This is a genomic window from Kineosporia babensis (assembly GCF_021129305.1).
Taxonomy (GTDB): Bacteria; Actinomycetota; Actinomycetes; order Actinomycetales; family Kineosporiaceae; genus Kineosporia; species Kineosporia babensis.
In genome coordinates this window covers 1-56770 of record NZ_JAJOMB010000023.1, presented here as the reverse complement: position 1 = coordinate 56770, position 56770 = coordinate 1, and the positions used below count along the sequence as shown (strand labels likewise).

The following is a 56770-nucleotide window of genomic DNA, read 5'->3' as shown; positions in this document are numbered from 1 at the left end:
CCAAGTGGATCTACACCGATCCCGACGTGCTGATCCTCGACGAGCCGACGCGCGGTATCGACGTCGGCGCCAAGTACGAGATCTACCAGATCATCAACCAGCTCGCGGCCGAGGGGAAGGCGATCCTGGTGATCTCCTCCGAACTGCCCGAGCTGCTGGGCATCTGCGACCGGATCTACGCCCTGTCGGCCGGGCGGATCACCGGCGAGGTGCCTCGTGAAGAAGCCACCCAGGAGCTGCTCATGCAGTACATGACCAGAGGGCAGGAGTGAGACCCATGGCTACGACCGATTCCTCCTCGACCCCGACCGAGACCGGCGAGTCCAAGGACGCCACGCCGGCCACCGAAGCCACCGAGACCACCGATGCGGTGACTCCGGAGACCGCTTCGGCCAACGGTACGAGCGAGACCAAGCCCGCCGAGACCGAGACCGAGTCCGCCGAGACCGAGGTCAAGGAGCCGGAGACCAAGGACGCCGAGGTCACGGATCCCGAGACCAAGGACGCTGTGGTCACGGAGTCCGAGACCAAGGACGCCGTGGTTGCCGAGCCCGAGACCAAGGACGTTGTGGTTGCGGACTCCGAGACCAAGGACTCCGCGGTCAAGGACTCTGAGACCAAGGACTCTGAGACCAAGGACTCTGAGACCAAGGACGCGGCGCCGGCCACCACCGACGTGACCAGCACCGAGTCGGCCACCACGGTCGCGGCGGCCGCCACGGCCACGGCGACCAAGGAAGCGGCGCCGAGCATCAAGCCGGCCGCCGTCGACCTGAAGGCCAAGCCGGGCGCGGCCGCGGTCGCCGTCGGCGGCAGCGGCGGCGGACGGTTCAAGTTCAACGTCAACAGCCTGCGCGAGAACGGCATCTACATCGCCTTCGCGCTGATCGTGCTGCTCTTCACCGTGCTGACCGGAGGGGACCTGCTGCAGCCGCAGAACCTCTCCAACATCATCGTCCAGAAGAGCTACATCCTGATCCTGGCGATCGGCATGGTGCTGATCATCATCGCCGGGCACATCGACCTGTCGGTGGGCTCGGTTCTCGCCGCGACCGGTGCGTTCTCCGCGGTACTGATGGTCAACAACGACATCCACTGGGCCATCGCGATCCCGCTCACCCTGCTGATGGGTGGTCTGATCGGGGCCTGGCAGGGCTACTGGGTGGCCTATTTCGGCATTCCGGCCTTCATCGTCACCCTGGCCGGCATGCTCGTGTTCCGCGCCGTCACCCTGGTGATCCTCGGTAACCAGGGCATCGGCCCGTTCCCCGACACGGTCCGCACCATGGCCAACGGGTTCACCCCGGGCTGGCTCGGCAACGTCGCGCTCGGCCCGCTGGGCGGTGCCGACCTGGTCACCCTGCTGGTCGGCGTGGCCCTGGTGGCCGCGATCGTCTGGACCCAGTGGAAGGCCCGGGCCGCCCGGGTCGGCTACGGACAGTCGGTCGAGCCGATGGGGCTGTTCCTGGCCAAGGTGATCGCCCCGTCCATCGTTCTGATGTTCGTGATCGTCCAGCTGGCCCGGTTCCGCAACCTGCCCTGGGTGCTGGTCCTGCTCGGCGCCCTGATCGTGATCTACACGCTGATCACCAGCCGCGCCGTGTTCGGCCGGCACATTTACGCCATCGGTGGCAACCTGCACGCCGCAACGCTTTCCGGCATCAAGGTCAAGCAGGTCACCTTCTGGCTGTTCGTCAACATGGGGGTGCTGGCCGCGGTCGCGGGCATCATCTTCTCCGGCCGGCTGAACCTGGCCGGCCCGACCGCGGGTAACAGCTTCGAGCTGGACGCCATCGCGGCCGCGTTCATCGGTGGCGCCGCCGTGCAGGGTGGTGTGGGTCGCGTGATCGGGGCCATCACCGGTGGTCTGATCATGGCCGTGATCGACAACGGCATGTCCCTGCTCGGCGCCGGCAGCGAAGAGGTCATGCTGGTCAAGGGTCTGGTGCTGCTGGCCGCGGTGGCCTTCGACGTCTGGACCAAGCGTCGCGCGGGTGCCAGTTCCAGATAGACATACCGGCGGTTTTGCTCATCGATCGGTCGATAGCCGGGGTGAAACCCCTGGTGCAGGAGTCGCTTCCGGCGCCTGCACCAGGGCTCGCCCCGGGCCGGTGATTCCCGCGACGTTAGGATCAGATCCATGACACCTCCGTCCCGGGCGGCGGCCCAGGCCGGCGGCGATCCAGGGAATCCCAGCAGTCCGGGCGGCGCCCACGCGCGCAAACGCCCAGGGATGCATGACGTCGCACGGCTCGCAGGGGTGTCGCACCAAACGGTTTCCCGCGTACTCAACGGTAGTGACGGCGTGAGTTCCCGGACTCGCGCCGTGGTTCTGGCGGCGATCGACGAGCTGGGCTATCGGCCCAACTCGGCGGCCCGCACACTGGTCACCGGCCGGTCCAAGGTGCTCGGCCTGGTCACCATAGGGGGCGCTCTCTACGGCCCGATGTCGATGCTGTACGGCGTCGAAGCGGCCGCCCGCGAGGAAGGTTACATCCTCACCGTCGCGAATGTCGGCGGGGGAGAGGGTGGTTCGGTTGAACGTGCGGTGACCAGGCTGGAACGTCAGGGCGTCGAGGGCATCGTCGTCGTGGCGCCGCTCACCTCGGTGGGCGAGAGCCTGTCCACCATGGCCCGGCACCTGCCCCTGGTGGCGATCGAGAGCTCGGTCAACCCGGCGCTGCCGGTGATCGCGGTGGACCAGATCGCCGGGGCCCGGGCCGCCACCGAGCACTTGCTGGCTCTCGGGCACCGCACGGTCTGGCACGTCGCTGGTCCTGGCCACTTCTACGAGGCCCAGGAACGGGTCAGCGGCTGGACGGCGGCCCTGGAGGACGCCGGTGCCGAGGTGCCCCCGCTGCTGTACGGCGACTGGGGTGCGCCCACGGGCTACGACGCGGGACAGATCCTCGCGCGGATGCCCGATGTCACGGCGGTGTTCGTCGCCAACGACTCGATGGCGGTCGGCGTGCTGCGGGCGCTGCGCGAGAACGGTCGCGCGCTGCCCGGCGACATCAGCGTGGTGGGGTTCGACGACATTCCCGAGGCCGGCTACTTCAGCCCACCGTTGACCACGGTGCGCCAGCCGTTCGAGGAGGTCGGGCGCCGCAGCCTGAAGGCGCTGCTGGCCCAGATCGAGACCGGCGAGAGCGTGCCCGAACGGCACGTGATCGAACCGGAACTGGTGATCCGGGAAAGCACCGCACCACCGCCCCCGGCCCAGTGAAGGGCGCGGTCCCTGTCCCCCGTCGGCCAGGGACCGCGCACCTGTCATCTGCTGCGCCGCCGCCCGAGCGGCGCCTTGCCCCACCCGCAGGGCGTCCGGCATCCGCCCGGTGCCGGGGACGAGTGGTACTCATCCAGTAAGCGACATCGCCCGCTTCGCGACAATCGGGAAGAAGCGGACAGTTGGACTGTCCTTGACCCGGATTTCACTCACGCTGCTCTAGAGCCTGGCCTCGGCGCGCGTCACTGCGTCCGGAATCGGTCCAGCTGACGACGCTCGCGCTTGGTCGGCCGCCCGGCTCCCCGATCGCGCACCGCGACGTGCACGATCTCCTCCTTGGGCGGCGGCGCCGGGGTCAGATCCTCGAAGCAGGTCACCGCCACCGCCGCGCCCACCCGCTTCTGGATCAGCTTGCGGACCACGGCGATCCGTTCACCGCCCGGAGTGATCGCCTCGATCTTGTCGCCCACCCGCACCATGGTCGAGGGCTTGGACTTGTTGCCGTTCACCGCGACGTGCCCGCCGCGGCAGGCGCTCGAGGCGGCCGAGCGGGTCTTGAACAGGCGCACCGAGGAGACCCAGACGTCCAGGCGCACTTCAGCCGGATCCATCCCTCCACCCTAAGCCTCGGTCGCCCTTTGGCGGTGCTTGCCCGCGCGCTGAAAAGGCGGTTCGCCAATCCGCGAAGTGGTCCCCGGCTCGAACGCTATTCCGCTATTCGGGACGAAAAATCTGGGGCAGAAGTTCACGAAAATCAAGACGGAGCGTCCTGTGGTGCGGTAGGGCAGTTGTGCTAGGTTTTTCGCCCATTAGTCCGATACGGCCGTAAAAGGACTTGTCATGGAATTCATGCAGGTCGGGCTGTTCGTGCTTGCGAAGTGACCGTCTTGCTACGCGAAGGGTGTCCATTGACCAGCTCAGCGCGGCCTCCCCGGCGTTCCCCGTCTCCGTGGCTGGTCGGCGCACTGGTCGCCGGCGCCGCGGCCTGGGCCCGGCACCGCGGAACGCTGCCCTGGCCGGAGACGGCCCCGGTGCAGCCCTCGCTGCGGCCGCAGCCGGTCGCCCCCCAGCTCCCCGCCCAGCAGCCGAGCCAGGCCGAGCCGGTGATCACCCCGGGCGACCTCGACCTGGCGGTGGCCAAGGAGCGCCAGCGTCTGGTGCAGCTGCAGCAGGAGTTGCAGCACCTGGTCAAGATCCGGCTGCCCGCCGCGCTGGCCGGCACCGAGGTGCCCCCGGCCGAGCAGCCGCAGGAACTCTCACCCGAGACGGTCTCGCTCCTGGACGAGATGCTGGGCCAGGTCAGCGGCACGGTGCAGGACCGCGACGAGTCGCGCCGCCTGGCCCTGGTCGAGCTGGCCAGCCGGGTGCAGACCTCGGCGCACCGGATCCAGCAGGCGATGAGTGGCCTGGCCGAGCAGCACCCGGGTGACCCGGACCTGCTCGAGACCACGATGCGGGTGGACCACGCGGCCACCCAGCAGGCCCGGCACGCGCAGAGCGTGAAGGTGCTGTGCGACGAGTGGCCCGGTCAGCAGTGGCCCGCCCCGCTGGCCCTGGTCGACGTGGTCCGGGCCGCCTCGGGCCGGATCGTGGCGTTCAGCCGGGTGCAGGTCACCGGTGACCAGACCGTGGCCGGGATGCCCGGGGTGGTCGAGCCGCTGATCCACCTGATCGCCGAACTGCTGGCCAACGCCACCGAGTACTCGGCCCCCACCACCCCGGTCAGCGTCGCGGTGCGCGGGGTGCAGCGCGGCGCCGTGATCGAGATCGACGACAGCGGTTTCGGCCTGGACGACTACCGCCTGGCCGAGGCCCGCGAGATCGTCTCCGGCCGGCGCCTGCTCGGAGTCAGCGACGTCGGGGAGATCCCGCAGACCGGTTTCGCCGTGGTCGGGCGCTTCGCCCGCCGTCACGGACTCACTGTCGACCTGGGGATCTCCCCGTACGGCGGAGTGCGGGCCGTGGTGCTGGTACCGACCCATCTGGTCGTGACGGTGGCCCTGCCCGCCCCGGCCGCGATCGAGCGTCCGGACCCGGAAAGTACCCCTCCCGCAGGCATTCGCCTGCCCGACGTGGTGGACACCCGGATCGCCCCGACGAGCGATCCCACCCCCGTCGTCGAATCGGCTCCCATGCCGAAGCGGAGCCCGATGCGCGAGGGGAAGGCGGCCAGCCGCTGCCCCGGCCAGGCGGACGACTCCGAAACCAAGCTTCCGCAGCGCCGTTCCGCGCGCAAGCAGGACCAGATCACCCCCTTCCGGAGCGACCTGGACGGCCGACCCCGTCCTGCGGTCACCCCCACCGCTCCCACCACCGCCCCCGATGACGCCGGCGACTGGATGGAACGGTTCTTCGAAGGGTCGCAGCCCATCCCGGTGAACCCGGTCGCCGAACCCTCGACGGACACCCCGTCGACGGGTGCGGCGCTGAGCTCAGAGCACGCGAATGACACCGACCTCGAAGGCCGCCCAAGCCTTTCGACCGAGCGGAAGGACGCCGCCGAGGGATGAGCAAGGAGCAGATTTCCGGTCAGCACGACCGAGACTGGATGATCGCCGAAGTCAGCGTCGTCCCTGGAGTACGTGACGTGGTCGTCTTCAGTGTGGACGGCCTGCTGCTGGCCGGTTCGGCCGGACTCGGCCGCGACCGCGCCGAGCGGCTGGCCGCCACCTGTTCCGGACTGCAGTCCCTGGGGCGCGCCCTGGGGCAGGAGTTCGGCACCGGTGACGGCCTGGTCCGGCACCAGATGATCGAGTTCGACGGTGGTTTCCTGTTCCTGCGCAGTGCCGACGGCGCCCACCTCGCGGTGGTCGCCGACCCGGTGGTCGACCCGCGCCAGGTGGCCCGGGCGATGCAGGCCCAGGTGCTGAAGATCGGCGCCGCCAACCTCAGCAGCCCGGCCCGCCAGGAAACTCCCCAATGACCGGGTCTGGGGAACCAGACCACTCAACCCCGGCGTTCCCGGCCCGGGCCCTGCGTCCTTACGTGATCACCAGGGGCCGGGCCCGGGCCAGCCGGAACACGGTCGGCGTGGAAACCCTGCTGATCGCGCCCGATCCCGACCGGGAACTGCCGGTCACCGCCTCCCGCGAGGAGCGGTCCCTGGTCCGGATGTGCTCGCGGCTGCTCTCGCTGGCCGAGGCCGCCGTACATCTGGACCTGCCGGTCAGCCTGGTCAGCGTGCTGGCCTCGGACCTGATCGACGCCGGTTACCTCTCGGCGCGCTCGGGCGTCTCCCGCCCGGCCGCCCCCGACTCCGCTCTGCTGCTGGAGGTGCTGAATGGACTCCGCGGGATCCGCTGACCGGTATCTCCCCGACACGATCCAGCGCTCGGCCAAGATTCTCGTGGTCGGCGCGTTCGGCGTCGGCAAGACCACGCTCGTCGGCTCGGTCAGCGAGATCACCCCGCTGCGCACCGAGGAGGTGATGACCGAGGCCTCGGTCGGCGTCGACGAGCTGCACGGCGGCAGCCGCAAGCGCACCACCACGGTGGCGATGGACTTCGGCCGGATCACGATCAACCCCGAGCTGGTCCTCTACCTGTTCGGGGCGCCCGGTCAGCGCCGGTTCTGGGACCTGTGGACGGATCTGGCGGTCGGCGCGATCGGCGTCCTGGTGCTGGTCGACGTGCGCACCCTGGAAGAAAGCTTCGACGTCCTCGAGCAGCTCGAGGAACGAGAACTGCCCTTTGCCGTTGCGGTGAACCGTTTTCCGGACAGCCCCGACGTGGACCTGGACCAGGTCAGCGCGGCCCTCGACCTGCTGCCGGAGACGCCGGTGGTGGAGTGCGACGCCCGCGACCGGCATTCCTGCGCCCAGGCCCTGCTGGCGTTGTGCGAGTACGTCGTCACCCACGATCCGCGTTCCCGGGAGTTCGCCCAGTGACTCAGTCCCCTCCGCCCGGCTGCCCCGCCCACTCCGGTACGGCCGGCCTCCCCCCGCTGATCAGCGCCACCGGAGCCCCCGACCACCGGGTGGTCTTCCGCCGGCTGCGCGATGAGCAAGGCCCGGTGGTCAAGGTCGAGCTGGAGCCGGGCGTGGCCGCCTGGCTGGTGATGGGCTACCGGGAACTGCTCACGGTGACCCGGGACGAGCGGCTCTTCGGGCACGACGCGCGCAACTGGCGGGACCTGAACGACGGCCTGGTCTCGCCGGACTCGGGTCTGCTGCCGATGATGGGCTGGCGGCCCAACCTGTTCCAGGCCGACGGCGAGGAGCACCGCCGGCTGCGCCGCCCGGTCGACGAGGGCATCGCCACCATCGACCAGCGGGCGATCCGCCGCGAGGTGGAGGCCCTGTGCGCCGACCTGATCGGTGACTTCGCCGAGCGCGGCTCGGCCGACCTGATCAGCGAGTACGCGGCGATCATCCCGACCCTGGCGCTGGCCTCGCTGTTCGGCCTGGACCGGGAGGGCGGGCAGGAGCTGCGCCGGGCCCTGGCCGCGCTGTTCGGCAGCCAGTCCGACTCCCAGGCCGGTGACCGCCGGTTCGACGAGATCCTGATCGACCTGGTGCTGAGCCGGGCCGGCGGGCCGAAGGTGAACGACGTCACCGGTGTGATCGTGGCGCACCCGGAGCTGCACAGCCTGGAAGAGCGCGTGCAGTCGCTGGTCCCGCTGATCGGCGCCGGCAACGAGACGATGACCTCGTGGATCGCGCACACGTTGCGGCTGCTGCTGACCGACCCGCGGTTCTCGGCCCAGCTGCGCGGCGGCAGCCTCGGGGTGGACGACGCACTCGACGAGGCGCTGTGGCGCGAGCCCCCGATGAACGTGATGCCGGCCCGGTACGCGCTGCAGGACACCGAACTCGGCGGCCAGCAGATCCGCAAGGGTGACGCGATGGTGCTCGGCCTGGGCGCGGTGGTCGACGACCCGATGATGCGGACCGGGAACGACCCGGTCGCCGAGCCGGGCAACCAGGCCCACCTGGCCTTCGCCGCGGGCCCGCACTCCTGCCCGGCCCGGGTGCCGGCCCGGGTGATCGTGCGGACCGCGGTGGGTACCGTGCTGAACCTGCTTCCGGACCTGCACCTCAGTGTCCCGGCCGAAGAACTCACCTGGCTGCCCTCACCGTGGACCCGGGTGCCGACCGCTCTGCCGGTCGAGTTCTCCACCGTGGCCAGACCGCTGACCACCTCCGGCGTCTGACCGGAGGAGACCGGTCTCAGGGAAGAGCCGGTCGCAAGAACGCAACCTTGCCAGGAGGCACCCAGTGTCCGAAACCGCGCCCCTCACCGTGGATCCGAACAGCGTTCCTCTCGTCGAGCTGGACCCTTCCGGCCGTGACCACCAGGGCGAGGCGGCCCGGTTGCGGGCGCTCGGCCCGGTGGTCCGGGTCAAGCTGCCGGGCGACGTGATCGCCTGGAGCATCACCGATCACGCGCTGCTCAGTGACCTGGTCAACGACTCCCGCTTCAGCAAGAACTGGCAGAACTGGAACGACATCAAGTCCGGCCACGTCGGCGACGACTGGCCGCTGATCGGCATGGTCAAGGTGACCAACATGCTCACCGCCGACGGTTCCGAGCACCGCCGGCTGCGCAAGCTGGTCACCGGCACGCTGACGCCGCGCCGGGTCGAGGCGCTGCGCCCCCGGGTCGAGGAGATCGTGAACGGCCTGCTCGACGAGCTGCCCACGCACGCCGACGAGGACGGGGTGGTCGACTTCCGCAAGTACTACTCCGACGTGGTCCCGGTGCTGGTGATCTCCGAGCTGCTCGGCATCCCGGAGGAGAAGCGGGACGCGCTGAAGTCCGAGATGGACAACGTCTTCCGGTCCGACCTGAGCCCGGAAGAGGTGGTCGCCAGCCAGATGCGGCTGTACGGGCTGCTGGCCGAGCAGGTCGTCTACCGCCGGGAGAACCCGGGCTCCGACCTGACCAGCGCGCTGATCGCGGAGAACGAGAACGACCCGGAGGCGCTGAACGAGCAGGAGCTGATCGGCACCCTGCTGATCATGCTCGGGGCCGGTCAGGAGACCACGGTCGCGCTGATCACCAACGCCGTCCGGGCTCTGTGCACCCACCCCGACCAGCGCGAGATCGCCACCACGGGCACCCCCCGGGAGTGGGCCGGTGTGGTCGAGGAGACGCTGCGCTGGGACGCCCCGATCGGTAACTTCCCGTTCCGGTACCCGCTGGAAGACGTGGAGATCGCCGGGGTGGTCATCCCCAAGGGCGAGGCGATCATGGCGCCGTACAGCGCCGTGGGCCGGGACGAGAAGCAGCACGGGGACGATGCGGGCCGGTTCGACATCAACCGCACCCAGCGCAAGAACCTGGCTTTCGGGGCCGGACCGCACATCTGCGTGGGGGCGGCCCTGGCCCGGCTGGAGGGAAACATCGCGATCCCGGCCGTTTTCGACCGCTACCCGAAGATCGACCTGGCCGTGGACGAGGGCGACCTGATCCCGCTGCCCTCGTTGTTCTCGAACAGCTCCTCGACCCTGCCGGTCAAACTCGGCTAACGCACGCAGCGCACCACACCCGTCTTCAGGTTGCGGTAGTTCGTGTACCCGTCGTCGTAGTTCAGCGCCCAGCGCGAGTTCTGCTCTGCAGCAGCCCGGTTCGCGGCCCAGTACCAGCCGCGGGCCGGGGTGCTGGGGAACGCCTCACGGTTGATCGCCGGGCCGACGAGTGATTCGTCCACCAGCGTGGCCAGTTCCTGAACCCCGGGCAACCGCCACTTACCCCCGTCGAGACCGGCGCAGTACGCCTCTGCCTCGGACGACGGCATCTCCTCGGAAGTTCCCCGCTGCCAGGTCAGTCCGGTCATCGGATCCTTCACCTGCTGGCCGGAAACCTCGTACTGCACCGTGCCGGAGCCCTTCGGCGACTGCACGCAGCGCACCGCGAATTCGCCGCTCTGGTCGGCCGCGTTGCTGGCCAGGCCTTCGTAGAAGTTCACGATCCAGGCGTAGGCCGGGTCGTGCGGGGTGGCCCACGGCGAGGACGTCCAGAAGAACGACACTGGTGTGTCGGGGAAGGCCTTGGGATTGATGGCAGGGCCTGAGCGCGTGGTGTCAACAATGGACGTCAGCTGCACTCGGGTGGGCAGCGTCCAGTTGGCATCAGCGAGAGTGAGTTTCGAGCAGTACTTCTGGGCTGCGGCAAAGGTGTATCGCTGAGAAGGGGTTTCGCGCTGCCAGGTCAGGCAGGTGATCTCGTCGAGCACCGTTCCGTTGTCGCGAACGGTGTAACGCTGTTGATCCGGCAGGTTCTCACCGGAGTTCGGCATGGTCCAGGCCGGCCACGTGCGGTCCGGGATGTCTTCTCGCGCGCATCCGTCGGTTCTGGCCTTCGACGGTGCAGTGCTCTTGGAAGTGGCAGTGCTCTTGGAAGTGGCAGCAGCGTTGGACCGAGCGGCGGCCGGGACTGCCGAGGGCGAGGTCGCAGGGGAGGGGGTAGGAGATGCCAAAGAGGCGCTGAGGGCGGCAGTCCCGACCGGCTTCTCGGCCCGGATCGTTGGCGGCTGGCTGACGTCGTACAAGAAACCGCTGACGAAAAGCAGCACCGCCGCAGCTCCGGCCACGGTGGCCACCCGCCCGGCCCACTTCACCGTGGCCCAGGCACCCACTTCCGGCTCGTCCGGAAGAAGCGCCGCCGCCGCGATCGGCTCGGCCTCCGGCGCCAGCACGCCCTTACGCACCAGAGCCGCGACCAGCGCAGCGGGCAGCGGCAAGACCTGCAGCCCGGCGATCAACCGGGCGATCGGCAACTGCTCCTCGGCCTCGCGCAGGCACACCACACACGTACGCACATGTTTGGTGATCCGCTTGCGCCACAACGGATTCGTCTCACCCCGCCAGCCCTCGACCACCGCCGAAAGACCGCTGCACAGGGGTTCTCGCTCCAGCGCAGCCACCGCCACCCGGCACTGCTCGAGCTGTTCCCGCATCCGCTGCAGCCGCACCGCGGTGTGCGCCTCACCGACTTCCAGCGCCGCCGCGATCTCGGCCCGGGTGATCCGCCCGGCCGACTCCTCCCACCACAGCGCCAGCAACGCCCGGTGCTCCTGGTCGAGCCACTGCCCGGCCCGCACCAGATGCCGTTCCTGACCCTGCAGATCCAGCCGGAGCACCGCCAGATCCTCGAAGCTCTGGAAAGGCTCGGAAGGTGCGGCGGTGAGCAGCGGTTCGGTGGCCTGCCGGCGGAAGTGATCGTCGATGTGCTGCGTGGTCACGGCGACCAGCCAGGACCGGAAGCCGGCCGGATGCTCCAGCCCGGGCAGACCGCTCACCAGCGCGAGCAGGACTTCCTGGGTCACGTCGTCCACATCGGCCGGGCGGCTCACCGCCCGGCCGACGAGGCCGTACACCAGAGGTACGTACCGGGCCATCAGCTCCTGCAGGGCAGCCCGATCACCCGCCTGTGCGGCGCGGACCAGACCCGGTTCGTCCTCCGGCATGGTTCTTCCTTACTTCTGCAGCGCGTAACTGGGGTGCGGCGGCTGGTTGTAGGCGGTGTTCTGCCAGGCGATGGCCACCCGGTACTGCGAGTCGTGCATCAGCGTGGTGAAGCGGCTGGTGGTCTCGTGTGGCGTGCTGTAGATCCGCAGCGCCTTGTCGTCCGCCTCCGGCCAGATCACTTCCTCCCGCCAGTCACCCAGGATGTCGCCGGACAGGGCCGGCGTGGCCTTGGTGCTGTTGTTGGAGTGCACCCCGTCGGCGGTCAGCAGGCGGGTCTCGCCGGTCGGCGTCCATTTGCTGATCTTGTTGCTGTCCAGCAGCTCTCGTGAGGTGTCGCCGTCCCACCAGAGGAGGAAGTTGGTGGAGCTGGGCTTGCTGCCGATCTTCTTGCCGGTGCTGTCCCGGGTGCCGTCCACGCTGGAGGACCACTGCTCGGCGCCCGGGCTGCCGGCCCAGATGTCGCCCGCCACACCCCGGCCGGTGTCGCAGCCGCAGCTGGCCGACTTGGTGATGATCTTGCCGGTGGCCGCGTCCGCGATGTAGTCGGCCGGCCCGCTGCCCTTGCTCTCGTTGACCTTGTACACCTCGAGCCCGGCCCGCGCGGGGATCAGGTCGCCCACGTGCAGGGTGTCGCCGTGGCCGAGCTTGGTCGTCCACAGGCCCTTGCCGTTGTCGTCCAGAGCCATCGCCCCGTAGACGATCTCGTCCTTGCCGTCGCCGTCCACGTCGGCCACGGACAGCTGGTGGTTGCCCTGCCCGGCCCAGTCGGCGGGCTTGCTCTGCTTGCTGGAGTCGAACTGCCAGCGCTGGGTCAGCTTGCCGCCCTTGAAGTCCCAGGCGGTGACCACCGAGCGGGTGTAGTAGCCGCGGGCCTCGATCAGGCTGGGCGTGCTGCCGCTCAGGTAGGCGGTGCCGGCCAGGAACCGGTCCACCCGGTTGCCGTAGTTGTCGCCCCAGCTGGAGACCGTGCCCCGGGCCGGGGTGTAGTTCACCGTGGACGTGGCCGCCCCGGTCTGGCCGTTGAACATGGTCAGGTACTCGGGCCCGGCCAGGACGTAGCCGCTGGAGTTGCGGTGGTCGGCGCCGGAGGTGCCGATGAACGTCCCCTTGCCGTCCTTGGTGCCGTCGGCCGTCTTCATCGCGACCTCGGCCTTGCCGTCACCGTCGTAGTCGTAGGCCTGGAACTGGGTGTAGTGCGCCCCGGCCCGGATGTTGCGGCCCAGGTCGATCCGCCACATCCGGGTGCCGTCGAGCTTGTAGGCGTCCACGTAGACGTTGCCGGTGTAGCCCGACTGCGAGTTGTCCTTGGCGTTGGTCGGATCCCACTTCAGGATCACCTCGTACTCGCCGTCGCCGTCCAGGTCGGCCACCGAGGCGTCGTTGGCGGTGTAGGTGTACGCCACACCGTCTTTCGTGGTCCCGCCGGAGGGCTTGCCGATCGGCACCCGCAGGTAGCCGCTGGAGAGGTTGCGCACGGCAGCGGTCTCGGAGCCGGTCCGCACCGTGTAGACGGCGTTCGCCGCGGCGTTCTTGTCCAGGTAGTTGGTGGAGCCGGTGATCCCGGACTTCACCAGCTTGCCGTCGCGGTACACGTCGAAGGCGGCGGTCTTGGCGTCGGTGGCCAGCAGCCGCCAGCTGATCAGGTTGTTGCTGCCCGAACGCACGCTGACCGCACCCCGGCCCAGTTGCTCCAGCTGATGGCCGGCCACGGTGACCTTGGCGGCGGCCGCAGCGGCCACGGTGCTGCTGCCGGTACCGCTCCCGACGGCCACGGCGGCCCCCGCGGCCACCAGGCTTCCGGTCAGGGCGATACCCGCGGCGACCGCGACGGTGCGGCGCCGGCTGGAATGACGACGTTGACTCACGGATTCCTCTTTTCACCGGCCTCGGCCGCGCCGCGTTCTCCACCGGGAGCGGGCGCGTGGAATCAGCTCACGCAATCCCTTTGCGCAAGCGGGCATTTCGATTCCGTGGTGGGCATCGTGAATCCTGGTCAGCTTGATTCGGGCTGTCAAACATCGAAAAGGTTGCCCGGGAAAGGGTCATGAACAGGTGCGGGGAACCTCAAGGTTGTGCTCACGTAACCGGTGCAGGGACGGGATAACGTAAATCCCCGAGAAATGTCACCGAGCCGGGCAACCTTTTCGCCGCCGATCCGATATGTGACGTGTTGCAGTCAATGCGTCACGAAATGTTACGGCCAGTACGTCAGGGTCAGGCGTCGGTCAAGACCCGGATAAATGGCTGCAACCAGCTTGTGAACCGGTCCTCACCAGCAGAAACATGGACGCCGTCCGGCCCGACCCGCCGGGCACTCCATCCCTGACAGGAGTGCTTTTCCATGTTCAAGAAGGTCGCCCTTCCGCTGGCGACGCTGGGCACGCTGTTCGCCGGGGTGGCGCTGGCCGCGCCGGCCGGTGCCCATGGCTACGTCTCCTCCCCGCCCAGTCGCCAGGCACTGTGCGCCAGCGGCGCGGTCTCCGGCTGCGGCCAGATCCAGTACGAGCCGCAGAGTGTGGAGGCCGCCAAGGGCTCGACCAAGTGCAGCGGCGGGAACGAGGCGTTCCGCGAGCTGGACGACGAGTCCCGGGACTGGCCGCACACCGCGGTCGGCACCAGCGAGACCTTCAACTGGACCCTGACCGCGCGGCACCGGACCAGCACCTGGCAGTACTACATCGGCGGCACCCTGATCGAGGAGTTCGACGACAAGAACGCGGTGCCCAACGCCACCGTCTCGCACCAGGTCGACCTGAGCGGCTACACCGGTGAGCAGACGTTGCTGGCGGTCTGGAACATCGGTGACACCCCGATGGCCTTCTACAACTGCATCGACCTGGACATCGGCGGCAGCGGTAGCGGTAACGGCAGTGGGAACGGCAACTCCGGCAACCCGCAGCAGCCGACCGTCGAGCCCACCGACGGCACCGACCAGCCGGACGAGACCACAGCGCCGCAGTACCCGGACGACGAACCCACCACCACCGTCCCCACTACCGGCGCGCCCGGCGCCGGCGAGCCGACCGAGACGCCTCAGGAGCCCGAAGCCGAGGGCGACTGGCAGGACTGGACCTGGTACAACCGCGGCGACAAGGTCACCTACGACGGCGTGACCTATGAATGCCGTCAGTCGCACACCACTCTGCCCGGCTGGGAACCGCCGGTAGTGCTCGCCCTCTGGCTGCCGGAGTGAGCCGGTTGCGGGCCGTTGCGGTCACCGGGGTCGTCCTGGCCGGTGGTGCGGTGCTGTTCCTGGCCGGTTGCGGAGCCCTCGACGGGGTGACGATCAGCACCGGTGGCGGGCAGCAGGCCACCACCCAACTGGCCACCACACACGGCTCGCACGCCGAGCCCAGCGCCACCGAGAGCGCGCAGACCGCCGAGGCCGGAGCCGGTTACAACGATGCCGACGTGATGTTCCTGCAGATGATGGTGGCCCGGCAGATCGAGACGGCCAAGCTCACCGCCCGGGCCGGTGACGGTGAGCTGTCCAAGCAGGCCGGCGCCCTGGTCGACGCGATCGCGGTGACCGAGGACGACGAGCGGGCCGAGATGAGCGGCTGGCTCAAGGCCTGGGGTGAGGACGAGCAGCCGGCCGACGACGCCGATCTGCACGCCGAGCACGGTGGGGTGAGCACGCTGACCGCGGCCGATCTGGAGGGCCTGGCCTCGGCGCCGGAGACGCAGTTCCAGACCCAGTACCTGAACCTGCTGATCGCCCAGCAGAGCAACGCGGTCGAAATCGCCGAGTACGTGGCCGAGAAGGGCCGGAACAAGGGTGTTCTCGAGCTGGCCGAGCGGATCGACACCTCACGCTCGGCCCAGGTCCAGCAGATGCTCAAGCTGATCGCGGAGAATCCCGCCGGATAGCGAAAGGGGGCGGATCGCCAGGCGATCCGTCCCCTTCACGTTCCCCGTAATTGCTCAGCAGGTGCCGTTGAGCGACCACTCGGTCGCGTTCGGCCCCGGCACCTGGGTGGTGCCGGCCCGCTCGGCCTTCCAGATCTGGTCGGTGAAGCTGACCTCGTCGCCGGTCGTGTACTTGCCGCCCGCGGAGTACGGTTCCGGGCAGGAGTCCCGGTTCTGCATCCAGACGAATGCCCCGACCCCGATCAGGGTCACGGCGACCAGAGACGCGATGATTCCTCGCGTGGCGGTCATGGGACGCACTTGTCCTTTCGGTCAGGGAGGGCACGAAAGATCCACCGAATTAATGATTCAGTGGCTAAGTGCGACGAAAACTACCACGCGGGCATCGGGCGACTTGTTACAGTTCAAAGGCGCGGCCGGATAATTGCTTTTCATGTCCGACCGGATTATTCGGCAGTTGTCGATTTGCCGGGACGCAGCGTGATCGCACCGGGATTCCGGCCGGGCTCAGGAGTGCTGGTCCGGCGCCTGCGCAGGGCGATCGAGCGACTTCCGATGGTGACGCCAAGTAATGCAAGGGTGTGACATGCCCTCCTTGCAAACCGGCTAAAGGTCAGACCTTTTCCCGGGTCGCGAAGCGCCCTCCAGCCGCTTCAGGGTCCGTCGTCCGAGTTGGCTCATCGTCGGGTTGCTCTCCCGGTAGTACCAGACCAGACCCATGGCCTGCGCGAATGCCCAGGCCTGGCCGCGCTCCCAGGTCAGGTCGTCCTCCTCCAGCCCGTGGCGCAGTCGCTCCCGGGTGGAGCCGCCGAGCAGGTGCCAGGCCGCCACCAGTTCGAGCGCCGGATCGGCCGGACCCAGACCACCGACGTCCAGCACTCCGCTCAGCCGCACCGCCGGCGCCGCCGAAACCAGTACGTTGCCCGGAATCAGATCGCCATGAGTGGTCAGGTCCGGAGCCACTCGCGGCAATTCTCGCCATTGAGCCCACCGGCTCCGCCAATAAGGCACATCCAGCAGTCCGGCGCTTTCCACGAAACATTTCTCCAGCCAGGCGTCCTGCGAAGTGAGTTCCCCGCCCCGGCCCTTTCCGGAAAAGGTCTGCCCCTCGGTGTCGATCGCCCGGATGTCGAGAATGAGTTCGGCCAGATCATCGGCGAAGCCGGGGGAGCGGCTGGGATCCACCTCGGTGGCAGTGACACCGCTCAACCAGGTCTGCACCGCCCAGGGCATCGGATACCCCTCGCCCGGCGCACCCAGGGCCACCTGCTCAGGAACCGGAAATCGGCTGGCAGCAAGAAGCTTCCGCGCGGCCGCCGCCTCGCCGACGAACTCGGCCCGGGCCTGGGCCGGCTCGGCCGGGCGCAGCGGGAATCGCGCGGCCAGCTCCTCGCCGATCCGGAAGACGGCATTCACCGTGCCCTCGGCCTGCACCCGGCGCACCGGCAGTCCGGCCCAGGCCGGAAACTGCCCGGCGATCAAGGCCGACACCACGGCCCCGGAAATCGGAAGCTGATCTGCGTGCACCGTTCCGTCCTCTCCTGCTGCTCCGGCTCCCGCGCCGGACCCGACCTTTAACCGGATGAACGTCGGCTGAACGTCGTCCCGAAACCGTCGTTTCACCCGATGTTCAATCTTTGACCCGGAAGGGATTCTCCACTAGTCAAGTTAGGATTCTTGTGGAAAGCTCCCGGGCTCGTGGAAGACTTCCAGCTGGACCTGCAGGGCACCGGGCACGACATTCAGATCGCCCCCTCGGCTTCGATCACCGGCAAGATCAAGGCCCGTAACAACGCCGGGCCGTGCTCCGTGCACATCGGTGAGGGCGTCAAGGGCAAGTGGAACATCAACGTCTCCGGTGGCGCCAGGGTCGTCATCGGGGCGGACACCACCTGTGAGACCGCGCAGGTCATCGCCACCGGCAGCGACATCATCATCGGCGAGGACTGCATGTTCTCGTTCGCGGTGGAGATCCGCACCAGTGACACCCACGCCATCTACGACATCGACAGTGGCGACCGGGTCAACCTGGACCAGCCGATCGACATCGGCGACCACGTCTGGCTGGGCAAGCAGGTGATCGTGCTGAAGGGCGCCTCGATCGGCTCGGGCAGCGTGGTCGGCGCCCGGGCGGTGGTCTCCGGCGAGATCCCGCCGCTGTCGGTGGGCGTGGGTGTTCCGGCCCGCGTGGTGCGCAGCAACGCGATCTGGACCCGGCGGATCGGCCAGGGCCGGCTCGATCTGGACCCGAAGGCGATGGACGTGGTGGAGGCGGTCCGCAACTCCGCATAGATGAGTTCGGCTGCCCAGGTCGGTCAGGAATCGAGAAGCGAGTCGCCCGGGTGCCGGGCGCCCGCGTGACACGATGCCAAGGACGTCTGTCCGCCTGACCGATGGAGAACCGATGAGCAAGGCCACTGCGCAGCAGCCGCACGTCGCCGACACCCACGAGATCATCCGCGTGCACGGGGCCCGGGAGAACAACCTCAAGGACGTCAGCGTGGAGCTGCCCAAGCGGCGGCTCACGGTGTTCACCGGGGTCTCCGGGTCGGGCAAGAGTTCACTGGTGTTCGGCACCATCGCGGCCGAGTCGCAGCGCCTGATCAACGAGACGTACTCGAGCTTCGTGCAGGGCTTCATGCCCTCGCTGGCCCGGCCCGACGTGGACGTGCTGGAGGGGCTGACCACCGCGATCATCGTGGACCAGCAGCGGATGGGCGCCGACCCGCGTTCCACCGTGGGCACCGCCACGGATGCCCACGCGATGCTGCGGATCCTGTTCAGCCGGCTGGGCAAGCCCTACATCGGCGGCCCGGGAGCGTTCTCGTTCAACGTCGCCTCGGTCTCCGGCAGCGGCGCGGTCACGGTGGAACGCGGGGCCGCGACCCGGGCGGTGAAGGCGGAATACACCCGGGTCGGCGGGATGTGCCCGCGCTGCGAAGGCCGCGGCTCGGTCAACGACATCGACCTGACCCAGCTCTTCGACGCGGAGAAGTCGCTCAACGACAATCCGTTCACCATTCCGGGTTACAGCATGGAGGGCTGGTACGGCCGGATCTTCATCGGCAGCGGCTACTTCGACCCGGACAAGCCGATCAGGAAGTACAACAAGCGCGAGCTGCACGACCTGCTCTACAAGGAGCCGACCAAGATCAAGGTCGACGGGATCAACATCACCTACGAGGGTCTGGTCCCGAAGATCCAGAAGTCGATGCTCTCGAAGGACGTGGAGTCGCTCCAGCCGCACGTGCGGGCCTTCGTGGAGCGCGCGGTCACCTTCACCACCTGCCCCGAGTGCGAGGGCACCCGGCTGGCCGAGGGGGCCCGCTCGGTCAAGATCAAGGGCATCAGCATTGCGGACGCGGCGCAGATGCAGATCAGCGACCTGGCGGTCTGGGTGTCCGGGCTCAAGGAGCCGAGCGTGGCACCGCTGCTGGAGAAGCTGCGGCACACCCTGAACTCGTTCGTCGAGATCGGCCTGGGCTACCTCAGCCTGGACCGCCCGGCGGGCACGCTCTCCGGTGGGGAGTCGCAGCGCACCAAGATGATCCGGCACCTGGGCTCGGCCCTGACCGACGTCACCTACGTGTTCGACGAGCCCACCATCGGCCTGCACCCGCACGACATCGCCCGGATGAACAACCTGCTGATCGAGCTGCGCGACAAGGGCAACACCGTGCTCGTGGTGGAGCACAAGCCCGAGGCCATCGCGATCGCCGACCACGTGGTCGACCTGGGCCCGCGGGCCGGTACCGCCGGCGGTGAGGTGGTCTACCAGGGGTCGCTCGAAGGGCTGCGTTCCAGCGACACCCTCACCGGCCGGCATCTGGACGACCGGTCGGTGCTGAAGGAGCAGGTGCGCGAGGCCGAAGAGGTGCTGCAGATCCGCGGGGCGGTGGCGAACAACCTGAAAAAGGTGGACGTCGACATTCCCCTGGGTGTGCTGGTGGTGGTCACCGGGGTGGCCGGGTCGGGCAAGAGCTCGCTGATCCACGGCTCGGTGGCGCCGCTGGACGATGTGGTGGCGATCGACCAGGCCCCGATCAAGGGATCGCGCCGATCCAACCCGGCCACCTACACCGGCCTGCTGGAGCCCATCCGCAAGGCCTTCGCCAAGGCCAACGGCGTGAAACCAGCTCTTTTCAGCGCCAACTCGGAGGGGGCTTGCCCGACCTGCAACGGTGCCGGGGTGATCTACACCGACCTGGCGATGATGGCCGGGGTGGCCACGCCGTGCGAGGACTGCGAGGGCAAGCGGTTCCAGGCCGCGGTGCTCGAATACACGCTGGGCGGCAAGAACATCAGCGAAGTGCTGTCGATGCCGGTGTCCGAGGCCGAGAAGTTCTTCGAGGACGGCGAGGCGAAAATCCCCGCCGCGTACAAGATCCTGGACCGGATGGAAGATGTCGGCCTGGGCTACCTGACCCTCGGCCAGCCGCTGACCACCCTCTCCGGCGGTGAGCGCCAGCGGCTGAAACTGGCCACCCACATGGGCGAGAAGGGCGGCGTCTACATCCTCGACGAGCCCACCACCGGCCTGCATCTGGCCGACGTGGAACAGCTGCTCGGCCTGCTCGACCGGCTGGTCGACTCGGGCAAGTCGGTGATCGTGATCGAGCACCACCAGGCCGTGATGGCGCACGCCGACTGGATCATCGACCTCGGCCCGGGGGCCGGTCACGACGGTGGGAACATCGTTTTCGAGGGCACCCCGGCCGATCTGGTGGCCGATCGTTCCACTCTGACCGGGCAGCATCTCGCCGAGTACATCGGAGCCTGAAATTGCGGACGGTGCCTGGGCTTGCACAGCCCAGGCACCGTTTCGGTGTGGTTCAGTTCCGGCGCAGACCTTGGGCCGTGATCACCGAGGCCAGGGCGGCCATCGCCACCGGTACCAGAAGGGCGGTGGACAGCTCGTCCCCGGCGGTATAGGCAGCGGCCGCCGCGGACAGGCCGAAGGCGGCGCCGAACTGGAATGAGGTGTTCAGCAGGCCTCCGGCCAGGCCTTGCTCCCCGGCGTCCACGCTGTCGGTGGCGGCGATCGTGAGCGGACCGTACGCCAGAGCGAACGCCAGTCCCAGCACGACGAACGAGGGCAGCATGGCGGAGTAGGCCCAGTCCGGGCCGACCGGTAGGAAGAGCAGGTAGGCCGCGGTGGCCAGGACGGTTCCGCCCAGGATCACCGGCGCGGTGCCGAACCGGTTCACCAGCCAGGGGGTCAGGGTCGGGGCCAGGACGGCGTCGATGCCGATCAGCAGCATCGCCAGACCGGTCTCCAAGGTGGACCAACCGCGCAGTTCCTGGAGATAGAGCACAACCAGGAACTGGAAACCGAAGAACGCCCCGGCGAACAGCGCCGCACCCAGGTTGGCCCGGCGCAGGGCCGCCGACTTCAGGATGCCGAGCCGGACCAGGGGAGCGGTGGCTCGGCGCTGGATTCGGACGAAGGCGGCCAGGAGGGCGCTGCCGGTGACGAACGAGGCCAAGGTCCAGCCCCAGCCTTCGCCCGGGTGTTCCAGCCGGACCAGGGTGAGTACCAGAAGCATCATGGCAGCAGTGATGGCGGCCGCCCCGGTGGCATCGAGATGCTGCTCAGGCGCTCGGGTTTCGGTGCCAGCCGGGATCAGCCGGAGTGCGGCCAGCAGGATGACCAGCGAGAGCAGTACCGGAGCGAAGAACACCCACCGCCAGTGGATCGCGGTCAGCAGACCGCCCGCGACCAGGCCCAGCGAGAAGCCTGCCGCCGCGGTGCCGGAGTAGAACAGCAGAGCCCGGTGGCGTTGCGGGCCTTCGGCGAAGCTGGTGGTGATGATCGAGAGCCCGGCCGGGGTCATGAAGGCCGCGGCCACGCCGGTGACGAACCTGGCGGTCAGTAGCATCCAGCTCTCGGTGGCCAGCCCGCCCAGCCCGGAGAACACCAGGAAGACACCCAGCCAGGCCAGGAACATCCGGCGCCGGCCGAACAGGTCAGCGGCCCGCCCGCCGAGCAGCATGAACCCGCCGTAGCCGACCACGTAGGCACTCATCACCACGCTCAGCGTCCCGGTGGACAGGCCCAGGTCAGCCCGGATGGCGGGCAGCGCCACGTTGAGCATCGCGACGTCGATGCCCTCCAGGAAGATGGCGCCGCAGAGCACGGCCAGCAGTCCGCCGCTCATCCGCGTAGTGGTGGTTGAAGTCGTCACGTGCAGATCCCCCTGACCATGGTTACCGAACCGCCGGTCGGTTCCTTCTTGTAACCGCTTCGAGCCTGAGGCAGCATCGATGGACATGGAAGAAGGCACTTCTGACTCACCCGGTCACCGCTGTGATACCGACCCCGATCCCTGGCAGTGGGACCGGCGGGAGGACTGCGAAGTGCGCCAGATCCTGGACCGCATCGCCGACAAGTGGTCGTTACTGGTGATCGCCCTGCTGCAGGGCCGCACCCTGCGCTTCACCGAGCTGAAGCGGCAGATCGACGGGATCAGCCAGCGGATGCTCACCTCCACGTTGCGCCAGCTGGAGCGCGACGGCCTCATCGAGCGCACTGTGCATCCGGTGGTGCCGCCCCGGGTCGACTACGCCCTCACCCCGCTCGGCTCCACCCTGCACTCCACCGTGCAGGCGCTGGTGACCTGGACTGAGCTGAACCAGAACGAGATCGCGGCCGCCCGGGCCCGCTACGACTCGGCGGCCACTTCCCGAGCCTGATGGGAAGGCGAAGCCACGCGACAACGGGCTTTGTCTTCCCAATATCTATAGCGGGGCGGTAGCAGGCTGTGTTCGGTGGGGAATGTGGCCGGCGGGGCGTAACGCGGCTGGGTGGGCGGCGTGGCCAGGCGGTCGGTTGGAGGGTTGTGACGCCCGCTTGGCTTGTCACGTGCCAGGGGCAGCCATGGGAGGCGGCGATCAAACATCGGGTGTATCCGCAGTGCCGCTGAGGTGCCCTGGTTGTGCGGTATGACCGCATCGGGCTGTCCGCTTTGGGTTGCTGTGACGATTTCACGCCTGAGCCCAGGTGAATCACCGAGTTCTGGTCCGGCGCGAGGCGTTGACAAGACATCCGATGTTTGTGACTCTCGACGCCAGAGATCCGATGACTGGAGTAGTGATGAAGCTGCTGCGAGTGGGAGAGCCGGGCGCCGAGCGCGTGGGTGCCCTTCAGGAGGACGGGCGTCTGCTCGATCTCACCGGTGTTCTCGATGCCGGCCGGGCCTGGACGTTCGCCGATCTGGACGCCGCCCGCGCCGCGATCGCAGCAGGCGGCCTGCCCGAACTGGCCCACGAAGGGGTGCGTACCGGTTCGCCGGTCCCGCGCCCGGCCGCAGTCATCTGCATCGGCCTGAACTACCGCGACCACGCCGAGGAGACCGGCGCCGCGATCCCGGCCGAGCCGATCATCTTCATGAAGATGCCCTCCACCGTGATCGGGCCCAACGACACCGTTCTGGTGCCCCGCGGCAGCGAGAAGACGGACTACGAGGTCGAACTCGGCGTCGTGCTCGGCAAGCAGGCCCGCTACCTGGACAGTGCCGAGGAGGGCCTGGCGGCGGTCGCCGGATACGTGGTCTCGCACGACGTCTCGGAGCGCGAGTTCCAGCTGGAGCGGGGCGGCACCTGGGACAAGGGCAAGAACTGCGAGACGTTCAACCCGCTCGGCCCCTGGTTCGTCACCGCCGACGAGGTGGCCGATCCGCACCAGCTGGGCCTGCGGCTGTGGGTGAACGGCGAACTGCGCCAGGACGGCAGCACCAGCAACCTGATCTTCGGCATCGGTGAGGTGATCCGCTACCTCAGCCAGTTCCTGGTGCTGGAGGCCGGCGACGTGATCAACACCGGTACCCCGGCCGGGGTCGCGCTCGGAATGGCCGATCCCAAGCCGTATCTGCGCCCGGGCGACGTGGTCGAGGTCGAGATCGACGGCCTGGGCCGGATGCGGCACGAGATGGGAGCGGCCTGATGCCCACCTTCACCCGGTTCGAGACGCACGACGTGCGCTTCCCGACCTCCAAGCACCTCGACGGCTCGGACGCGATGAACCCCGACCCGGACTACTCCGCGGCGTACCTGATCATCGGTACCGACGCTGAGGACGGGCTCGAGGGGCACGGTTTCGCGTTCACCATCGGCCGCGGCAACGACGTGCAGGTGGCTGCGATCCAGGCACTGGCCGGTCACATCCTGGGCCAGGACGTGGACACGGTGCTGGCCGACATGGGCACCACCTGGCGGCTTTTCGTGGACGACTCGCAGCTGCGCTGGCTGGGCCCGGAGAAGGGCGTGATGAACATGGCCATCTCGGCCGTGGTCAACGCGCTGTGGGACCTGAAGGCCAAGCGGGCCGGCCTGCCGCTGTGGGACCTGCTGGCCGGACTCACCCCCGAGCAGCTGGTCGACCTGGTCGACTTCCGCTACCTCACCGACGCGCTCACCCGCGACGAGGCACTGGACATCCTGCGCAAGGCTGAGCCGGGCCGCGCCGCCCGCCGGGCCGAGCTCATCGAAAAGGGCTTCCCGGCCTACACCACCACTCCGGGCTGGCTCGGCTACGCCGACGAGAAGCTGGTCCGGCTGGCCAAGGAGGCCGTGCAACAGGGCTACACGCAGATCAAGCTGAAGGTCGGCGGCAACGTCGAGGACGATGTGCGCCGGATGCGGCTGGCCCGCGAGGCGGTCGGCCCGGACATCCGGATCGCCACCGACGCCAACCAGCGCTGGGACGTGGCCGACGCGATCGAGTGGGTCAAGGCCCTGACGCCGTACGACCCGTGGTGGATCGAGGAGCCGACCAGCCCGGACGACGTGCTCGGGCACGCGGCGATCCGCAAGGGGGTGTCCCCGGTGAAGGTGGCCACCGGCGAGCACGTGCAGAACCGGATCGTGTTCAAGCAGCTGCTCCAGGCCGGCGCGCTGGACGTGCTGCAGATCGACGCGGCCCGGGTGGCCGGGGTCAACGAGAACATCGCGATCCTGCTGCTGGCGGCCAAGTTCGACATCCCGGTGTGCCCGCACGCCGGTGGGGTCGGCCTCTGCGAGCTGGTCCAGCACCTGAGCATGTTCGACTTCGTCGCGGTGGCCGGCACCACGAAGGACCGGGTGATCGAGTACGTCGAGCACCTGCACGAGCACTTCCTCGAACCGGTCCTGATCAGCCGGGGCAACTACGTCGCCCCGCAGCAGCCCGGTTTCTCGGCCCAGATGGTGCCCGCGACCCTCGAGCAGTTCGCCTTCCCCGGTGGCGCCGAATGGCTGGAGGTGCCCGCGTGAAGGGCCTGAAAGTTCTGATCACCGGCGGTGCCTCGGGCATCGGGGCGGCCACCGCCGCCCGGTTCGTCGAAGAGGGCGCGCTGGTGGCGATCCTGGATCGGGATCTGAGCCAGACGCCCGCGAATACCCAAGCCTTCGTGGCTGATCTGTCCGACGACGCGTCCGTTCGTAGCGCTGTCGAACAGGCCGCCCAGAGCCTCGGCGGCCTGGACATCCTGGTCAACAACGCGGGCATCGGCGCGCAGGGCACGGTGGAGGACAACTCCGACGAGGAGTGGCACCGGGTGCTCGACGTGAACCTGGTCGGCATCGTCCGGGCCAGCCGCGCGGCGCTGCCGTACCTGCGCGAGTCCAGCCAGGCTGCGATCGTGAACACCTGCTCGATCGCGGCCTGGACCGGCCTGGTGCAGCGCGCCCTGTACTCCGCCAGCAAGGGTGCGGTGCAGGCGCTGACCCTGGCGATGGCCGCGGACCACCTGCCCGAGGGCATCCGGGTGAACTGCGTGAACCCGGGTACCGCTGACACCCCCTGGGTTCAGAGACTTCTGGACAAGGCGGACGACCCGGCCGGTGAACGCGCCCGGCTCACCGCCCGCCAGCCCACCGGCCGGCTGGTCAGCGCCGACGAAGTGGCGCACGCCATCGTGCATCTGGCCGATCCGCGCTCCGGCTCCACCACCGGCACCGTCCTCGCGATCGACGGCGGCATGCACACCCTCAGACGTCCCACCTCCTGAACTGCCCACCCCGGCAAGCATTCTCAATGAGGAGAACCCCATGAAGCGCTCCACCCCCCGGTCCCTGGCGGTCCTCGCCGTCGCGGGCCTGAGCATCTCGGCACTGGCAGCCTGCGGCAGCAACGACGGCAGCGGCAACTCCGGCGGCAGCACCGACGCGGACGGCAACGTCACCATCGACTGGTCGATGTGGTCGGGCGGCACGGCCGAGAAGGACGCCTGGCAGGCGGCCGCCGACGCCGTGCACGCGGCCGACCCGAAGATCACCGTCAAGCTCGAGACCACCTCGTTCGACGACTACTTCACCAAGATGGGCACCCGGATCGCCGGTGGCTCGGCCCCCTGCATCGTCAGCGTGCAGAGCCTGCGCCTGGGCGCCCTGAAGGACGGCCTGCTCCCGCTCGACGACCTGATCCAGAGCAAGAGCCTGGACACCGAGGACTTCGTGCCGGCCTCGCTGGAGGGCCTGGCCTCCGACGGCGCGCAGTACGGCATTCCCTACGACAACGGCCCGATGCTGATGCTCTACAACGTGGACCGGTTCAAGGAGGCCGGGGTCGACGCGCCGAAGGCGGGCTGGACCTGGAACGACTTCACCGCGGCCGCGAAGGCCCTGAGCACCGACGGCAAGTTCGGCTTCGCCGCCTACCCGGCCGACCTGCAGATGTTCCCGATGCTGCTGAGCCTCTCCGGGCAGCAGCCGGTCAGCGAGGACGGCAAGCTGCAGCTGGACAACGCCGAACTGCAGGCCGCCGGGCAGACCTACGCCGACCTGGTCGGCAAGGACAAGGTGGCGCCGGAGCTGTCCGGCAACGACAGCACCTACGCCTACAACCAGTTCATCGCGGGGAACGCCGCGATGGTCGTCGACGGCCCCTGGGACCTGCTGAGCATCCAGTCGCAGAGCGACTTCCAGCTCGGCGCGGTGGAGATCCCGGCCGGCCCGAGCGGTAGCAAGACGCTGAGCGCGGGCTCCGGCTTCGGTATCTCCAAGAGCTGCAAGAACCCGGACGAGGCGTTCGCCGCGATCCAGACGATCACCAGCACCGAGCAGCTCTCGAAGCTGGCGGCCGACGGCCGGGCCTTCCCGTCCCGGGTGAGCGCGCAGGAGCCGTGGTACGACAACGCCTTCGACGGGGCCAAGGAGGCCCTGGAGGCGGCCGGCGCGACCGCCGAGCCGATGCGCACCACCAGCAACTGGACCAAGGTCGGCTCCGACCTGATCCAGTACGGCGTGCCGGCCATGAACGGGACCAGCACCGTCAAGGACACGTTCGGCCAGATCCAGTCGCAGGACGCGAACTGAAACCCTCAGCGGTCTGACGGCAGGGAGTACCGATGAGCACGCAGAGCACGACCGCGCCGGCCCGGGAAAGGCCGGCCCAGGGCGGGCCCCCGAGAAGCAAGAAGTCGTGGCGGGACTCCGACGCGACGGCGGCGACGGTGTTCGCCGCCCCCAGCACCATCGGCCTGACCGTGTTCACGGTCGTCCCGATCGTGATGTCGCTGGTGATGAGCTTCTACAACTGGCCGGCGTTCGGGGAGCGCTCGCTCACCGGCACCGGCAACTTCTCGGCGCTGCTGGGCAGCCCGGAGTTCCGGCGGGTCGTGCTCAACACGGTCGTCTTCACGGTGCTCTACCTGCCGCTGAACCTGCTCGTCTCGCTCGGCCTGTCGGTCTGGATCGCGACCATGCGGCGCGGCCGGCAGGCCCTGCGGGTGATCTTCTTCGTCCCGGTGGTCACCCCGATCGTGGCCAACGTGCTGGTCTGGAAGATGATCTACCAGCCCAACGGCCTGATCGACGGGATCGGCCAGCAGGTCGGCATCGACATGCCGAACTTCCTGGGTGACCCCAACTGGGCGATGATCGCCCTGGTGACGATGAGCGTCTGGCAGGGCTTCGGCTACAACCTGCTGGTCTTCTCGGCCGCGATCGACTCCATCCCGGCCTCGCTCAACGAGGCGGCCAGCCTGGACGGGGTCGGCCCGTGGCAGCGGTTCCGGCACATCACCCTGCCGATGATCTCGCCGTCGATGTTCTTCGCCACCACGATGACCCTGATCACCACGTTCCAGGTGTTCGCCCAGCCCTACCTCCTGACCGGGGGCGGGCCGGGCGCCACCACCGAGACCCTGGTGCTCTTCATCTACCGCGAGGGCTTCGCCAACTTCGCCCTCGGGATGGCCGCGGCCGGTGCCTGGGTGCTCTTCGCGATCATCCTGGTGATCACCGCCCTGCAGTTCCTCTTCCAGAAGAAGTGGGTGACCTACGATGTCTGAGCAACTGGTCACCGACCGGCCCGCCGGCCGTCCGGCCGGGCAGACCCGCAGCAGCGCCAAGAAGGTCCGGCACGCGGTCTCCGCGACCCTGCTGTGGCTGGTCGCCCTGCTCTTCCTGGCCCCGCTGATCTACACGGTGGCCACCTCGCTCAAGCCGGCCAGCGACGTCTTCAGTGTGCCGCCGAGCCTGTGGGGCAAGGAGATCCGCTGGCAGAACTACGCCGACGCGCTCGACTACCTGCCGTTCCACAAGTTCATCCTGAACGGTCTGCTGGTCGCCACCGCCGGCACCCTGATCACCCTGGTCGCGGCCAGCATGTCGGCCTACGCCTTCGCCCGGCTGAAGTTCCGCGGCCGCAACGTGCTCTTCGCCGCCTTCCTGGCCACCCTGATGATCCCGCAGGAAGTCCTGGTCGTGCCGATGTTCTCGCTGATGCAGGAGTTCGGCTGGGTGGACAGCTACCAGGCGCTGATCCTGCCCTGGGCGTTCACCGCGTTCGGGGTGTTCCTGATGCGGCAGTTCTTCCTGACCATCCCGCAGGAGTTGGCCGATGCGGCGACCGTCGACGGGGCCGGCAAGTTCCGCACCTTCTTCTCGGTGATGCTGCCGCTGGCCCGGCCCAGCCTGGCGGTGCTGGCGGTGTTCACCTTCATCAACTACTGGAACAGCTTCCTGTGGCCGCTGATCATCACCAACAGCGTGGAGGACAAGGGCACCGTGCCGCTCGGCCTGAGCCTGTTCTTCAGCCAGCAGGGCTCGCAGTGGAACCTGGTGATGGCCGCCTCGGTGATCTCGATGGTGCCCACCCTGCTGCTGCTCGTGATGCTGCGCAAGCACCTGGTCAGCGGGATCGCCACGACCGGGATGGGCGGCCGCTGATGCACTTCACACCACTGGGTTTCGGCGCCGCACCGCTCGGGAACCTTTACACCGAGGTCACTGACGAGGCCGCGCAGGAGGCACTGAACGCGGCCTGGGAAGCGGGCGTCCGGTACTTCGACACCGCCCCGCACTACGGGCTGGGTCTGTCGGAACGTCGCGTGGGGCGGGCGCTTCAGCAGCTGCCGCGGGATGAGTTCGTACTGCAGACCAAGGTGGGACGTCTGTTGCGGCCCTCGCCGGAAGGTGGCCGGGACCTGGACAACGGGTTCGATGTCCCCGCGGATCACACCCGGGTCTGGGACTTCTCGGCCGAAGGGGTTCGGCGTTCGATCGAGGAGAGCCTGGAACGCCTCGGCCTGGACCGGATCGACGTGGCCCTGGTGCACGACCCGGACGACCACGAGAACGAAGCCCGCGAAGGCGCTCTGCCGGAACTGCTGCGGCTGCGCGACGAGGGCGTGATCGGGGCGGTCGGCGCCGGGATGAACCAGGCGGCCATGCTGACCCGGTTCGTGGACGAGTTCGACCTGGACGTGGTGCTGCTGGCCGGGTGCTACAACCTGATCGAGCAGGACGCGCTGGACGATTTGCTGCCGGCCGCGCTGCGCCGCAACACCAAGGTGGTGTTGGGTGGGGTGTACGGCTCCGGGCTGCTGGCCTCGGACTCGCCCTCGCCGAACGCCACTTACCGGTACGAGCCGGTCACCGCACCGGTTCTCGAAAAGGCCCGGCGGATGGCCGCGATCGCGCTCGAGCACGGGGTGCACCTGCCCGCCGTGGCCGTGCAGTTCGCCCTGGCGCATCCGGCCGTGGCCTCGACCATCCTCGGCATGCGCAGCGCCGACGAGGTCCGGGCCAATGCCGAGCTGATCAAAGAGCCGGTGCCGCAGCCGGTCTGGGACGCGTTGCGGGCCGAGGGCCTGGTCCGATCCGACGCACCGCTACCGGAAGCCGCATGACCCGCATCATCGACGCTCATCACCACCTCTGGAACCCGGCGCAGCGAGAGTACCCGTGGATGGCGGGGCCGGGCCTGGAAGCTCTCCGCCGGCCGTTCGGGCTGACCGATCTGCGGGCCGAGACCACTGGTGCCAGCGTCTCTGAGACCATTCTGGTGCAGACCGTTTCGTCGGTCGCGGAAACCCAGGAATTTCTGGACGTGGCGGCCGGGTCGGACGGCCTGGTCGCCGCGGTGGTCGGCTGGGTCGATCTCGCTGTTCCCGAAATTGAAGACGTTGTGGCCCAGTTGCGCTCGAGTCGCGGTGGTGAGCTGCTGGCCGGGATCCGTCATCAGGTCGAGGACGAGCCGGACGTGGACTGGCTGCTGCGGCCCGAGGTCCAGCGCGGCGCCCGAGCCGTTGCCGAACAAGGCCTGGTGCACGATCTGCTGGTCCGCTGGGACCAGCTCCCGGCGGCCTGCGCCTTGGTCGGTTCCCTGCCCGAAGCGTCCTTCGTTCTGGACCACGCGGCCAAACCACCCATCGGCGACTTCGACGCCTACGTGCGCTGGGCGTCCCACATCGCCGAACTGGCCGCCCGGCCCAACGTGAGCTGCAAGCTCTCCGGCCTGTTCACCCTGGGGGCCGGCGAAGCAGAGATCGCCCGGGCCGTCGACCACCTGCTGGCGGTCTTCTCCCCGCACCGGCTGATCTTCGGAACCGACTGGCCGGTGAGCACTCTGGCCGGATCCTACGCCGAGACCGTCGGCCGCACCCTGGACCTGGTCGCCGAGCTCTCCACGACCGAGCAGGCCGCGTTCCGGCACCAGAACGCCGAACGTACCTACCGCGTCGGCAATTCCTCCTGATCCTGACCGCCCCCGAAGAATCTCATCGAGGAGAATCAGCACATGGCGATGTTCCACGAAAAGCCCCAGCGCCCGGAGCTGTACAAGCAGTTCGAGCGCGAGGTCCCGAGCTGGTACCGGGACGCCAAGTTCGGCATCTTCGTGCACTGGGGCGCCTACTCGGTACCCGCCTGGGCCGAGCCGACCGGCGAGCTGGGCACGATCGAGCGCCGCACCTGGTTCAAGCACAACCCGTACTCCGAGTGGTACTTCAACACCATCCGGATCGACGGCTCGCCCGCCCAGGAACGCCAGAACACGATCTACGGCGGCGCCCCCTACGACGACTTCCTGGACCAGTGGACGGCCTCGGAGTGGGACCCGAAGGCCATGCTCGAGTTGTTCCGCCGCACCGGCGCGCAGTACGTGGTGCCGACCACCAAGCACCACGACGGCATCACGCTGTGGGACGCCCCGGGCACCGGTGACCGGAACACCGTGGCGCGCGGCCCGAAGCGCGACATCATCGGTGAATTCGCAACTGCTGCGCGGGAAGCCGGCATCAAGTTCGGCGTCTACTACTCCGGCGGCCTGGACTGGCACTTCCACAAGGACGACAACGGCCCGATCGTCGACGAGGACTCAATGATGGGCCACCGGCCGGTCGACGAGGCCTACAACGAGTACGCCTTCGCCCATGTCGCCGACCTGATCGACCGGTACGCGCCGGACGTCCTCTGGGGTGACATCGAGTGGCCCGACGCCGGTAAGCCGGACGGCCCGAAGAGCTTCGCCCGGATCCTGGAGCAGTACTACGGCGCGGTGCCGGACGGTGTGGTCAACGACCGCTGGGGCCTGACCCACTGGGACTTCCGCACCACGGAGTACCAGCAGGGCCGCGATGCCGAGTCGGTCGAGGACATGTGGGAGAACTGCCGGGGCGTCGGCTACTCGTTCGCCTACAACCAGAACGAGGGAGCGGAAACACACTTCGACGGCCCGGGCGCGGTCCGGCACCTGCTCGACGTGGTCTCCCGGGGCGGCAACTTCCTGCTCAACGTCGGCCCGGACGAGGCCGGCCGGATCCCCGCCCTGCAGGTCGCCTGCCTGGAGGGCATCGCCGCCTGGATGGACGTGAACGGCGACCTGGTGCACGGGACCAACCCGGTCACCGTGGGCGCCGCCTCGGACGAGCCGTGGGTGCGCTGGACCGGTAAGGGTTCGCAGGTCAACGCGCTGATCCAGGCCACCGGCCCGGTGGTGCTCAAGGCCGAGGCCGGCGCCCTGAACCTGGCCACGGCCCGCCTGGTCGACGGCACCGCGGTCGACGCCACGGCGGTGGACGGCGGCGTGTCGGTGAACGTGCCCGAGTCCTCGGTGCCCGGCCCGGTAGCCGTCCTGTTCGACCTCGCCTGACCGAGGAGACCACATCGTCCTCTGGTTGTGGGTGTTTGCTCTGCGGACCCACGACCGGAGGACGAATGCGGGCTGGGCCGAACAGCATGGCTAGACTCCGCCGCATGGCCAAGAAGCTCTTCCCTGTCGTGCTCCGTGGCTACGACACCGATCAGATCGACGAACTCTTCACCCGTATCGACGAGGTCCTGGCGAACGGTGATGCGGACGCCCGCGCCGCGGTCCGCGAGGAACTGAAGTCCACGGTGTTCACCTTCGCGGCGCGGGGCTACCCGCCCACCGACGTCGCGATGGCGGTCGATCAGCGCCTGTCCGCCCTGTCCTGAACCGAATCGTCCCGGCCAGGCCGACCGGGACGGTTCATCAAGGCCGAGCCTGCCCTGCCGAGAGCATGGTATGGCTCCGCACCAGTTCGGCCGCCGCCGGGCACTGGCCGCTGTGGCGGCCGGTGCCTGCGTCGTACCCGCCTCGGTCCTCGGGCTGGGCCTGGGGTCCGATCACTTCCGGTCCGCGCTGGCGGCCGGCTCGGTGGTCCTGTTCGCCCTGCTGACCGGGCTCGCCTGCCACTGGCGGGGCACCCAGGCCCCGGACGACGAGTCCGAGCAGCAGATCTGGAAGTTCTTCCGCGCGGCCATGGGGTTCTGGGCCTTCAGCCAGTTCCTGCAACTGGGCAGTGTGCTCCTGCCGATCAACAGCTCGGGCCGCAGCACGCTGCAGAACCTGGGCTGGCTGATGATCCTGGTCGCCCTGGTGCCCTTCGTCGGCGGCATCGGCGCGGTGATGATGCGCGACTACGCGCGCCAGCCGGGAGCCCTGATCCGGGCGGTGCTGGACGCCACCGTGGTCGGCTGGGCCTTCTTCCTGACCCTCTGGGTGGCGGTGATCGGCCCGGCCATCGCGGCTCAGCGGGTGGCCACCGCCGACGCCCTGGTTCCGCTGCTCTGGCTGGGTACGGTGAGCCTGCTCGCTGCCCTGATGCTGTACCTGGTGGCCGGGATGAGCAACAGCGGGCTGCGGCCGCTGGTTCCCTGGTGGGGCACCCTGGGGCTGGTCGTGACCACCGGGGTGACCGACGCCTACGTGGTCTACGCAACGCTGAGCGGCACCTACCGCACCGGCACCCCGTTCGACGCGGGCTGGCCGATCGGCGCCACCCTGTTCCTCTGCGCCGCCCTGGTGCCGCCGCCGGACGCCAAGATCCCGATGCCCCGGCGGGTGCGCGGGTTCGGGGCCTCGGTCCCGGACGGCTTCATCGTGGTGGCCGCGCTGGTCTCGGCCGTCACCCCGGAGATCACCGGCTTCAAGGACGACATCACCAACTGGATCCGGACCGTCCTGCTCCTGCTGGTGGTGGTGCACCAGATCCTGGTCCGGCGGGAGAACCGGGCGCTGAACGAGATCCTGCAGGCCCGGGTGGTGGCCGGCACGGTGAGGATCGAGTCCAACAACAAGCGCTTCCGGGCGCTGGTGGAGAACAGTTCGGACGTGATCGGGCTGATGGACAAGGACGGCGTGCTCAGCTACATCAGTGACTCGGCGAGGCGGGTGCTGGGGGTCCCGGCCGAGTCGCTGGTCGGCCTGGAGATCAGCGCCTACCTGGACCAGGACTCCACCCGGGCGATGTACGCGGCGATGGCCAAGGTCTCCCGCGAACCGATGAGCCGGGAGATCATCGAACTGCGGCTGACCATGCCGGACGGCCGGGAACTGGTGATGGAGGAGGTCCTCACCAACATGCTCGACGATCCGGCGGTCCAGGCCTACGTGCTGAACACCCGGGACATCACCGAGCGCCGCAAGCTCGAGGACGACCTGGTGCACCAGGCCTTCCACGACTCCCTGACCGGCCTGGCCAACCGGGCCCTGTTCAACGACCGGGTGGCCCACGCCCTGCAGCGCACCCCGCCTCCCGGGCAGACCGAGCTGATCGGCGTGCTCTTCCTTGACCTGAACGGGTTCAAGGCGGTCAACGACACCCTGGGGCATCCGGCCGGGGACGCGCTGCTGGTGGTGGTCAGCCGACGCCTGGCCGGCTGCCTGCGCCCGGGCGACACGATCGCCCGGCTGGGTGGCGACGAGTTCGCGGTCCTGGTCGAGGGCGCCTCCAGCGAGGCCGATTTCGTGCAGCTGGCCCGGCACCTGCACGCCGCGCTGGAACCGGCGATCGACCTGGACGGGCAGGAGGTGTTCGTGGGCACGGCGATCGGGATCGCCTCCGCCGAGGTCGGCTCGATCGACGTGGACCAGCTGGTCCGCAACGCCGATCTGGCGATGTACCAGGCCAAGGAACGCCGCGATGGCCGGCCCGCGGTCTACGACCCCAGCCTGCACCACGAGCTGCTGGACCGGATGACCCTGGAGAGCGATCTGCGCCGGGCCCTGATCGACCAGGAGCTCGAGGTGCACTACCAGCCCACCTACATGCTCGACTCCGGGGAACTGGTCGGGGTGGAGGCCCTGGTGCGTTGGCCGCACCCCGAGCGCGGGATGGTCCCGCCGGACGTGTTCGTCCCGATTGCGGAACAGACCGGGATGATCCACGAACTGGGCCGTTTCGTGCTGAGCCAGGCCTGCGCCCAAGGCCAGGAATGGGCGGAGCTGTCCCCGTTCGTGGACCTGACGGTGTCGGTGAACGTCTCGGTGAAGCAGCTGCAACGGCGCGAGTTCGTCGCCGAGGTGCAGGAAACGCTGCGGGAAAGTGGTTTTCCGCCACAGCGCCTGGTGCTCGAGATGACCGAGAGCATCCTGGTCAGCGATACCGAGACCATCCTGCGCACGCTCCGGGCGTTCAAGGAGATGGGTGTGCGGATCGCCATCGACGACTTCGGCACCGGCTACTCGTCCCTGAGCTACCTGCACAACTTCCCGGTCGACATCCTGAAGATCGACCGCTCGTTCGTCGAGCGGCTGTCCGGCACCGGCGCCGAGGAGAGCCTGGTCGAGACCATCGTGCACCTGGGCCGGACGCTGAAACTGGAGACCATCGCCGAGGGGATCGAGCAGCCCGAGCAGATCCACGCGCTGCGCCGGCTCGGCTGCGAGCAGGCTCAGGGATACCACTTCGGGCGGCCGGGCCCGGCCGAGACCGTCACTCAGCTGATGCTGGCCACGGCGGCCCGGCGGGAGGCCCAGGCGGATGCCGCGGTGCCGCGGCACCCGGCGTAGAAGCTGTACTTCGTAGCTGGCAAAGCCGTTAGGGCGGTTTCCCGAGAGTGGGAAACCGCCCTAACCTGCGGTGGAGCTATAGGGATTTGAACCCTAGACCCCCTCGATGCGAACGAGGTGCGCTACCAGACTGCGCTATAGCCCCAACAAGAAGAAACACTAGCACTGTCCGGCCCCATGCTCCGAATCGGGGGAGGGAGCCGTCTGCCCGCCGCGATCCGTCCCCCGTTTTCGCAACATCGACAGTTGGCCGCAACGTCTTCACTACTGCAATCGAGTGACCGATGTTGCCTGAGAGGCCTCCCCGTGAGGTTGGACATTCCTCTTTAATAGGGCACCGTCGCGTACGGGCCAGGGAGGGCCGAGCATTGGGTCGGATTCGTGCAGGGGTACTGGTCGGCGTGGTTGCGGCCATGACCGTTTCTGCCTGCTCACCTGCAACTTCGAGTACGGACGGGTCGGTCCGGTCGGGCGCGGTGGTGGCGACCACGTCGCCGGTCACCGCCACGACGACGCCCGAGCCCACGGCCACTGGGGAGGTGGAGCAGGCTCCGGAGAGCGGAGAGGCCCGGATCTCGTTCGGGGGTGACGTGCACTTCGCCGGTTCCTCGGCCGCCGGGCTGAACGGCGACCTGGGTACCGCGTTCAAGCCGCTGAAGAAGGCGGACCTGGCGATCGTGAACCTGGAGACAGCGATCACCGACGGGGGAGTGCCCGAGCCCAAGGAGTTCACCTTCCGGGCTCCGGCGAAGGCACTCACCGCGTTGAAGGAGAACGGGGTGGACGTGGTCACCGTGGCCAACAACCACGGCATGGACTACGGGCCGGAAGGCCTGGCCGACACCCTGGCCGCCGGCAAGAAGGCCAAGTTGCCGATGATCGGCATCGGCGAGAACGTCACCGAGGCATTCGCCCCGTTCCGCAGCACCGTCAACGGCGTCGACATCTCGGTGATCGGGGCCACCGACGTGCTGGACAACTTCGCCCTGGGCACCTGGACCGCGACGGACAGCCAGCCCGGCCTGGCCTCGGCCAAGGTCGAGGGCCTGCTCGCCGAGGCGGTGCGCAAGGCCGCCGCCGAGTCCGACGTGGTGGTGGTCGTGCTGCACTGGGGAGTGGAGACGCAGTCCTGCCCCACGCAGCGCCAGCGTGACCTGGCCGCCGAGCTCAAGGAGGCCGGCGCCCAGGTGATCGTGGGCAGCCACGCCCACGTGCTGGAGCCCTACGAGGAAGAGGGCAACACCGCGATCCACTACGGCCTGGGCAATTTCGTCTTCTACGCCACCAAGGCCCAGTCGATCCGGTCCGGGGTCTACGACGTGGTGGTGGACCAGGACGGCGTGGTCGACACCAAGTGGAACCCGGCCCAGATCCGCAGCGGCCGCCCCCAGCTGCTCACCGGCTCGGACGCCAAGGCTGCCGGTGCCTACTTGTCTCAGCTGGCCAAGCAGTGCGGAGTCGACTGAGCACCTGGCCGGTGAGGTCAGCGCCGCGGGCATAACCCGGGCCTTGGCGTGGTTGAGGCCGTCGTCCACAATGTAGTTGAGTAATCAACCACTAGGAAGGCGGAGTCATGAGTGAGCTGGTCTTGGGCCTCGACACGTTCGGCGAGGTTCCGGTGGACGAGGCCGGGGCTCCGGTCTCGCAGGCCGCCGCGATCCGCCAGGTGGTGGACGAGGCGATCGTCGCCGACCAGACCGGCGTCGACGTGATCGCGCTGGGCGAGCACCACCGCTCCGAGTACGCCATCTCCAGCCCGGAGACCCTGCTGGCCGGCATCGCCACCCGGACCGAGCGGATCAAGCTGGCCACCGCCGTCACCGTGCTCAGCTCCGACGACCCGGTGCGGGTGTTCCAGCGCTTCGCCACCGTGGACGCCCTCTCCAACGGCCGGGCCCAGGCGATCCTCGGGCGGGGTTCGTTCACCGAGTCCTTCCCGCTGTTCGGCTACGACCTGGCCGACTACGACGTGCTGTTCGAGGAGAAGCTCGAGCTGTTCGTGAAGCTGCTCGACGAGAAGCCGGTCAGCTGGAGCGGCACCACCCGCGCCGCGCTGAGCAACGCCGACGTGTTCCCGAAGACCGAGTCCGGACGGCTGGACACCTGGGTCGGGGTCGGCGGCTCGCCGCAGTCGGTGGTCCGCACCGCGCAGCACGACCTCAAGCTGATGCTGGCGATCATCGGCGGTGACCCGGCCCGCTTCGCGCCCTACGTGGACCTGTACCGCCGCGCGGCCGAGCAGCTGGGCACCACCGCGCACCCGGTGGGCATGCACTCGCACGGGTTCATCGCGGACACCGACCAGGAGGCGATGGAGCTCTACTACGAGCCGCACAAGGCGATCATGGACGCGATCGGCGCCGAGCGCGGCTGGCCGCCCCGCACCCGGGCCCAGTTCGAGGCCGAGGTGGAAGACGGTTCGCTGTACGTGGGTTCGCCGGAGACGGTGGCCCGGCGGATCGCCAAGACCGTGAAGGCGCTCGACGTGGGCCGTTTCGACCTGACCTACACCGGTGGTGCGCTCCCCGCCGCCGCCCGGCTGCGCACCGTGGAACTGTACGGCTCCAAGGTGATCCCGATGGTCCGCGACCTGCTCAGCGCCTGAGTTCAGGGCCTTTGCGATCCGTGCCCACAAGCGTCTCCCATTGGTGAAAGGCAAGGCGAAATGACCACGATCGGCATCCTCGGGGCGGGCAAGGTCGGCACCGTGCTGGCCCGGCTCGCGACCGCGGCCGGATACGATGTGCTGATCTCCGGATCCGGCGACCCGGCCAAGATCTCGCTGATCATCGGCGTTCTGGCCCCCGGCGCACGGGCGGTCACCTCGAAACAGGCCGCGGCGCAGGCGGATCTGGTGATCCTGGCGTTGCCGCTGGGTAAGTACCGGAACATCCCGACGGACGAGGTGGCCGGCAAAGTGGTGATCGACGCGATGAACTACTGGTGGGAGACGGACGGGGTGCGAGACGACCTGAACGATCCGCGCACCACCTCCAGCGAGATCGTGCAGGAGTTCCTGTCCGCTTCCAAGGTGGTGAAAGCGTTCAACCACATGGGTTATCACGACCTGGAGAGCGAGGCCGGCAGCCCCGAGCGCAAGGCGATCGCTCTGGCCGGGGATGACGCTACCGCCGTGGCGCAGGTGGCTGCGCTGATCGATGCCCTGGGTTTCGACCCGGTCGAGGCCGGGCCGCTGGCTCAAGGGGTTCGGTTGCAGCCGGGGACGTCGCTGTTCGGGGCGAACACCGACGCGGCCACCATCCGGGCCGCGCTCGCGGAACCCTTCGAGCAGCCGGATCAGCCCACGGTGCCCTCAGACCTCCGATGAATAAAGCGCACGCTCCGGCCGAATAGGTTGCCGACCGGACATCCGAGCCAAGTCATCGGATGTATTCTGCCCATGTACGTAAGGGCAGAAGACCGGGAGCGTGAACAAAGTGGTTCAGAAGGCACTCCACACCCGCCTGCACGCAGGTAGTGAAGAAGCGTACGACCGGCTCCACGCAGAGGTTCCGGCCGATCTGGCCGCGGCCCTGGTGGAGGCCGGCGTACGCGACTGGCGGATCTGGCGCAACGGCCGCGACGTCTTCCACGTGGTCGACGTGGACGACTACAACCGGATGCGGGACGTGCTGCGCGACCATCCGGCCAACATCGCCTGGCAGGCCGCGGTGACGCCGCTGCAGTCCACCCCCGACGACTACTCCGGTGACGACGACGGCCTGCCCTTCGTCTGGAGTCTCTCCAGCCAGCTCAAGGGTCCGGAGTAGGGCCGTGGCGCTCACCGACGACGCGATCGACAAGATCAAGCAGATGATCATCTCCGGTCGCCTGGCTCCCGGCGACCGGCTTCCGCGCGAGGCCGATCTGGCCACCCAGCTGGGCCTTTCCCGCAACTCGCTGCGCGAGGCGGTGCGCGCCCTGGCCCTGATCAACGTGCTCGACGTGCGCCAGGGCGACGGCACCTACGTCACCAGCCTGGCCCCCGGCATGCTGACCGAGGCCATCTCGTTCATCGTCGACCTGCAGCACGACGGCTCGGTGCTGGAGTTCCTGGAGGTCCGGCGGCTGCTGGAACCGGCGGCCACCAGCCTGGCCGCCTACCGGATGAGCGACGAGGACGTGGCCGGCCTGGCCGACCTGCTGGACAGCCTGGGCGAGTCCCCGACCCTGGAGGCGCTGGTCGAGAACGACCAGGAGTTCCACCGCCGGATCGCCCGGGCCTCCGGCAACGACGTGCTGGCCTCGCTGATCGAGAGCGTCTCGGGCCGCACCCACCGGGCCCGGGTCTGGCGCGGCCTGACCCAGGACTCGGCGGTGGCCCGCACCCTGGACGAGCACCGGGCGATCCAGCTGGCCCTGGCCCAGCGCCAGCCCGACGTGGCCCAGGCCTACGCCAGCGTGCACGTGGCCGGGGTGGAGCAGTGGCTACGCCGCACGCTGGCCGAGGCCGGGGACCAGCCGAACCTGGGCTGACGGAATCAGAAGTCCCAGTCCTCGTCCTCGGTGTTCACCGCCTTGCCGATCACGTAGGACGAGCCCGAGCCGGAGAAGAAGTCGTGGTTCTCGTCGGCGTTGGGCGAGAGCGCGGCCAGGATCGCCGGGTTCACGTCGGTCTCCTCGCGCGGGAACAGCGCCTCGTAGCCCAGGTTCATCAGGGCCTTGTTGGCGTTGTAGCGCAGGAACTTCTTGACGTCCTCGGTCAGGCCGAGCGGGTCGTACAGGTCCTGGGTGTATTCCACCTCGTTCTCGTACAGCTCGAACAGCAGGCTGAAGGTGTAGTCCTTCAGTTCCTGCCGCTCCTGAGAACCCACCAGTTCCAGGCCCTTCTGGAACTTGTAGCCGATGTAGTAGCCGTGCACCGCCTCGTCCCGGATGATCAGCCGGATCAGGTCGGCGGTGTTGGTCAGCTTGGCCCGGCTGGACCAGTACATCGGCGCGTAGAAGCCGGAGTAGAACAGGAACGACTCCAGCATGGTGGAGGCGACCTTGCGCTTGAGCGGCTCCTCGCCCCGGTAGAACTCCAGCACGATCTCGGCCTTGCGCTGCAGGGCCGGGTTCTCCTCGGACCAGCGGAAGGCCTCGTCGATCTCCCGCGAGGAGATCAGTGTGGAGAAGATCGAGGAGTAGGACCGGGCGTGCACCGACTCCATGAACGCGATGTTGGTGTACACCGCCTCCTCGTGCTGGGTGAGCGAGTCCGGGATCAGGCTGACCGCGCCGACCGTGCCCTGGATCGTGTCCAGCAGGGTCAGGCCGGTGAACACCCGTGTCGTCATCTGCTTCTCGACGTCGCTCAGGGTGGCCCAGGACTGGATGTCGTTGGACAGCGGCACCTTCTCCGGCAGCCAGAAGTTGCCGGTCAGCCGGTCCCAGACCTCCAGATCCTTCTCGTCCTGGAGTTTGTTCCAGTTGATCGCCTGGACTCGGTCGATCAGTTTCACAGCATGCACGAGACGCAGCCCTCCACTTCGGTTCCTTCCAGCGCCATCTGCCGCAGCCGGATGTAGTAGATCGTCTTGATTCCCTTGCGCCACGCGTAGATCTGCGCCTTGTTGATGTCCCGGGTGCTGGCCGTGTCCTTGAAGAACAAGGTCAGCGAAAGCCCTTGATCGACGTGCTGAGTGGCCTCGGCGTAGGTGTCGATGATCTTTTCCGGGCCGATCTCGTACGCGTCCTGGTAGTACTCCAGATTCTCGTTCGTCATGAACGGCGCCGGGTAGTACACCCGCCCCAGCTTGCCTTCCTTGCGGATCTCGATCTTGGAGACGATCGGGTGGATCGAGGAGGTGGAATTGTTGATGTACGAGATGGATCCGGTCGGCGGCACCGCCTGCAGATTCTGGTTGTAGAGACCGTGCTCGGCGACCGAGGCGGCCAAGGCGCGCCAGTCGTCTCTGGTCGGGATCCGGATACCCTCGAAAAGCTCACGAACTCGGGACGTCCGGGGTTCCCAGACCTGCTCGGTGTACTTCTCGAAGTAGGAACCGTCGGCATACGCCGAGTCCTCGAAACCCGCGAAGCGTGAATTCCGTTCGATCGCCAGCTGGTTCGACGCCCGGACGGCGTGATAGGCCACCGTGTAGAAATAGATGTTGGTGAAGTCCAGGCCCTCTTCGGAACCGTAGAAGACCCGCTCGCGGGCCAGGTATCCGTGCAGGTTCATCTGGCCGAGCCCGATCGCGTGCCCGCCGGCATTGGCCCGTCGCACCGAAGGCACCGAATCGATGGACGTCTGGTCCGACACCGCGGTCAGCGCCCGGATCGCGGTCTCCACGGTAAGGCCGAAGTCGGGCGAGTCCATCGTGGAGGCAATGTTCAGCGAGCCCAGATTGCAGGAGATGTCGCGGCCGACGTGCTGGTAGGAAAGATCGGCATGGTAGGTCGACGGCGTGGAGACCTGGAGGATCTCCGAGCACAGGTTGGAATGGGTGATCTTGCCCTTGATCGGGTTGGCGCGATTGGCCGTGTCCTCGAAAAGGATGTACGGATAGCCGGATTCGAACTGCAGCTCGGCCAGGGTCTGGAAGAAGTCGCGGGCGTTGATCTTCTTCTTGCGGATCTGCCCGTTGTCCACCATCTCCCGGTACTTCTCGGAGATCTGAACGTCGGCGAACGGCACCCCGTACACGCGTTCCACGTCATAGGGCGAGAACAGGTACATGTCCTCGTTCTTCTTGGCCAGCTCGAACGTGATGTCCGGGATCACCACACCCAGCGAGAGCGTCTTGATCCGGATCTTCTCGTCCGCGTTCTCCCGCTTGGTGTCCAGGAACTGCATGATGTCCGGGTGGTGAGCGTGCAGATACACCGCCCCGGCCCCCTGGCGGGCCCCGAGCTGATTGGCGTAGGAGAACGAGTCCTCCAGCAGCTTCATCACCGGAATCACACCGCTGGACTGGTTCTCGATGTGCTTGATCGGTGCGCCGTGCTCGCGAATGTTGCTCAGCAGCAGCGCAACCCCGCCGCCGCGCTTGGACAACTGCAGGGCCGAGTTGATGCCGCGGGCGATCGACTCCATGTTGTCCTCGATCCGCAGCAGGAAGCACGAGACCGGCTCACCGCGCTGGGCCTTGCCGAGGTTCAGGAAGGTCGGGGTGGCGGGCTGAAAACGCCCGGAAATGATCTCGTCGACCAGCTGCCGGGCGAAGGCCTCGTCGCCGTCGGCCAGGGCCAGCGCGACCATGCAGACCCGGTCCTCGAAACGCTCCAGGTAACGCTTGCCGTCGAAGGTCTTCAGCGTGTACGAGGTGTAGTACTTGAACGCGCCGAGGAAGGTCGGGAACCGGAACTTCTTGGAATAGGCATGCTGGTAGAGCTTTTTGACGAACGCCCGGTCGTACTTCTCCAGGGTCGAGCTCTCGTAGTACTGGTTCGCGAGGAGGTAGTCGAGCTTCTCGTCCAGGTCGTGGAAGAAGACCGTGTTCTGGTTGACGTGCTGCAGGAAGTACTGCCGGGCGGCCTCCCGGTCCTTGTCGAACTGGATCTCGCCGTCGCGGCCGTAAAGGTTGAGCATCGCGTTGAGCGAGTGGTAGTCCATCGCCGGCGTGGCCGAGGTGCTCAGCTCCGGTTCGCTGACTGTCGTTGCCAAAAGAGTTCCAATCCCTTGCGGACGCGCTGCACGTCCTCGGTCGTTCCCATGAGCTCGAACGCGAACAGGTAAGGCACCTGACACTTGGCCGCGATGATGTCGCCGGCCACGCAGTACGCCGAGCCGAAGTTGGTGTTGCCCGCCGCGATCACCCCGCGCAGCAGCCCCCGGTTGCCTTCGTCGTTGAGGAACTTCACCACCTGCCGGGGCACCGCACCGCCCTCGTTACCGCCGCCGTAGGTGGGTACCAGCAGCACATAGGGGCTCATCGCGTGCAGGAACGGCTCGGCCGGGCGCAGCGGGATGCGCTGCGCGGCCAGGCCGAGCTTCTGGACGAAGCGGTGGGTGTTCTCGGAGACGCTGGAGTAGTAGACCAGCGAACTCATGCGACGGCCGCGGCCGCCTGAACGACGAGGGCGCGGATCCGGTCGGGGCGGTAGCCGGACCAGTGGTCCTCGCCGGCCACGACGACGGGTGCCTGCAGATAACCGAGGGCGAGGACGTACTCACGGGCCTCGGCGTTCTCGGTGATGTCGACGACCTCGTAGGCGAGGCCGGACTTCTCCAGGGCGCGATGCGTCGCGTCACACTGGACACAGGCGGGCTTGCTGTAAACGGTGATGGTCATCTGGCACATCCGAATCCCTCGATACCTCGGTGGCGCAGGGTGATTCCGGAGCGACGGCACGCGTGCGGCAGTGCCGGCCCGGTCTCGTCCCTCGCGAGCACCACGGACGTGCGCACCCGAGGGTACGCACGTTGCGGGCAGGTCTTCGGACTCGTGGGCCCGTGCTCACGCACACCTACTGACCGTCGCTTCCCAGGCCCGCTGCTGCGTGCCCAGTGCCGTTGACGGCGTTCGTTCCCACTCACCGCTGCGGGGCAGTCCCGGAATCACACCAGGTTCCCTCTTACGACGCCCCACCTGGATGGTGGAGCGAACCAGCAACAGGCAGCACCATATGCCGTAGGAGGGGGTGCCCGCGACAACTACATCTAGTGGGCGTGTCCGTGATCGCGAGTGACCCAGGGTTAGCGGCCCTCGAATGAGGGACGGCGCTTGGCCAGGAAGGCCTCGACAGCGGCGCGGTGGTCGGTGCTCAGTCCGAGACGAGCCTGTGCCAGCGCCTCATTGTGCAGCACGGTGGTCAGGGCGGCGGTGTCGATCAGCTTCTTCGTCTCGGCGTAGGCCAGGGTTGGTCCGGCGGCCAGACGTGCGGCCGTCTCCCGGGCGTGCTGCTGCACCTGACCGGTGGGAACGATCCGCCCGGCAATGCCCCAGGTGCCGGCTTCGGCGGGGGAGAAGGATTGACCCAGCAACAGAAGCTCTTTGGCGCGGGACGGGCCGACGGACTGCGTCAGGGTCAGTGAGAGTCCGGAGTCGCAGGTCAGGCCAATCGCGGTGAAAGCGGTTCCCAGTACGGCATCTTCGGCCATGATCCGCAGATCGCAGGCCAGGGCCAGAGCCAGTCCGGCGCCCACGCAGGTGCCCTCGACCGCGGCGATCACCGGCTTGGGCATGGTGATCAGGGCCTGGACGATTGGCGCGTAATCCTGCTCCACGGTGGCAAAAGCGGTAGCCGGGTCGGTGCGGAGCGCTTCGGCATGTTCGGCCAGATCCTGTCCGCCGCAGAACGAACCGCCCGCACCGGTCAGGACGACGGCGCGAACGGATTCGTCGGCGGCCACCTCCTCGACCGCCCTGCGCAGTGCCTTCTTGCTGTCGGCATCGAGCGCGTTGCGGCGTTGAGGACGGTTCAAAGTAAGGACGGTGACCGCGCCTTCGCGCTCCTGGAGCACCATTCATTCCTCCCTGGCTTTGGCGACCAGGGTGAGCACGTCGTAGGTGGCTACCGCGTCGCCGTCCTGGTTGCTGACCAGCGCGTCCCAGCGCACTTCGCCGTAGTCGGCGCTGTTGCGCGGGGTGATCTGCTTGACCGTGAGCTGGACCGAGATCGCGTCGTCGACCTTGACCGGAGTGAGGAAGCGCAGACCGTCGACCCCGAAGTTGGCCAGCACCGGGCCCGGGGCCGGATCGACGAAGAGCCCGGCGGCCAGCGAGACCACCAGATAGCCGTGCGCCACGATGCCGGCGAACAGCGGGTTCTTCTCGGCCGCGGCAGCATCGGTGTGGGCGTAGAACCGGTCTCCGGTGAACTCGGCGAAGTGCTCGATGTCGTCCAGCGTCACGGTGCGCGAGCCGGTGCTGATCGTGTCACCGACCTTGAGTTCGGCCAGGGACAGGCGGAAAGCATGCTCGGCCGGCGTATTCCGCTGCGATCCGGTGGTCCAGCGCCCGGTGACGGCGGTGAGCAGGCCGGGGGAGGACTGGACGGCGGTGCGCTGCATGTGCCCGAGTACCCCGCGGATGCCGCCGAGCTCTTCGCCGCCACCAGCTCGGCCCGGTCCACCGTGCACCAGCGTGGGCAGCGGCGAGCCATGCCCGGTGGACTCCTTGGCGCTGTCCCGGTCGAGCACCAGAATCCGGCCGTGCCAAGGCGCCAGCCCGAGCACCAGATGCCGGGCCACGGCCGGATCGTGGGTGATCACCGACCCGGCCAGACTGCCCTTGCCGCGAGCCGCCAAGGCGAGCGCATCGTCCATTGTTCGATAGCTCAGCACCGTACTGACCGGACCGAACGGCTCCGTCTCGTGAGGCTGTACGGCATCCGGGCGGGCTCGCAGCAGCAGCGGTTCCAGGAAGGCTCCTCGGCCGAAAGACCGGCCCGGATCGCCGAACACCAGATCGGCCTCGGACCGCAGTGCCTCGACCGCCTTACGCACCTCTTCACGCTGACCGAGACTGGCCAGTGCGCCCATCCGGACCTCGGGATCGCGCGGGTCGCCGACCGTGATCTTCGCCAGCCGGGCCCCGATCGCCGCCGCGACCTCGTCCGTCATCGGCTCAGGCACGATGACCCGGCGGATGGCCGTGCACTTCTGCCCGGCCTTCACCGTCATCTCGGTGACCACACCCTTGACGAACAGGTCGAACTCCGGATCGTCGGTGCTCACGTCCGGCCCCAGGATCGAACAGTTCAGCGAGTCGGCCTCGACGCCGAGGTGCACGCCGCCGTCGAGCACGTTCGGATGACGGCGCAAAATCCCTGCGGTGTGGGCAGAACCGGTGAAGGCGACCGAATCGTGCACCCCGAGCTGGTCCAGGAGCGAACCGGCGCTGCCGGCGACCAGCTGCAGCGAACCGGACGGCAGGATGCCGGACTCGATGATGATCCGGGCCGCGCGTTCGGTGAGGTAGGCGGTCTGGCCGGCCGGTTTCACGATCGAGGGCAGGCCGGCCAGGAAGGCGGGGGCCAGCTTCTCCAGCATGCCCCAGACCGGAAAGTTGAACGCGTTGATCTGGACGGCGACGCCCGGCCGGGAGGTGTAGATGTGCTGGCCGACGAAAGTGCCGGCCTTGCCGAGCTGCTCGAGGTGGCCGTCGAAGGCGATGGTGTCGTTCGGGAGTTCGCGCACGCCCTTGCCGGCGTAGCTGAACAGGGTGCCGATGCCGCCGTCCACGTCTACCCAGGTGTCTTTCGTGGTGGCTCCGGTGTGCACGCTGAGGTCGTACAACTCCGGCTTGTGCTCACCCAGGTGCAGCGCCAGCGTCTTGAGCAGCTTGGCCCGCTGATGGAAGGTCAGCGCCCGCACCGCCGGCCCGCCCTCCTCCCGCGCCCAGCGCACCATCTGCGCATAGTCCAGACCGCTGGCCGAAATCCGCGAGACCTCTTCGCCGGTGGCCGCGTCGAGCAACGGCTCGCCCTCGGTCTGCGCCCGGAACCAGTGCCCTGCGACGTAGCTCTCCAGCAACGTGGTCACGCCGGCTCCCCTCGAGCGCATGGTGGCTTCCGGCTTGCCACAAAAGGGCTTTCGGATCTTGGAACTGCCCATTGCGCTGTCGCCGGACTCGTGTCACGTTAATACAGACCGATCGGTAAGTAAATGGCGAGTAGCTCAGGGGCGACGATGACGACGGCCGATCTGGAAGCGCACTTCGACGCGGTGATTGCCCGGCGGGACCGGATCGAGCCGCGGGACTGGATGCCCGAGGCCTACCGGCGCACCCTGATCCGGCAGATCGCCCAGCACGCGCACTCCGAGATCATCGGGATGCAGCCGGAGGGCAACTGGATCGGCCGAGCGCCGTCGCTGCGCCGCAAGGCGATCCTGCTGGCCAAGGTGCAGGACGAGGCCGGCCACGGGCTCTACCTGTACTCGGCCTGCGAGACGCTCGGGATCTCCCGCGGTGAGCTGGTCGAGCTGCTGCTCGGCGGGAAGCAGAAGTACTCCTCGATCTTCAACTACCCCACGTTGTCCTATGCGGACGTGGGCACGATCGGCTGGCTGGTCGACGGCGCCGCGATCTGCAACCAGGTACCGCTGTGCCGCACCTCGTACGGGCCCTACGGCCGGGCGATGATCCGGATCTGCAAGGAGGAGTCGTTCCACCAGCGGCAGGGCTACGAGCTGCTGATGACGATGATGCGTGGCACCGAGGAGCAGCGGGCCCTGGTGCAGGAGTCGGTGGACCGGTTCTGGTGGCCCAGCCTGATGATGTTCGGGCCGCCGGACGAGCACTCCCCGAACAGCGAACGCTCGATGGCCTGGGGGATCAAGCGGCACTCGAACGACGAGCTGCGCCAGAAGTTCGTGGACCTGACGGTGCCGCAGGCCGAGGTGCTGGGCGTTCGGCTGCCCGACCCGGAGCTGAGCTGGAACGCCGAGCGGGAACACTACGACTTCGGCCGGCCGGACTGGGACGAGCTGTCCGCGGTGATTCGCGGCGACGGGCCCTGCAACGCCCAGCGCCTGGCGCATCGGCGCAAGGCCCATGACGACGGTGCCTGGGTGCGCGAGGCAGCAACGGCCTTTGCGGAGCGTGGCCGGGATGACTGATCGACGGGAATGGCCGCTGTACGAGGTTTTCGTGCGGGGCAAGCGTGGGCTGAATCATGTGCACGTGGGTTCGCTGCACGCGGCCGATTCGACGATGGCCTTGCGCAATGCCCGGGACGTGTACACCCGTCGCAACGAGGGCGTGAGCATCTGGGTGGTGCCGGCGGCAGCGATCACAGCTTCGAGCCCGGACGAGAAGGACCCGCTGTTCGGGCCGAGCGCGGACAAGGTCTACCGGCATCCGACCTTCTATCCGATCCCCGACGACGTTCCGCACATGTGAGGTGACAGGCATGGCGTTCGACGGCTTGCTGGAGGGGAATTCGGATCAATGGGCCTTCGGGACGGACTTCGACGATCCGCTGGCCGGGTTGGACGTGGCCTTGCCGGCTGCGCTTGATCCGCTGGAGCATGCCCGGTTCTGCCTGGGCCTGGCCGACGATGCGCTGATTCTTTCTCAGCGCCTGGCCGAATGGTGCAGCCGGGCGCCGGACTTGGAAGACGATGTGGCGCTGGCCAATCTGGCCCTGGATCTGCTGGGGCAGGCGCGTCTGCTGCTGGGGCGGGCTGCCCTGGTCGATCCTGCGGTGGTGCCGGTGCTGCCCGCGGGTTCGCCGGTTCCTGCGGAGGATGCGCTGGCTTTCTTCCGGGATGCTGCGGCCTTTCGTAATGTGCAGCTGGTTGAGCTGCCCAATGGAGACTTCGCCCATGTGATCGTCCGTTTGCTGATGTTCTCGGTGGCGCGGTTGGAGCTGTTCCAGCAGTTGCTGTCATCGGCGGATCCGGTGTTGGCGGCGGTGGCTGCTCGAGGGGTCAAAGAGCTCGCTTATCAGCGGGATTGGGCTGGTCGGTGGTTCGTCACCTTGGCTCGGGGAACCTCTGAGTCGCGGCGGCGGGTTCTGGCTGCCCTGGCTGGGCTCTGGGTTCATCAGGCTGAGCTGGCTGAGGCTTATGGGCTTTCCGGCGGTGCGGTTCTGGAGCGTGTGTTTCTTGCGGGTGGGGTCGCGCAGCCGGATTCGGTGGTGCGGGTCGGTGGTCGGGGGCGGGACGGGATGCATACCGAAGCACTGAGTCTGTTGCTGGCGGAGATGCAGGTGGTGGCGCGGGCGCATCCGATGGGGCGCTGGTGAGCGCGCTGGACCGGGCTCGGAGGGTGGCGGCCGAGGTGGTCGACCCCGAGCTGCCGATGCTCACCTTGCAGGATCTAGGCGTGCTGCGCAGCGTCGAGATGGAGGACGGGGTGGTCGCCGTAGCGATCACCCCCACTTATCTGGGGTGCCCGGCTCTGGCGACGATGCGGGACGATCTCGTGCACCGGCTGCAGGAAGCGGGCTTCCCGAGCATCGGGGTCCGGATCGAACTGGACCCGCCGTGGTCGAGCGACTGGATCTCGGAACGAGGCCGTCTGGCCCTGAAACAACACGGGCTTTCCGCGCCCGGGGCAGCCCCGCGTCCATTGGTACTGAACCTGGGCCCCACCCGACGCAACCTGACCTGCCCGCGGTGCGGTTCCGGCCGGACCACGGTGACTTCGGAATTCGGCGCCACCGCCTGTAAAGCCCTGTACCGCTGCGACGAATGCCGGGAACCCTTCGAGCACCTGAAGGAGATCTGAATGGCGCTGCTGATGCCGGAGCGGACCCGAGCAGTATTTCACCGCCTGAAGGTGAGAGCCGTTGATCGGCTCTGCGACGACGCGGTGGCCGTTACTTTCGATGTTCCGGAGAATCTCCGTAAGGCCTACGAATTCAGCGCCGGGCAGTCGCTGAATCTGCGGAGGAACCTGGACGGCGTTGAGCATCGGCGGTCGTACTCGATCTGCGCAGCGGTGGGGGAGCTGCCCACGATCGGGGTGCGCGAGGTTTCGGGCGGCTTGTTCTCATCCTGGCTGGTGAATCAGACAGCAGCGGGCGACGAGATCGAGGTGTCGACGCCGACCGGTTCCTGGCAGGCCGATCCGGAGGCCGGCGAAAGGCATCTGTGTATTGCGGCCGGATCGGGTATCACGCCATTGCTTTCGGTGGCCTCGACCGTTTTGCGGCATCCGAAGGCCCAGGTTTCTCTGCTCTACGGCAATCGCACCAGTCGCACCGTGATGTTCGCCGAAGAGCTGGCGGATCTGAAGAACCGTTTCGCTGAACAGTTTCAGCTGGTTCACGTGCTCAGCCGGGAACCGCGCGATGTCGAGCTGTTCTCCGGTCGGCTCGACGCCGAACGGGTGCGCACGTTGCTGACCGCTCTGGTTCCGGTCGAAACATTCGATCAGGTATGGCTTTGCGGACCCTTCGAAATGGTCCAGGGATGCCGCCGGGTTCTGGGCGAGCTGGGTGTGGCGGCCGAGAAGATTCACGTGGAGCTGTTCTACGTGGACGAACCGCCGCCGCAGCCTCGTCGCGATCCCGATCGCCCCCAGGGCGCGACCACCGAGCTCACCACCGTGCTGGACGGGCTGCGTTCCACAGCGCCGGTTTCCCGAGAGACCACGCTGCTGGACGGGGCGCAGGCCACCCGGGCTGACCTGCCGTTCGCCTGCAAGGGCGGGGTGTGCGGAACCTGCCGGGCCATGGTGCGTGCGGGCAAGGTGGACCTGCGCCGCAACTATGCGCTTGAACCGGCAGAGCTGGCAGCCGGTTTCGTTCTGACTTGTCAGTCCTTCCCGGTGTCGGAAGCTGTTACCGTCGACTACGACGCCTGATCGGGAGGTCGCGATGACTGCTGCACTGTTGGTCGAGGAACACAGAGACCGCGTGCTCTGGCGGCTGAACCGGCCGGAGCAGCGCAACGCCATCGACCGAGACATGGTGGCGGCCCTGCACGCGGCCTGTGCCGAGGTCGAGGCGGAGCCCCGGATCGTGCTGATCATCGGTGAGGGCGGCACCTTCGCAGCCGGGGCGGACATTGCCCAACTGCGCGAGCGTCGGCGTGATGCGGCTCTGCAGGGCATCAATTCCACCGTCTTCGACCGGATTCACCGCCTGCCCATGCCGACGATCGGGCTGGTGGACGGCTACGCCCTGGGTGGTGGCGCGGAACTGGCCTATGCCTGCGATTTCCGGATCGGCACGCCCGGCACGAAGATCGGTAATCCGGAGACCGGCCTGGGGATTCTGGCGGCGGCCGGGGCTTCGTGGCGGTTGCTGGAGCTGGTGGGGGAGCCACTGGCCAAGGAGATTCTGCTGGCCGGGCGGGTTCTGAACGCGCAAGAAGCGCTGGAGGTAAGGCTTTTGAACGAGGTCGTGCCTGCGCCGGACTTGGCAGCAGCCGGGCAGAGATGGGCCGACAAGATCGCGGCGCAGGCTCCGCTGGCGGTGCGGCTGACCAAGACGGTGATGCAGGCGCCGCGTGGGGCGCACCCGGTGATCGACGACGTGGCGCAGGCCGTGCTGTTCGAGACCGAGGAGAAGCACGAACGGATGACGGCCTTTCTGGAGCGGCGGAAGCGATGAATGCGCAACAGGATCTGGCCGAGCGCAGCGCGGCGGTCATGCTGGAGGGCGACCGGGCCAGTGCGGCTCTGGGCATGAAGCTGGAATTCGTTGCTCCGGGCCGGTCCCGGGTCTCGATGCCGGTGCGGGAGGACATGACCAACGGTCATCAGCTGTGCCACGGCGGGCTGATCTCGGCGCTGGCCGACACGGCGTTCGCGGTGGCCTGCAACAGCTACGGCGAGGTGGCCGTGGCGGCCGGTTTCGACGTCACGTTTCTGGAGTCGGCCCGGCTGGGCGACCACCTCGAGGCCTGGGCGGTGGAACGGGCTCGGCGGGGTCGGTCCGGTCTGTACGACGTCTCGGTGGTGCGGCTGTCCGACGAGAGCGTTATTGCCGAGTTCCGCGGGCGCAGCCGGTCTTTGGGGCGCCCTATCGCGGGGTTGTGAGCCCGTCGAAGGCCATCGTGGTGAGCGCGTCGGCCACGGTTGCCGGGTCGTCCGAACCGCTCGGCTGGTACCACTCCACCAGCGAGTTCACCAGGCCGAAGAGCAGCCGGCCGACCAGCGCCGGGGGCAGGTCGGCGCGCAGTGAACCCTCCTGCACCGCGGCCGAGACCAGTTCGGCGAGCTGCTCGTCCAGCCGGCGCCGGCGCTGCAACGCGTCCAGTTCGACCTCGCTGTTGCCCCGCACCCGCAGCAGCAGCGTCACGCTGGGCTGGTGCGCGATCAGCACCTCGACGCTGCGCCGCACCACCGCCCGCAGCCGTTCGTGCGCACTGCCCTCGGCTTCGGGCCGTACCGCCTCGGTCACCACGGCCGTCAGCTCGTCCAGCGCATCGTTCAGCGCGGCCGCGAGCAGCTGCTCCTTGCTCTCCACGTGGTGATAGATCGCGGCCTTGCTCAGCCCCAGCTCCTTGGCCAGATCGCCCATGCTGGTGGCGTCGTAACCGCGCCGGTTGAACAGTTCCACCGCCGTGCGCAGGATCGCGGCCTGGTCGTAGCCGGGGCGGCCCCGGCGTCGTGGGGGAGAGCTGGTCACCTGGCCAAGGCTCTCACGGCTGCGAACGAAAACCCGCATTGAAGACGTCGTTGAGTTACCGAGGTGCCCACATCGTCCTCAATTTCTCAGCCGGGCAGCCTGTTTGGTGAGGTGAACGCGTTCTGCCGTGCTGGTCGCGTACTTGGCCGCCTCGGCGTAGGCCCGGGCTGCGCCCACCCGGTCGCCGGAGCGTTCCAGCAGATGCCCTTGCACCGCGAAGAGCCGATGATGCTTCTTGGGCAGGCGGTTTTCGACCTGGGCGAGGGCAGCCAGCCCGGCCTGTGGGCCATCGGCCTCACCCACGGCCACGGCCCGGCTCAGCGCCGCGGCCGGGGTGTCGTGAATGGTCAGGAGCTCGTCGTACCAGGACAAGATCTGTGGCCAGTCGGTCTCCTCGGCGGTGGCGGCGTCGTCGTGCAGTGCGGCTATGGCGGCCTGGGCCTGGTACTCGCCCAGCCGGTCCTGGGCCAGCGCCGTCTGCAGGAGCAGCACTCCTTCCTCGATCTTCAGCGCGTTCCACAGCGAGCGGTTCTGCTGATCGAGCGGCACCAGGTTCTCGCCGTCGAACCGGGCTGGGCGGCGGGCGTCGTGCAGCAGCATGAGTGCCAGCAGGCCCAGCACTTCCGGCTCCCGGTTGCTCACGACCACCTGGCGGGTCAGCCGAATCGCCTCGGCGGACAGGTCCACCGATCCGGTGTAGCCCTCGTTGAAGATCAGATAGAGCACCCGCAGGACGTTCTCAAGACGGCCGGCCTGGTTGAGTTTCTGGTCGGTCAGCGACTTCTTGGCCCGGGAAATCCGCTGGGCCATGGTGGCTTCGGGCACCAGGAAGGCCTCGGCGATCTGGCGGGTGGTCAGCCCACCCACCGCGCGCAGCGTCAGGGCCACCGCCGAGCCGGGGCTGAGACTCGCGTGGCAGCAACGGAACAGCAGCTGCAAGGTGTCGTCGGCCTGCTCGGTCGGGCCTGGTTCCGGTTCGGTCTGCGCAGCTTCCTCACGCCGTCGCCGGGAGGCGTCCGAGCGGATGCCGTCGATCAGCCGGCGCGAGGCAACGGTGGTGAGCCAGGCTCGGGGGTTGGCCGGTGGCTGCTGCGGCCACTGCTGCCAGGCCTCCAGCAGTGCTTCCTGCAGGGCGTCCTCGGCCGCCGCGAAGTCGTTCCCGCGGCGGACGAGGACGGCCAGGACCTGCGGGGCCAGGTCTTTGAGGAGCTGATCCACTACATGCTCAGGATCGGCCGGACCTCGAGCAGCTCGTCTCCCGGCTTGCCCCCGGCCCCAGGAGCGGCCGACACCCGGGCGGCGATCTCGTACGCCCGCTCCTTGGACTCCACGTCGATCAGGTACCAGCCCGCCACCAGCTCCTTGGACTCGGCGTAAGGGCCGTCCGTGACCACCGGCGGGGCGCCCTCGCCGCCGGTCCGCACCAGGACCGAGTCGTTGCTGAGGGCCTGCACGTCGACGTACTCGCCGCTCTCGCGCAGTTCGGCGATGAGCTGGCGCTGGTAGGCCATGTGCGCGTCGATCTCCTCCGGGGTCCAGCCGAAGATCGGGGCGTGGCCGGGCTCACCCTCGGGGCTGAGACCGTAGTGCTTCAGCAGCAGGAACTTGGCCATGTCGGCTCTCCTTCGGTCGTGAACGGCCATCCTGCCGTCCTCACCCCTCGGTCGGAGCCACTTGCCGCCTCTCGACATCACTGCTGCTCGGTCTTCCCGATCTTGGAAGGGGCTCAGTTGCGCAGGCGGGAGTTGCGGTAGCCGTAGGCGAAGTAGATGACCAGGCCGAGCACCAGCCAGATGGCGAAGCGCCACCAGGTGGTGGCGGGCAGATCGAGCATCAGGTAGACCGCGAAGCCGATCCCCAGCAGGGGCAGCAGCGGGTTCAGCGGCACCCGGTAGGAGCGCGGGAAGTCGGGCCGGGTGTACTTCAGGATGATCACGCCCGCGTTGACCAGGACGAAGGCGAACAGGGTGCCGATGTTCACCAGCTTCACGATCTCGCTGAGCGGGACCAGCGCGGCCAGGATCGAGATCAGCCCGCCGAGGATCACGGTGAGCAGGGCCGGGGTGCCGAACCGCGGGTTGACCCGGGCCAGTTCCCTGGGCAGCAGGCCGTCGCGGCACATCGCGTAGAAGATCCGGGTCTGGCCGAACAGGATGACCAGGCACACGCTGGTGATCGCGACCAGGGCGCCGAACGAGAGCAGGGCCGCGGCCCAGGTGATGCCCGCGCCCTCGTCGAGCGCGGCCGCCAGCGGGGCGTCGCTGCCGGACAGCTGGCTGGTGCTGGCCAGGCCGACCGCGCCGAGCGAGACCAGCACGTAGAACACGGTGCAGATGGCCAGCGAGGACAGGATGGCCACGGGCAGGTCCCGCTTGGGGTTGCGGGCCTCCTCACTGCCGGTGGATATCGCGTCGAAGCCGATGAACGCGAAGAAGATCACCGCGGCCGCGCTGACCACGCCGTCCTGACCCTCCGGGGCGAACGGGGTGAGGTTGCCGCTGTTGAAGTTGGCGAAGGCGATCACGATGAAGAACACCAGGATGCTCATCTTGATCACGACCATGACCAGGTTGACCCGGGCGCTCTCGCGCACGCCGGTGATCAGCACGGCGGTGATCGCCAGCACGATCAGCACGGCCGGCAGGTTGAAGACGCCGCCGTCCTCGGGGGAATGGGCGATCGCCTCGGGCAGCTCCCAGCCCAGCGCGCTGTCCAGGAAGGCGTTCAGGTTGCCGCCCCAGCCGACGGCGATGCCGGCCACCGAGACGCCGTACTCCAGCACCAGGTCCCAGCCGATGATGAACGCCACCAGCTCGCCCAGGGTGACGTAGGTGTAGGTGTAGGCGCTGCCGGAAACCGGGATGCTGGAGGCCAGTTCGGCGTACGAGAGCGCGGAGAAGGCACAGGCCAGGGCGGCCAGCACGAACGAGAGCACGACGGCCGGGCCGGCCAGGGCCGCGCCCTCGCCGATCACCACGAAGATCCCGGTGCCGATCACCGCGCCGATCCCGAGCGCGGTGAGCTGGATCGGCCCGACCGCCCGCTTCAGGCCGCCGCCCTCGGGTTCGGCCACCAGAGAGTCGAGGGAGCGCCGGGCGAACAGGCGTGAACCCAGTCCGCCTCCTCCCGGAACCGGCGTCGTCGTCATGAACCGCACCCCCTGAGTCCGAACGCGTCCGCCCAGAACCGGGCTCCATCAGTAGTAAGCCTCCGGCCGCCGGCCCGCCACTCAGGGGCACGGATCAGCGGTGGAAGGTCTCTTGATCTTCGCGATCCGCGACCGGGCGCCCTCCCCGCGCACTGCCGCCCAACTGCACCCACGTCGCCGGCCACGCTGTGTGCATCTCAAATCCGGCCACCAACCTGCGCAGAGCCCTCCTGCCCTGCACCGATGCACCCCCGGAGGATTGCCCGCAAAACGGTCACGGTCACGGACTGCATCCATCCCCGCAATCCCGTTCTGAACAGGAGCATCTTCCTGCGCGTCACCAAATGCTGACACTGGGTGGTGAAACTGTTTGAACTTGACGTCTCATTAAGATTCAGACAATTGCTCGACTGCACTCTGTTACCTGCGCCACCTAGGCGCTGACTGCCGGACCGGCCATAGACAGGGGAGTGGCAAGGCGTGCTGACGAAGAAGGGGATGACCAAGAAGCGGGTTGTGGGGGCAACCGCGCTGGTCCTGATCGCCGTTGTGATCGGGACGGTTCCGGCCGTGGCCGGCCAGGGCCCCGACGGGGAGGAGAAGGTCGGTGCGGCCGTCTCCTGGACGAGTGCCGACGGCACCGCCTTTATCTCCGACTACTCCGAGAAGCCCCGGAGCAAGAAGTGGCGCCGCGACCATGCCAACGGCACGGGGAACTTTCCCGGGCGCTGGCAGCGGGAAGTAGTCGAGGCGTACATCAAGATGGAGCGCTCCAACCCGAGCGTCCCGCCGGGCGTGGGCACCGAGACCGCCACCGAGACCACGACCGAGCCGGGTGCGGGCGCCGCCACCACGACGACCACGACCACCACGACGACGACCACCGTGTCCCAGCCGGGCGGCACCGCGTCGGACTCTCCGACCCAGACGCAGACCACCGAACCGGCCCCGGGTGCTCCGACCACCGCACCCACCTCCTCGGCCGAGGAGCCGGGCCAGACCGAGAGCCCGGGTACGGACGAGACCACCAGCAGCACCGGCAGCGGCACCTTGCCGCCGGCCACGGGTGGTACCGAGGGCATCAGCGGAGTCTGTGACGGCCTGCGCAAGCCCGAGGCCACCGAACCGGACGAGACCTCGCAGACCGGCACCAGTAGCAGTAGCAGTAGCAGCACGGGCACCGACACCGAGACGCCCGGCTCGGTCACCGACACCGCGACCGAGACGGCGACCGAGTCCGCCACCGGCGAGGCAACGGGTGAGTCGACCGTCGAGCAGACCGAGAGCCCGGCGGAAACCACCACCCAGAGCCAGAGCACGGCCGAAAGCACCCTCCCGGCCGCGCCGCTCGGCAACAACTCGCAGCCCGACGCGCCCGGTGTGGTCGCGGTGAACACGCCGTCGGACGACGTGATGACGCCGTGTTCCACCACCAACCGCTCGGGTCTGCCCTGGGGCGCGAGTGGCCTGTACATGCCCGGCAGCAGCGCCGAGAACGCCGAGGGCTTCGCGGCCTGGCGGGGTGTCCCGGTCGACGTGGTGGTGGACTGGCCGGCCCGGCAGAGCTGGGAGGACGTGATCAACCCGACCTGGATCTTCGACTCCTGGAAGGGCACGCCGTACATGAAGTCGCTCGGCGTG

General features: G+C 68.2%; 53 protein-coding genes, 1 tRNA gene, 1 pseudogene and 1 riboswitch (1 of these 56 cut by a window edge). Of the genes and pseudogenes, 38 read left to right on the top strand and 17 right to left on the bottom strand.

Annotated features, from left to right (window positions below; genetic code table 11):
• The 3 genes from mmsA to LR394_RS32370 all read left to right on the top strand — a co-directional run.
• A protein-coding gene (gene mmsA, locus LR394_RS32380; RefSeq protein WP_231448422.1) for a multiple monosaccharide ABC transporter ATP-binding protein crosses the window boundary here: on the top strand, positions 1-272 show its end. It extends 1264 nt beyond the left edge of the window; the window shows 272 of its 1536 coding nt (coding positions 1265-1536); the start codon falls outside the window, past its left edge; the stop codon is at positions 270-272.
• A gap of 479 nt (positions 273-751) precedes the next feature.
• Entirely contained in the window at positions 752-2011 is a 1260-nt protein-coding gene (gene mmsB / locus LR394_RS32375) for a multiple monosaccharide ABC transporter permease (protein WP_407937171.1), read from the top strand.
• Positions 2012-2140: 129 nt separating this feature from the next.
• Entirely contained in the window at positions 2141-3226 is a 1086-nt protein-coding gene (locus tag LR394_RS32370; RefSeq protein ID WP_407937167.1) for a LacI family DNA-binding transcriptional regulator, read from the top strand.
• A gap of 242 nt (positions 3227-3468) precedes the next feature.
• On the opposite strand, the gene LR394_RS32365 is transcribed toward LR394_RS32370, so the two are convergent.
• Positions 3469-3837, bottom strand: coding sequence for an RNA-binding S4 domain-containing protein (locus LR394_RS32365; protein ID WP_231448420.1), 369 nt, complete (start codon positions 3835-3837; stop codon positions 3469-3471).
• 297 nt (positions 3838-4134) lie between these two features.
• Between LR394_RS32365 and LR394_RS32360 the strand changes: the two genes are divergently transcribed.
• The 6 genes from LR394_RS32360 to LR394_RS43350 all read left to right on the top strand — a co-directional run bounded on the left by LR394_RS32360 (position 4135) and on the right by LR394_RS43350 (position 9695).
• Positions 4135-5736 carry an ATP-binding protein gene (locus LR394_RS32360; protein WP_231448419.1) on the top strand — a complete coding sequence of 534 codons (1602 nt, stop codon included), beginning with the start codon at positions 4135-4137 and terminating at the stop codon, positions 5734-5736.
• Positions 5733-6149 carry a roadblock/LC7 domain-containing protein gene (locus LR394_RS32355; RefSeq protein WP_231448418.1) on the top strand — a complete coding sequence of 139 codons (417 nt, stop codon included), beginning with the start codon at positions 5733-5735 and terminating at the stop codon, positions 6147-6149. The genes LR394_RS32360 and LR394_RS32355 overlap by 4 nt, the downstream gene beginning before the upstream one ends.
• Positions 6146-6529 carry a DUF742 domain-containing protein gene (locus LR394_RS32350; protein ID WP_231448417.1) on the top strand — a complete coding sequence of 128 codons (384 nt, stop codon included), beginning with the start codon at positions 6146-6148 and terminating at the stop codon, positions 6527-6529. The genes LR394_RS32355 and LR394_RS32350 overlap by 4 nt, the downstream gene beginning before the upstream one ends.
• Positions 6507-7112 (top strand): GTP-binding protein, encoded by a 606-nt coding sequence (locus LR394_RS32345; protein ID WP_231448416.1) that lies wholly within the window; start codon positions 6507-6509, stop codon positions 7110-7112. The genes LR394_RS32350 and LR394_RS32345 overlap by 23 nt, the downstream gene beginning before the upstream one ends.
• The gene (locus LR394_RS32340) at positions 7109-8377 is read left to right on the top strand and encodes a cytochrome P450 (RefSeq protein WP_231448415.1); all 1269 of its coding nucleotides are present in this window, start codon (positions 7109-7111) and stop codon (positions 8375-8377) included. Before LR394_RS32345 ends, LR394_RS32340 begins: the two co-directional genes overlap by 4 nt.
• A 64-nt stretch (positions 8378-8441) precedes the next feature.
• Complete coding sequence (locus LR394_RS43350) at positions 8442-9695, top strand: cytochrome P450 family protein (RefSeq protein ID WP_231448414.1); 1254 nt, start codon at positions 8442-8444, stop codon at positions 9693-9695.
• Here LR394_RS43350 and LR394_RS32330 read toward each other — a convergent pair.
• Positions 9692-11635 (bottom strand): sigma-70 family RNA polymerase sigma factor, encoded by a 1944-nt coding sequence (locus LR394_RS32330; RefSeq protein ID WP_231448413.1) that lies wholly within the window; start codon positions 11633-11635, stop codon positions 9692-9694. The two genes, LR394_RS43350 and LR394_RS32330, sit on opposite strands and share 4 nt — an antisense overlap.
• A 9-nt stretch (positions 11636-11644) precedes the next feature.
• Positions 11645-13501 (bottom strand): rhamnogalacturonan lyase, encoded by a 1857-nt coding sequence (locus LR394_RS32325; RefSeq protein WP_231448412.1) that lies wholly within the window; start codon positions 13499-13501, stop codon positions 11645-11647.
• 476 nt (positions 13502-13977) lie between these two features.
• On the opposite strand from LR394_RS32325, the gene LR394_RS32320 reads away from it, so the two are divergent.
• Positions 13978-14829, top strand: a complete 852-nt coding sequence (locus tag LR394_RS32320; RefSeq protein ID WP_231448411.1) for a lytic polysaccharide monooxygenase — start codon at positions 13978-13980, stop codon at positions 14827-14829.
• Entirely contained in the window at positions 14826-15506 is a 681-nt protein-coding gene (locus LR394_RS32315) for a DUF305 domain-containing protein (RefSeq protein ID WP_231448410.1), read from the top strand. Before LR394_RS32320 ends, LR394_RS32315 begins: the two co-directional genes overlap by 4 nt.
• A 54-nt stretch (positions 15507-15560) precedes the next feature.
• Here LR394_RS32315 and LR394_RS32310 read toward each other — a convergent pair whose 3' ends face one another.
• Both LR394_RS32310 and LR394_RS32305 read right to left on the bottom strand, forming a co-directional pair.
• Entirely contained in the window at positions 15561-15797 is a 237-nt protein-coding gene (locus LR394_RS32310) for a hypothetical protein (RefSeq protein ID WP_231448409.1), read from the bottom strand.
• Between the two features lie 315 nt (positions 15798-16112).
• The gene (locus LR394_RS32305; RefSeq protein WP_331283121.1) at positions 16113-17033 is read right to left on the bottom strand and encodes a phosphotransferase; all 921 of its coding nucleotides are present in this window, start codon (positions 17031-17033) and stop codon (positions 16113-16115) included.
• 171 nt (positions 17034-17204) lie between these two features.
• Between LR394_RS32305 and LR394_RS43345 the strand changes: the two genes are divergently transcribed.
• Positions 17205-17798 carry an acyltransferase gene (locus tag LR394_RS43345; RefSeq protein WP_231448408.1) on the top strand — a complete coding sequence of 198 codons (594 nt, stop codon included), beginning with the start codon at positions 17205-17207 and terminating at the stop codon, positions 17796-17798.
• Positions 17799-17910: 112 nt separating this feature from the next.
• Positions 17911-20286, top strand: coding sequence for an ATP-binding cassette domain-containing protein (locus LR394_RS32290; RefSeq protein WP_231448407.1), 2376 nt, complete (start codon positions 17911-17913; stop codon positions 20284-20286).
• A 52-nt stretch (positions 20287-20338) separates the two neighbouring features.
• On the opposite strand, the gene LR394_RS32285 is transcribed toward LR394_RS32290, so the two are convergent.
• Positions 20339-21664, bottom strand: a complete 1326-nt coding sequence (locus LR394_RS32285) for an MFS transporter (RefSeq protein WP_269330159.1) — start codon at positions 21662-21664, stop codon at positions 20339-20341.
• A gap of 112 nt (positions 21665-21776) precedes the next feature.
• Between LR394_RS32285 and LR394_RS32280 the strand changes: the two genes are divergently transcribed.
• From LR394_RS32280 to LR394_RS32225, 12 genes are all read left to right on the top strand, one after another.
• On the top strand, positions 21777-22199 hold the full coding sequence (locus LR394_RS32280) for a winged helix-turn-helix transcriptional regulator (protein WP_407937170.1): 423 nt from the start codon (positions 21777-21779) through the stop codon (positions 22197-22199).
• Positions 22200-22599: 400 nt separating this feature from the next.
• Positions 22600-23448, top strand: coding sequence for a fumarylacetoacetate hydrolase family protein (locus tag LR394_RS32275; RefSeq protein WP_231448404.1), 849 nt, complete (start codon positions 22600-22602; stop codon positions 23446-23448).
• The gene (locus LR394_RS32270) at positions 23448-24755 is read left to right on the top strand and encodes an L-fuconate dehydratase (RefSeq protein WP_231448403.1); all 1308 of its coding nucleotides are present in this window, start codon (positions 23448-23450) and stop codon (positions 24753-24755) included. The genes LR394_RS32275 and LR394_RS32270 overlap by 1 nt, the downstream gene beginning before the upstream one ends.
• Entirely contained in the window at positions 24734-25492 is a 759-nt protein-coding gene (locus tag LR394_RS32265; RefSeq protein WP_269330153.1) for an SDR family NAD(P)-dependent oxidoreductase, read from the top strand. Before LR394_RS32270 ends, LR394_RS32265 begins: the two co-directional genes overlap by 22 nt.
• A 40-nt stretch (positions 25493-25532) precedes the next feature.
• Positions 25533-26798: an ABC transporter substrate-binding protein gene (locus tag LR394_RS32260; protein WP_231448401.1), complete on the top strand. Its 1266-nt coding sequence runs from the start codon at positions 25533-25535 to the stop codon at positions 26796-26798.
• 32 nt (positions 26799-26830) lie between these two features.
• Complete coding sequence (locus LR394_RS32255) at positions 26831-27775, top strand: carbohydrate ABC transporter permease (RefSeq protein WP_231448400.1); 945 nt, start codon at positions 26831-26833, stop codon at positions 27773-27775.
• Entirely contained in the window at positions 27768-28655 is an 888-nt protein-coding gene (locus LR394_RS32250; protein ID WP_231448399.1) for a carbohydrate ABC transporter permease, read from the top strand. The genes LR394_RS32255 and LR394_RS32250 overlap by 8 nt, the downstream gene beginning before the upstream one ends.
• Positions 28655-29617: an aldo/keto reductase gene (locus LR394_RS32245; protein WP_231448398.1), complete on the top strand. Its 963-nt coding sequence runs from the start codon at positions 28655-28657 to the stop codon at positions 29615-29617. The genes LR394_RS32250 and LR394_RS32245 overlap by 1 nt, the downstream gene beginning before the upstream one ends.
• Positions 29614-30465 (top strand): amidohydrolase family protein, encoded by an 852-nt coding sequence (locus LR394_RS32240; protein ID WP_231448397.1) that lies wholly within the window; start codon positions 29614-29616, stop codon positions 30463-30465. Before LR394_RS32245 ends, LR394_RS32240 begins: the two co-directional genes overlap by 4 nt.
• 42 nt (positions 30466-30507) lie before the next feature.
• Positions 30508-31860, top strand: a complete 1353-nt coding sequence (locus tag LR394_RS32235; RefSeq protein ID WP_231448396.1) for an alpha-L-fucosidase — start codon at positions 30508-30510, stop codon at positions 31858-31860.
• 104 nt (positions 31861-31964) lie between these two features.
• Positions 31965-32186, top strand: coding sequence for a hypothetical protein (locus LR394_RS32230; RefSeq protein WP_231448395.1), 222 nt, complete (start codon positions 31965-31967; stop codon positions 32184-32186).
• Between the two features lie 70 nt (positions 32187-32256).
• Positions 32257-35025, top strand: a complete 2769-nt coding sequence (locus tag LR394_RS32225; RefSeq protein ID WP_231448394.1) for an EAL domain-containing protein — start codon at positions 32257-32259, stop codon at positions 35023-35025.
• Between the two features lie 71 nt (positions 35026-35096).
• On the opposite strand, the gene LR394_RS32220 is transcribed toward LR394_RS32225, so the two are convergent.
• A tRNA-Ala gene (locus LR394_RS32220) sits at positions 35097-35170 on the bottom strand.
• A 334-nt stretch (positions 35171-35504) separates the two neighbouring features.
• Between LR394_RS32220 and LR394_RS32215 the strand changes: the two genes are divergently transcribed.
• From LR394_RS32215 to LR394_RS32195, 5 genes are all read left to right on the top strand, one after another.
• A complete protein-coding gene (locus tag LR394_RS32215; RefSeq protein WP_231448393.1) occupies positions 35505-36491 on the top strand; it encodes a CapA family protein in 987 nt (328 codons plus the stop codon).
• Between the two features lie 107 nt (positions 36492-36598).
• Positions 36599-37630 carry an LLM class flavin-dependent oxidoreductase gene (locus LR394_RS32210; protein ID WP_231448392.1) on the top strand — a complete coding sequence of 344 codons (1032 nt, stop codon included), beginning with the start codon at positions 36599-36601 and terminating at the stop codon, positions 37628-37630.
• 60 nt (positions 37631-37690) lie between these two features.
• On the top strand, positions 37691-38353 hold the full coding sequence (locus LR394_RS32205) for an NADPH-dependent F420 reductase (protein ID WP_231448391.1): 663 nt from the start codon (positions 37691-37693) through the stop codon (positions 38351-38353).
• 109 nt (positions 38354-38462) lie between these two features.
• On the top strand, positions 38463-38795 hold the full coding sequence (locus LR394_RS32200) for an L-rhamnose mutarotase (protein ID WP_407937169.1): 333 nt from the start codon (positions 38463-38465) through the stop codon (positions 38793-38795).
• Positions 38796-38799: 4 nt separating this feature from the next.
• Entirely contained in the window at positions 38800-39501 is a 702-nt protein-coding gene (locus tag LR394_RS32195) for a FadR/GntR family transcriptional regulator (RefSeq protein ID WP_231448389.1), read from the top strand.
• A 5-nt stretch (positions 39502-39506) separates the two neighbouring features.
• On the opposite strand, the gene nrdF is transcribed toward LR394_RS32195, so the two are convergent.
• The 6 genes from nrdF to paaZ all read right to left on the bottom strand — a co-directional run bounded on the left by nrdF (position 39507) and on the right by paaZ (position 46438).
• Positions 39507-40469: a class 1b ribonucleoside-diphosphate reductase subunit beta gene (gene nrdF, locus LR394_RS32190; RefSeq protein WP_407937166.1), complete on the bottom strand. Its 963-nt coding sequence runs from the start codon at positions 40467-40469 to the stop codon at positions 39507-39509.
• A complete protein-coding gene (nrdE, locus tag LR394_RS32185; RefSeq protein ID WP_231448500.1) occupies positions 40466-42565 on the bottom strand; it encodes a class 1b ribonucleoside-diphosphate reductase subunit alpha in 2100 nt (699 codons plus the stop codon). Before nrdE ends, nrdF begins: the two co-directional genes overlap by 4 nt.
• A gap of 20 nt (positions 42566-42585) precedes the next feature.
• The gene (gene nrdI / locus LR394_RS32180; RefSeq protein WP_231448388.1) at positions 42586-43002 is read right to left on the bottom strand and encodes a class Ib ribonucleoside-diphosphate reductase assembly flavoprotein NrdI; all 417 of its coding nucleotides are present in this window, start codon (positions 43000-43002) and stop codon (positions 42586-42588) included.
• On the bottom strand, positions 42999-43244 hold the full coding sequence (gene nrdH / locus LR394_RS32175; protein ID WP_231448387.1) for a glutaredoxin-like protein NrdH: 246 nt from the start codon (positions 43242-43244) through the stop codon (positions 42999-43001). The genes nrdI and nrdH overlap by 4 nt, the downstream gene beginning before the upstream one ends.
• A 119-nt stretch (positions 43245-43363) precedes the next feature.
• Positions 43364-43578, bottom strand: a riboswitch (cobalamin riboswitch).
• Positions 43579-43648: 70 nt separating this feature from the next.
• Positions 43649-44419, bottom strand: a complete 771-nt coding sequence (locus LR394_RS32170) for an enoyl-CoA hydratase/isomerase family protein (protein WP_231448386.1) — start codon at positions 44417-44419, stop codon at positions 43649-43651.
• Positions 44420-46438, bottom strand: a complete 2019-nt coding sequence (gene paaZ, locus LR394_RS32165) for a phenylacetic acid degradation bifunctional protein PaaZ (RefSeq protein ID WP_231448385.1) — start codon at positions 46436-46438, stop codon at positions 44420-44422.
• 147 nt (positions 46439-46585) lie between these two features.
• Between paaZ and paaA the strand changes: the two genes are divergently transcribed.
• The 7 genes from paaA to paaI are packed head-to-tail and all read left to right on the top strand — an operon-like array spanning position 46586 to position 51389.
• Positions 46586-47515: a 1,2-phenylacetyl-CoA epoxidase subunit PaaA gene (paaA, locus tag LR394_RS32160; RefSeq protein ID WP_231448384.1), complete on the top strand. Its 930-nt coding sequence runs from the start codon at positions 46586-46588 to the stop codon at positions 47513-47515.
• Positions 47508-47798 (top strand): 1,2-phenylacetyl-CoA epoxidase subunit PaaB, encoded by a 291-nt coding sequence (paaB, locus tag LR394_RS32155; protein WP_231448383.1) that lies wholly within the window; start codon positions 47508-47510, stop codon positions 47796-47798. The genes paaA and paaB overlap by 8 nt, the downstream gene beginning before the upstream one ends.
• A gap of 10 nt (positions 47799-47808) precedes the next feature.
• The gene (gene paaC / locus LR394_RS32150; protein WP_231448382.1) at positions 47809-48645 is read left to right on the top strand and encodes a 1,2-phenylacetyl-CoA epoxidase subunit PaaC; all 837 of its coding nucleotides are present in this window, start codon (positions 47809-47811) and stop codon (positions 48643-48645) included.
• Positions 48639-49130 carry a 1,2-phenylacetyl-CoA epoxidase subunit PaaD gene (paaD, locus tag LR394_RS32145; protein WP_407937168.1) on the top strand — a complete coding sequence of 164 codons (492 nt, stop codon included), beginning with the start codon at positions 48639-48641 and terminating at the stop codon, positions 49128-49130. Before paaC ends, paaD begins: the two co-directional genes overlap by 7 nt.
• Positions 49131-50210: a 1,2-phenylacetyl-CoA epoxidase subunit PaaE gene (gene paaE / locus LR394_RS32140; RefSeq protein WP_231448380.1), complete on the top strand. Its 1080-nt coding sequence runs from the start codon at positions 49131-49133 to the stop codon at positions 50208-50210. It begins immediately after the preceding gene.
• 13 nt (positions 50211-50223) lie between these two features.
• Complete coding sequence (locus tag LR394_RS32135; RefSeq protein ID WP_231448379.1) at positions 50224-50961, top strand: enoyl-CoA hydratase/isomerase family protein; 738 nt, start codon at positions 50224-50226, stop codon at positions 50959-50961.
• Positions 50958-51389, top strand: a complete 432-nt coding sequence (gene paaI / locus LR394_RS32130) for a hydroxyphenylacetyl-CoA thioesterase PaaI (RefSeq protein ID WP_231448378.1) — start codon at positions 50958-50960, stop codon at positions 51387-51389. The genes LR394_RS32135 and paaI overlap by 4 nt, the downstream gene beginning before the upstream one ends.
• Here the strand turns inward: paaI and LR394_RS32125 are convergent.
• The 4 genes from LR394_RS32125 to LR394_RS32110 all read right to left on the bottom strand — a co-directional run bounded on the left by LR394_RS32125 (position 51373) and on the right by LR394_RS32110 (position 55129).
• Entirely contained in the window at positions 51373-52020 is a 648-nt protein-coding gene (locus LR394_RS32125) for a TetR/AcrR family transcriptional regulator (protein WP_269330150.1), read from the bottom strand. The genes paaI and LR394_RS32125 overlap by 17 nt on opposite strands.
• 39 nt (positions 52021-52059) lie before the next feature.
• Positions 52060-53199, bottom strand: coding sequence for an RNA polymerase sigma factor (locus tag LR394_RS32120; RefSeq protein WP_231448376.1), 1140 nt, complete (start codon positions 53197-53199; stop codon positions 52060-52062).
• Complete coding sequence (locus tag LR394_RS32115) at positions 53199-53594, bottom strand: YciI family protein (protein ID WP_231448375.1); 396 nt, start codon at positions 53592-53594, stop codon at positions 53199-53201. Before LR394_RS32115 ends, LR394_RS32120 begins: the two co-directional genes overlap by 1 nt.
• Before the next feature lie 113 nt (positions 53595-53707).
• Entirely contained in the window at positions 53708-55129 is a 1422-nt protein-coding gene (locus LR394_RS32110; protein ID WP_231448374.1) for an amino acid permease, read from the bottom strand.
• A 480-nt stretch (positions 55130-55609) separates the two neighbouring features.
• On the opposite strand from LR394_RS32110, the pseudogene LR394_RS32105 reads away from it, so the two are divergent.
• A pseudogene (locus LR394_RS32105) lies at positions 55610-56770 on the top strand (hypothetical protein); the annotation flags it as partial.

Excerpts from the sequence above, each read along its gene's own strand:
- LR394_RS32205 (WP_231448391.1), top strand. The coding sequence starts at position 37,691 with ATGACCACGATCGGCATCCTCGGGGCGGGCAAGGTCGGCACCGTGCTG.
- LR394_RS32240 (WP_231448397.1), top strand. The coding sequence starts at position 29,614 with ATGACCCGCATCATCGACGCTCATCACCACCTCTGGAACCCGGCGCAG.
- LR394_RS32280 (WP_407937170.1), top strand. The coding sequence starts at position 21,777 with ATGGAAGAAGGCACTTCTGACTCACCCGGTCACCGCTGTGATACCGAC.
- LR394_RS32115 (WP_231448375.1), bottom strand. The coding sequence starts at position 53,594 with ATGGCCAAGTTCCTGCTGCTGAAGCACTACGGTCTCAGCCCCGAGGGT.
- LR394_RS32225 (WP_231448394.1), top strand. The coding sequence starts at position 32,257 with ATGGCTCCGCACCAGTTCGGCCGCCGCCGGGCACTGGCCGCTGTGGCG.
- LR394_RS32210 (WP_231448392.1), top strand. The coding sequence starts at position 36,599 with ATGAGTGAGCTGGTCTTGGGCCTCGACACGTTCGGCGAGGTTCCGGTG.
- LR394_RS32365 (WP_231448420.1), bottom strand. The coding sequence starts at position 3,837 with ATGGATCCGGCTGAAGTGCGCCTGGACGTCTGGGTCTCCTCGGTGCGC.
- nrdE (WP_231448500.1), bottom strand. The coding sequence starts at position 42,565 with ATGGACTACCACTCGCTCAACGCGATGCTCAACCTTTACGGCCGCGAC.
- nrdH (WP_231448387.1), bottom strand. The coding sequence starts at position 43,244 with ATGACCATCACCGTTTACAGCAAGCCCGCCTGTGTCCAGTGTGACGCG.
- LR394_RS32285 (WP_269330159.1), bottom strand. The coding sequence starts at position 21,664 with ATGAGCGGCGGACTGCTGGCCGTGCTCTGCGGCGCCATCTTCCTGGAG.
- paaC (WP_231448382.1), top strand. The coding sequence starts at position 47,809 with ATGGCGTTCGACGGCTTGCTGGAGGGGAATTCGGATCAATGGGCCTTC.
- LR394_RS32110 (WP_231448374.1), bottom strand. The coding sequence starts at position 55,129 with ATGACGACGACGCCGGTTCCGGGAGGAGGCGGACTGGGTTCACGCCTG.
- LR394_RS32250 (WP_231448399.1), top strand. The coding sequence starts at position 27,768 with ATGTCTGAGCAACTGGTCACCGACCGGCCCGCCGGCCGTCCGGCCGGG.
- LR394_RS32310 (WP_231448409.1), bottom strand. The coding sequence starts at position 15,797 with ATGACCGCCACGCGAGGAATCATCGCGTCTCTGGTCGCCGTGACCCTG.
- LR394_RS32275 (WP_231448404.1), top strand. The coding sequence starts at position 22,600 with ATGAAGCTGCTGCGAGTGGGAGAGCCGGGCGCCGAGCGCGTGGGTGCC.
- paaB (WP_231448383.1), top strand. The coding sequence starts at position 47,508 with ATGACTGATCGACGGGAATGGCCGCTGTACGAGGTTTTCGTGCGGGGC.
- LR394_RS32235 (WP_231448396.1), top strand. The coding sequence starts at position 30,508 with ATGGCGATGTTCCACGAAAAGCCCCAGCGCCCGGAGCTGTACAAGCAG.
- LR394_RS32170 (WP_231448386.1), bottom strand. The coding sequence starts at position 44,419 with ATGGTGCTCCAGGAGCGCGAAGGCGCGGTCACCGTCCTTACTTTGAAC.
- LR394_RS32255 (WP_231448400.1), top strand. The coding sequence starts at position 26,831 with ATGAGCACGCAGAGCACGACCGCGCCGGCCCGGGAAAGGCCGGCCCAG.
- LR394_RS32330 (WP_231448413.1), bottom strand. The coding sequence starts at position 11,635 with ATGCCGGAGGACGAACCGGGTCTGGTCCGCGCCGCACAGGCGGGTGAT.
- LR394_RS32290 (WP_231448407.1), top strand. The coding sequence starts at position 17,911 with ATGAGCAAGGCCACTGCGCAGCAGCCGCACGTCGCCGACACCCACGAG.
- LR394_RS32370 (WP_407937167.1), top strand. The coding sequence starts at position 2,141 with ATGACACCTCCGTCCCGGGCGGCGGCCCAGGCCGGCGGCGATCCAGGG.
- paaE (WP_231448380.1), top strand. The coding sequence starts at position 49,131 with ATGGCGCTGCTGATGCCGGAGCGGACCCGAGCAGTATTTCACCGCCTG.
- nrdI (WP_231448388.1), bottom strand. The coding sequence starts at position 43,002 with ATGAGTTCGCTGGTCTACTACTCCAGCGTCTCCGAGAACACCCACCGC.
- paaA (WP_231448384.1), top strand. The coding sequence starts at position 46,586 with ATGACGACGGCCGATCTGGAAGCGCACTTCGACGCGGTGATTGCCCGG.
- paaI (WP_231448378.1), top strand. The coding sequence starts at position 50,958 with ATGAATGCGCAACAGGATCTGGCCGAGCGCAGCGCGGCGGTCATGCTG.
- LR394_RS32260 (WP_231448401.1), top strand. The coding sequence starts at position 25,533 with ATGAAGCGCTCCACCCCCCGGTCCCTGGCGGTCCTCGCCGTCGCGGGC.
- LR394_RS32265 (WP_269330153.1), top strand. The coding sequence starts at position 24,734 with ATGGCTGGAGGTGCCCGCGTGAAGGGCCTGAAAGTTCTGATCACCGGC.
- LR394_RS32320 (WP_231448411.1), top strand. The coding sequence starts at position 13,978 with ATGTTCAAGAAGGTCGCCCTTCCGCTGGCGACGCTGGGCACGCTGTTC.
- LR394_RS32355 (WP_231448418.1), top strand. The coding sequence starts at position 5,733 with ATGAGCAAGGAGCAGATTTCCGGTCAGCACGACCGAGACTGGATGATC.
- LR394_RS32125 (WP_269330150.1), bottom strand. The coding sequence starts at position 52,020 with ATGCGGGTTTTCGTTCGCAGCCGTGAGAGCCTTGGCCAGGTGACCAGC.
- LR394_RS32270 (WP_231448403.1), top strand. The coding sequence starts at position 23,448 with ATGCCCACCTTCACCCGGTTCGAGACGCACGACGTGCGCTTCCCGACC.
- LR394_RS32345 (WP_231448416.1), top strand. The coding sequence starts at position 6,507 with ATGGACTCCGCGGGATCCGCTGACCGGTATCTCCCCGACACGATCCAG.
- LR394_RS32245 (WP_231448398.1), top strand. The coding sequence starts at position 28,655 with ATGCACTTCACACCACTGGGTTTCGGCGCCGCACCGCTCGGGAACCTT.
- LR394_RS32230 (WP_231448395.1), top strand. The coding sequence starts at position 31,965 with ATGGCCAAGAAGCTCTTCCCTGTCGTGCTCCGTGGCTACGACACCGAT.
- LR394_RS32135 (WP_231448379.1), top strand. The coding sequence starts at position 50,224 with ATGACTGCTGCACTGTTGGTCGAGGAACACAGAGACCGCGTGCTCTGG.
- LR394_RS32350 (WP_231448417.1), top strand. The coding sequence starts at position 6,146 with ATGACCGGGTCTGGGGAACCAGACCACTCAACCCCGGCGTTCCCGGCC.